Here is a 57,671-nt window from a genome sequence, read left to right as displayed (position 1 = left end):
AGTAAGCGAAAACAAGGACATCTAAAAAACCGCATGAAGGAAAAACCACATTACCTCATCATCGAACCCTATTACGGGGGCTCACACAAAGCCTTCATCACCGGCCTAACCAAGGCTGTAGAAGGAACTTTTACCAGCTTCACCCTGCCGCCCAGAAAGTGGAAGCTTCGAATGCAGCTCTCTGCCCCCCATATGGCTGAAAAAATAATAGCAGCCAGAAAAAAGGGGGAGCACTTCGATGCGATTCTCACCTCAACCTTTATTGATGTCGCCGTTCTGCGCTCGATGCTTACTCAGGAGGGAATCTCCATTGCCCTTGGCATCTACTTCCATGAGAACCAACTGGCCTACCCTATTCGCCCGGAAGACACCGATCGGTACCAATTCGCAGCCATCAACTGCACCTCCGCCCTCTGTGCCGATGCGGTGGCGTTTAATAGTAGGTACAACATGGAAAGTTGCCTGCAGGGGATAGAGCGATTCACCCAAAAGGCAGCGGACTTCCCCTTACCGAATCTTGTTGAGCAGATTCGCTCAAAATCATGTGTGCTCTATCCAGGGATGGATTTCTCCGGCATAGTCTCTGCTGAGAAAGCCAACCTGCGTACCCAAGAGAAACCGCCGGCGATTGTCTGGAATCATCGCTGGGAGCATGATAAAAATCCCGAGGAATTTTTTGCTGCCCTTTTCGAGTTGCAGGAAAGTGGGAGAGACTTTCAACTCATCATTGTGGGCGAGTCGTTTCGCAACCATCCCGCCATCTTTGATCGTGCCCAAAAAAAATTGGCTGGACGCATACTCCACTTTGGGTATTGCCCTCGCAAAGAGGAATATTTTTCTCTGCTGGCTCAGGGAACGATTATTGTCTCGACAGCCTTTCATGAATTTTTTGGCATGAGTGTTCTTGAAGGAGTTCGTGCAGGGTGCTGGCCGCTTGTCCCCGACCGTCTGTCTTACCGGGAACTTTTTCCCAAACAATATCGGTATGCAACCGGACAATTGAAAAAATCACTGGCAAAATTGTTGGATACGAAGGCACGAATGGCGGAGCAAGAGAGAAAACAGCTAACAGAGGCCTACTCGTGGACACAAATGCGGGACGCGTATGAAGACTGGCTCAATCAGCTCAGAACCAAAAGCTCTCCATAAAAAATTTCGTTCCACACTCTCACCTGAAAAAGCGGTGGAGATTGCAGGGGGCCCCTATGCCAGAGCGGATTGAAGTTGTAGAATGCAGTTGAAAAATTCTACACTCTCATCGGAGTTCCGAGTGCCCCTTGAACAGGCTTTTCTGAATTGTTATTGAAACATTGCAAGACCTGGAAATATTCACAGCAAGTAACGACTTGTAAATATTATTTATTTTCCAAATGACTTCATTGACAATCACGAAAACTAGATTCAACAGACACAGTTGAGACAACGCAAATAAAGCAGGCTTTGCATGATGAAACGAGAAAAAATAAAGATGCTGTCAGCGATTGTTTTTACGCTGTTGGCTATGGGCATCTTTTCTCTTTGGAGTTATTCTCGTGAAGAGGAACGTCTGATAGAACAGGTAGACAAAAGACTCTATTCGGCAGCAGTGGCAGTTCCTTTTGTATTGGACAATGATTTCCATGACCGTGCTGTAGATGCCCAAAGCATCACCACTGACGAAGATCAGCGCAACATTGAAAACCTTTCAAAGCTTAACAACCGTCTTGGCACTAAATTTCTTTACAGCGTCGTGCGTGGTCGCGACGGTACCTACCGTCTAAGTAGTTCAAGTGCTCTCAAGAAAGAGTTGAAAACAAAGAAAGAGGTTCGATATTTCAGTCCTTACCCTGATGTGAGCATCATGATGAAACAGAGTTTTGAAGCGTCCGCTACAAATTTCAGCCACCGTAACGATGTTTATCATGAGTTCTATGTGCCGATTTTCAGTGATCGCTGGGGTACTTATCGCTCAATTTTTATCCCCATGCGTTCTCCTTCCGGGAACGCTTATATGGTTGGCGCGGATATTGACATTTCGCACGTCAAAACACTGCTGCGAAAGAATATTCTGGACACCATACTGACTTTTCTTTTTTTCACTTTGGCCATTTTGCCCATTGTTTACGCCTACATCAGCATGCTCAGGCAGAAAAATCGAGAGTATCTACGGGTGCATCGCCTCTATCTCGACCAATCAAAGCGTTCCGTCACCGACCCGCTTACACAGATTTACAATCGCTCCAAGCTTGACGAAGAGCTTGAAGTCGCTCTTCATCTTTTTCATAAACACGGTCGCATTTTCTCCCTGCTGATGGCAGATCTCGACTATTTCAAAGCTGTCAATGACAGTTACGGGCACCAAGTGGGAGATAGCGTTTTGCAGGAAATCGCCAAGCTATTGACCCAATCGTCGCGTTCAGCGGATATTGTGGGGCGCTGGGGAGGTGAGGAATTCATGATAATCTGTCTGGATATCGATTTAAATGGCGCATACAGTCTTGCCGAAAAACTGCGTAAACTGATAGAAATTTATTCCCTCGCGCATCCTTATGGTATCAGTGCGAGCTTTGGCGTGGCAGAGCCGCGTTCCAACGAGGAGTTGCCCCAACTGTTGAAGCGGGTAGATGAAGCCCTGTATACAGCTAAACGTATGGGCCGCAACCGAACGGTAAAAGCGAACGGGCACACACTCGGGTGAGCATCAACTCCCCTCAATCCCTCTTCATGGGGGGATCTCATTTTCCTTACAAGTGGGACCACATCTTTAGCCAGGGCTGTTGAGTATCTGTTGAGGGCGTAGAGACCTGCATAGAGGCCAGCAACAAACACCTTTAGGGGATGATAATTTGGGACAGTTCACCCGAGGCGTGGCACACGCCTCACCACAAAGCCCCAGGCGGTAAACCGGTCCAAGATTTGACGATCCGCCGCATATCCTCCCGGTAGCCTTCATCCTCGAGAGACTCCACCATCTTCACCACCTCACGGTGCAGGCCGCGGCCAACGAGTAGTTCAATGGGGCCATGCCCATTACGGCAGGAAAGATTCCTTGAATCAGACCTTGGGGAGAAAATGACAAAGAACCTAAGACAAGCTCTCCATTATCCTTTGCATAAAAAAGAGGAGGCAACGAAATGTCACCTCCTCCAAAGAACAGCTAAAACAACTCACCCCCCTATCCATCAATGGGATAGATAATGGGTGTGAGGTTATTTAAGCGTTAACCATAACGCTGGTAGCCTTGATAACAACTTCAATATCCTTGCCTGCAGCCAGTCCCAGACGATCAACAGAGCTGGTTGTAATTGCGGAAACTACCTCTACCCCAGGTGCAACCTCAATGGCTACCTCAGCCATGACCTGGCCTTTTTTCACATCTTTGACTTTTCCCTTCAAAAGATTACGTGCACTAAGAGCCATTGTACTTCTCCTTAAAGCAATAATAAAAAAAAATTACGCCACTTTGTGGGTAGCGCTGTAATGCCATAACTATGCGGCTAATATTATAATTCGTCAAGAAAATACTGTTATTTTATGTCGTAATAACGGTTATTTAAGCGCACAAGGTGGTATCTTTATTCCGAAATAGAACAACCCAACTTCTGGATATTCCATTAACATTTGCACCTTGGTTACAAAAACAAAAAGAGAAAAAAATCCTTATTAGCCACGATGCAAAATGATCGGCAAATTCAATAAGTTATCCAGAATTAATTGATACAAGTAATGATAAACAGTTTATTCTCTCTTAGCTGCACAAAGCGAATAAATAGTTCCCATCATCTCCATTCATGAATGAGTAGTTTTCTTGATCGTGTTTTGACTCACCAGTGAGAAACAAAGCGCTCTGTGATGTCCCAAAAAGCGGATGAGGGAATGAGAAAAGCCCCTTCCGGTTATCCGATCAAGGCTTGAAGCAAACTGCGAGGAATAGACGGTGTTGACGTTGAGGAATAAAAAAAATCGTCTACGATGCGTCTACGAAAACCAAAAAGGGGTTAACCCAAAATGAGTTAACCCCTTTATATAGTTGGTGGAGCTAAGCGGGATCGAACCGCTGACCTCTTGAATGCCATTCAAGCGCTCTCCCAGCTGAGCTATAGCCCCTTCGTTTTCGTGAAGAGGCATTTACCATGCTGACTGAGGGCTGTCAAGTTTTTCTCAAATTCTTTTTCAAGAAGGCACCATTGAGATTGCCAAGGGTGGGTTTGGTTGGTAATGTACCTCTTTTATTTTAGCCCTGAATCCGTGGCGATGGGACGTTTTTGTGGAATTTTTCGCTGAATCTGTAGCTACTTGGCGACAGACATGCCTTCCACCGACGCCCTACGCAGCACTCCCCTGTTGGCTCCTTGGATTCAGATCTGGTACATAGTTTTTCAACTCCTTTCGCCCAACATTTTTCAGCGCACACCATCCGCTGATACCTCTACTTATATAAGGTGATTTCGGAATGTTTTCTCCGTTTAATTTTTTATTTGGCTGGATGTCAAATGATCTGGCCATCGATCTCGGCACCGCCAACACAGTCCTCTACGTGAAAGGCAAAGGCATTGTTCTCCGTGAACCCTCAGTAGTTGCAGTACGCAAGGATTCCCGTGGCAGCCGGGTCCTCGCTGTTGGCCGTGAGGCCAAAGAGATGCTCGGCCGTACTCCGGGAAACATTGATGCCATTCGGCCGATGAAGGACGGTGTTATTGCCGATTTTGAAGTCACCGAAGCTATGCTGCGTTACTTTATTAATAAGGTGCACAACCGGCGTACCCTGGTGCATCCTCGTATTATCATCTCCGTCCCCTCCGGCATCACCCAGGTAGAAAAACGAGCGGTGCGCGACACGGCCGAATCTGCCGGTGCCCGAGAGGTTTACCTGATCGAAGAACCCATGGCCGCAGCCATCGGCGCCAACCTGCCCATTACCGAGCCAACGGCCAACATGATTGTTGATATTGGTGGCGGAACCACTGAGGTTGCGGTGATCTCCCTGGCAGGTATTGTGTATGCCAAATCCGTTCGCGTAGCGGGCGACAAGATGGATGATGCCATTTTGCAGCACATCAAACGGAAGCATAACCTGGCCATTGGCGAACGGACTGCAGAGCAGATTAAGACCACTATCGGCAATGTTATGCCGGAAGAGCCTTATGAAACCATGGAGATCAAGGGCCGTGACCTGGTCTCTGGGATTCCCAAAACCATCAGCATCACCTCCCACGAAATCCAGGCGGCCATCTCCGAACAGGTGGATGTTATAGTTGACGCAGTCCGCGTAGCCCTGGAGCAGACCCCCCCAGAGTTATCTGCCGATATTGTCGACTCGGGCATTGTGCTCACCGGCGGCGGTGCACTTTTGAAAAACCTGGATACCCGGCTTAAAACGGAGACCGGGATGCCGATCATCGTTGCCGAAGATCCACTGTCATCTGTGGTACTCGGATCCGGTCAGGCACTCGACAACATTGATATCTTACGTGAAATCGCCATCGACTAATCGTCAACAACTAAAGAAGCGATTTCACTTTCTATTCTTTTTTGTGAACTGTACCCGTAGGCTGCGCACCTTCTTCCCATGAAAAAAAAGAGCTCCAGAAAACGTCCCAGCCGTTTCAGGCTTTTCCGTGTCATCGTCCTGGCCGGAGTTCTCCTGACCCTGGCCCTGATTTTCCTCGTCTCCACCCTGGGAAGCCAGCAATTCGGTTCACTGCACAAACTGATCCTTGAGGCTGTTGGTCCACTGCAAAAAACGGTTTCCATCGGGAGCAGTACGGTGAATCGGTTCAAATCAGAATACGTGGATATTCTGCAGGACAGTCTTCGCCTGCGGGAAAAAAACAAACAGCTGGTCAAGCAACTCCAAGAAAACGAAATCAAACTCAACAGAAGCCGGGAGGCCATGGCCACCAATGCCAGCCTGCGAAAACTTCTGGAATTTAAAAACTCACTGGGTCAGCAATCAAAGCTTGCCGCCTCCATTATCGGCAAAGACCCCTCGACCATGTTTCGCTCGGTCATCATTGATCAGGGCTCCAATGCCGGGATCACCAAAGGCGACCCGGTGGTCAATGACGAGGGCGTCGTCGGTCAGGTGTTTGCTATCTCTCCCAACTATGCAAAAGTCCTGCTGGCCATTGCTCCCTCAAGCGCTATTGACGTACTCCTGCAGAAATCGCGCGTACGAGGCATCCTCAAGGGCGATGGAACCCTTACCTATCGGCTTGAGTATATTCTTAAAACAGCCGAAGTTCAGGAGGGCGAATATGTGGTCACTGCCGGTTATGGGGGCATCTTTCCCACCGGATTGCGTGTTGGTGTGGTCTCTGAAATAATCAGAAAACCTCGCGGCATGTTTCATGAGATCAAAGTGACCCCTTCCGTTGATTACCAAAAGCTCGAGCATCTGCTGATTCTTCACCAACCGAACCTGGCCGAAATAAAGCAGCTTGAGCAGCCCTAAACCTGGCACGCCAGTTTTTGTCTTCCATTGACACAACCCTTAGCCCTCTACCAGAAGGGGATACCTTGAGGCATGATTGTCATTAATTTTATTGTAGTCGGCCTACTGTTGGTCATCGCGCAGACAACGGTTTTCATGCCCCAGGTAGACTGGCTCCCCGCCCCTGATTTCTATTTTGTTCTTGTGGCCTTTCTTGCCTACCGCCTTGAGTTGATTCACTGCTTGCTCATTCTTTTTCCCTTGGCCTGTTTCCTTGATGTACTCTGTGGAACAGTCCTTGGCAGTTACGCATTGATCTGCTTCAGCGGCTTTTTCTTATTAAAAACCGCCAATGAAAAACTACCGATCAGAGAGCCCTTATATCAAATTCCGCTCATCGGACTGGTTTACCTGGCTGTGCATTATTTGGTGTATCAATTGTTGAATTTCTTACAGCCCGACCATCTCGTCCCCTGGTCTTGGTCGCCGATGTGCATCCGTACCCTTTTGGTTATGCTGCTCGCCTATCCGTTTTTCTTCTTTTTTGAAAAGGTGCGCACATTTTCAGTAAGCAATCTTCTCCCCTGGAACCGCATACGCCTGCGCACAGATAACAGGCGAAGACGGCGCACCTGATTTCCTTTTTATGATGTGTTCACGAGGCATAGACTGTGGCAAATCTCTACGGAGCCGATAAAAGCCCTATTAGAAAACAAAACCGTCGTCGGACGGAATCACTGCTCGACACGGAGAAGCGACGAGAGGTACGAAGCGCCCGACTCGCCCCGCGCGATGAAAATGATCTTAGCGGTTACAAGAAAAAGGCATTGTATAGCTGCATCATCGTCATTTTCTTTTTCTCCGTTATCATTACTCGGCTCTGGTTCCTACAGATACAACAAGGCGAGGCTTTCTCGACCTTGGCGGACAATAACCGGGTCCGTTCAATTGAAATCGCTGCCCCCCGTGGCAATATCTATGATCGCAAAGGTAGAGAGCTGGTCACCAATCGCCCCTCGTTTAATGTGGTCTGGATGCGTGAGGATAATAAAATCAATGATGAGTGGTTAAAAAACCTCACGCAGATACTTGATGAAGACCCGTCTGTCCTCTTAGAAAAAATACGAAAAATGGCCAACACTCCAGGCCATCTACCGGTTCGCCTTGCCGAAGACATTGATTGGGAAACCGTTGCTCGTATTGAAAACAACCGGATGCACCTGCCTGAGATCAAGATTGAGGTCGTCCCGTTGCGTATTTACCACTACGGCAACATGGCCTCCCACCTGATTGGCTACATGGGCCAAGTGAACAAGGCAGAGCTGGACAAGGCAGAAGACGACCCTTTGAGCAAAGGGCATTACAAGGGAGGCGACCTTATTGGCAAGATGGGTCTGGAGCGATTACGCGAAATTGACCTGCGTGGCGAAAAGGGGCATCACAACCTGGAGGTCAATGCCCTGGGCTTTGAACAGGAAAACCTTAAGGGCGACGAGCCCCTTCCAGGCAACGACATAAAGCTGACTCTGGATGTTGAGTTGCAAAAAATTGCCGAAGAGGAGATGGCACTCAACCACTATGCCGGTGCAGTAGTCGCCATGGAAGCCAACACAGGGCGGGTTCTGGTCGCGGTCAGTTCACCAGAGCTGAATCTGGAAGAATTCGTTGGGGGTATCTCCCATAAGGCCTGGAATGCGATGCTCAATAACCCGCAGCATCCCCTGGTCAACAAGTTGGTCCAGGGCCAGTATCCACCCGGATCAACCTTTAAGCCGATCACCGCCTTTGCCGGTTTGGCCGAAGGAGTGATCACGCCGGAGACGAGTATTTACTGTCCAGGCTTTTATCGTTTTGGCAATCGTATTTATCGTTGCTGGAGACGGGTTGGCCACGGTGACGTCACCCTGAAACGCGCCTTGGCCGAATCCTGCGATGTTTACTTCTACCAGACAGGGCAAAGGCTTGGCGTCGACAGACTGGCCCGCTATGCCAAAATGTTTGGCCTGGGCTCTCGTACCGGCATTGAGATGGAACACGAGAAGGCAGGCCTCGTCCCCTCGACCCAATGGAAGAAAAAACGCTACGGCAAGAAATGGCACGAGGGGGAAACCCTGTCGGTGGCCATTGGCCAGGGCTATGACCTCACTACCCCCTTGCAGATTGCCCAGATGACGTCGGTCGTCGCCAATGGCGGCACCCTCTATAAACCTAGCCTGGTAGAGGAGATCATCGACCCAGACGGCGAGACAGTCAGCCAGTTTACGCCGGAAATCATCTCCCGCATCACTGGGCAGGGCCAGAACCTCAGACTCATCCGTGAAGGGATGGTGGAGGCGGTCAACGCCAAACGAGGCACCGGACGCGAGGCGCGACTTGGCGTGTCTGGCCTTCTGGTCGCGGGAAAAACCGGTACAGCCCAGGTGGTGCGTCTGGCGCAATACCGACACCTCAAAGAGGAAGATATTCCCTATGAGTACCGGGACCACGCCTGGTTTACCTGTTTTGCCCCGGCGATTAACCCTGAAATAGTGGTCACAGTCCTGGTTGAACACGGACTCCATGGTGGCTCGACATCAGCCCCCATTGCTGCAAAAATATTAAAGAAATACTTTGAAGACCGGATAAAAGTTTTAAAAATTGCCGAGCAACAGGCGACCTCAGATCTCAGTCACTAACCCCTCCTCCCATGCATAACAAGAGAGATGATCATGCTCCAATTTGACCGAAGACTTCTCCAACATTTTGACTGGGTCATGCTGCTTATGCTGCTGCTGGTGGGCTCCATGGCTTTGACTAACCTGTACAGCTCCACCTTTATAACGGATACCGGGCCTTCCTCGACTTTTTACAAACAGGGATTTTTTTATGCGGTGGGGTTGGCACTGCTTTTTATTTTGCTGGTGATTGATTACCACCGTATCGCCAAGCTGGGTTATGCCTTTTACGGGATCATACTTATCCTGCTCACCTATACCCTTTTTTTTGTGAAGGCCATTGCCGGATCGCAGCGATGGATTGACCTGGGTTTTTTCAACCTGCAGCCCTCGGAGCCCGCTAAACTTATCCTCATTTTGGTACTGGCCTCCTGCTATGCCACCATGAATGTCCCCGGAGGCTACAGGCTGCGGGACTTACTTAAACCGATTTTGTTAACCGCCCTGCCCTTTGTCTTGATCCTGAAGCAACCGGATCTGGGCACCGCATTGATCTGTGCGATTATCTTTGTCTCCATGACACTGTATGTCCGGCTTCGCTGGTCTACCCTGGCGCTGCTCAGTGGTGCAGGATTGAGTTGCGCATTTATCGGCTGGAAATTTTTGCTCAAGGATTATCAACGCAAGAGAATCGAGACCTTTCTCAACCCGGAAGCCGACCCCATGAACCATGGGTACCAGATCATGCAATCAAAGATCGCGGTGGGCAGTGGCAAAGTCTTTGGCAAGGGGTTCATGGAAGGAACCCAAGGGCATCTTCATTTTTTACCGGAACGACATACGGACTTCGCCTTTTCCGTATGGGGGGAGGAATGGGGATTTGCTGGATCGCTCTTTTTTCTCAGCTGTTATTTTTTTATGCTGGTCTGGGGGCTGAATGTGGCCATGTCAGCCAAAGACAAGTTCGGTTCTATCCTTGCCTTTGGCTGTACGATGCTCATTTTTTGGCAAGCGGTGATCAATTTGTTTATGATCATGGGGTTTCTGCCCGTGGTTGGCGTGCCCCTGCCCCTGTTCAGTTACGGCGGTTCCTCACTGCTCACCAACCTGCTTGCTATCGGCATTATTATGAATGTGCGTATGCGGAGCTTTACCCCGGATACGTCCAGCAATGTTTAATGCTCTCCCCTCGGTCTATGCACACTTTTCTCTAACCAGTGCGGCCAAAGAGGCAATAAATTGAGGATCCGCATTCAGAGCCCTCGTCAAACGAAAGCCCATCCCCAGATTCTCGGCCAATTGTCGATACTCAATATCGATTTCGTACAAGGTCTCCACATGATCAGAGACAAAGGAAATGGGGACGACCAGGATGTTCTTCCCTCCCTGCGTTGCAATAGCCTCAATAACCTCAGGCAGGGCTGGACCAAGCCATTGAACGGGGCCACTGCGGCTCTGGTAGCATAACCTTCCCTGCACCTTGGTTTGTGCCTCAAGAGCTGCGATAGTCTGCTTTAGATGTTCCACATAAGGATCCCCCTCTTCAATAAACTGAACAGGCAGACTGTGGGCCGAATACACGAGTTCGACTTCTGCACCGGCAAAGGATGCAATCCCCTCTGTAATGCGGGTGGCCAGGGCAGCAATAAACTCCGTTTGCTCCGGCCAGGCCTCAATCACCTCAAGTGGAAGCTGCAGCTGCATTCGGTTCATCTGCGCCTTGAGATCCGTCACAGATGAACCGGTGGTAGCGATGGAATAATGGGGATACAGGGGAAGCGCTATCAACCGGTCGACACCAGCCTCACGCATTTGTGCAAGTGCCTCGCCTGCAAAGGGGTGCCAATAGCGCATACAGGATCGGACAATAAACGATCCAGCTGGGGTAAGCGCATCCTCAAGAGCACGTGCCTGCTCTTCTGTTTTGGCCCGAATCGGCGATCCCCCACCTATTTTTGCATAGTTGGCCCTGCTTTTTGGAGCCCGGCGGGTGGCAATGATACGGGCAATGATTTTTTGCATGAAGGGGGGACCGAGCCGAATAATGTCACGATCAGAAAACAAATTCAGCAAAAAAGGACGCACATCCTCTGGCCGCTCCGGACCACCAAGATTCAACAGTAAAACACCTATTTTCTCTTGCGTATTCATACCATTACCTTACTCTCTCCTTAAATTTTACAGGAAGAAATACCCTGCCCCCCTTGATTTCCCATTCGGGCAATGCCTATAATTAAGTCATGTCCAAGCGGTTTCCTTTCCCCAACAGTATCTCAGTGAGCCCCCTGCTCACGTTTTCCCCAACCCAACGCTATCGGATTGCGCAGGCAGAGCATTAATCCGAAAAACCTCCCAGGAAATCGCTGCCTGTTTCACTAGGGAGCGGCATAGGGTCGCTGCCGCCGTTCACATCGGAGGATGTATATGGAATTGAAAATCGAGGCCAAAAATCTTGACATACGAAAGAGCTGGCAGGAAAAGATTGAGGAAGAGCGAAATCGGCTCATCCGCCATTATGCGAATTTCGTCCTCCATTTACGCGTTACTATTGAAGCAACACCGGGGTATAAAGAAGGGGGTCATGAGATCCGTCTGGTTGCTTCAGTGCCCAACGATACGGTCGCAGTCAAGCGCTGGGGTGAAAATGTCCGCAGCCTGCTGACCGAATCTTTTGACGTTTTAAATAAACAACTCAAAGAAATAGTCAAAAAGAAACAAAAACATAAATCAGATAAAATTGCATCAGCGATCGTTAACGGGCAGAGTTCGGGAACTGTTCGCAAAATTGTCCCGGCTGAATCCTATGGTTTTATCGTTACCCATGATCAGCTTGATGTTTTTTTCCATGCGAACTCACTCAAAGACGTTGCTCTGGATGATCTCACCGAAGGGGATAACGTACTTTTTTCCATGGAAGAGGGGGATAAAGGACTCCAGGCGACCTGGGTGCGGCTTGGAGCCGCCTGATCCCAGGCGAATTCCCTGAGAGCTGAGCCACAGCGCTTACCTCCCCCACGACCCTGCCTGCGGGCAGGGTTTTTTTTATGCTTTTTGCTCCCTTTCTTTCTCTCCTGTAGGCTTACGATCCTTTCTTATGAAAATTCTCCTTGGTCTGGCCTTCAGCAGTGTGTACAAAGACAGGGAGATTCTTGCGGCAATCCGTGGCAGTCGCCACTGGTGCCTCCCCTTACCCATCCAGACCCATTAGCCCATCACGCCCATGACCCAGCCAGAACTTTACCTGATCGACGGAAGCGCCTATATTTACCGAGCCTACCATGCCATTAAGCCTCTTTCTAACTCACAGGGCTTACCCACGCATGCGGTCTTTGGCTTCATCTCTATCCTGCGGCGGCTGATCAATGAGCGTAATCCCAAGTACCTGGCCATTGCCTTTGACACCAGAGGCCCTGTTTTTCGTCACCGCCTCTACGAGCAGTACAAAGCCAACCGCCCCCCCATGCCCGAGGATCTGGCTGCACAGATTCCTTATATTCGTAAACTTGTGGAAGCCTACCGCATTGCCAACCTGGAGGATGATGACCAGGAAGCCGATGACATGATTGCCTCTGCCACCAAAAAGATGGTTGATCAGGGGTACAAGGTGGTCATTGTCTCAGGCGACAAAGATCTTCTTCAGCTGGTGGCTCCCAATGTCAGCCTTTGGGACCCGATGAACAACCGATTGATGGATGAGGCCGCTGTGCAGGAGAAATATGGTCTCCCACCATCCGAGCTGCTGGATTATTTTGCCCTTACGGGAGACAGTGCAGATAATATTCCCGGCGTTCCGGGGGTTGGTCCCAAGACCGCTCAAAAATTTATCAGCGAGTATACAAATCTGGAAGGATTGTATGCGGTGGCCGATCAACTCAAAAAAACCAAGACCAACCAACGTGTTCTCGACAATAAAGAGCAGGCCTTCCTCTCCCGCGACCTGGTTCGACTCAACGAATCCGTCGCCGTCCCGGAGGATATCCATCACTACCTTTATCAGGAACCAGATGGGGTCCGTTTACGCGAGCTGCTCACCGAGCTTGAATTCCATTCACTGTTGCAGGAGGAAAACACCGCCAGCAAGGTGGACACTTCCGATTTTCAACTGGTCCAAGACAAAGATAGCCTGGCAACGCTTGCAGAACGGCTTGCGGACGTTGCTCTGTTTGCCCTGGACACGGAAACCGACTCACTCGACACCCTGTGTGCCAACCTGGTGGGTATATCGATTGCAACCGATGACGGTGCGGCCTGGTACATTCCCTGCGGCCACCGTACAGAAGCAGGGGAACGTGTTGCTGCTCAGCTGAGCAGGGAAGAGATCGTCGCTACGCTTGGTCCCGTTTTGAGCACCTCTTCGGCGCTTAAAATCGGCCACAACCTTAAATTTGACCTGGCAGTCCTTGCCGCCCCCCACAATGGCGGAATCCAGCTTTCCAGCCCCTTGTACGACACCATGATAGGAGCCTGGCTGCTTGAACCCGATCGGCGCTCTTACAAGTTAGATGACCTCTGCCTGGAAATTGGCCTGCAGATGACCTCCTTTGCCGAGGTAACGGAGAAAGACAAAAAGCCCGACGCTTTCTGCAGGGTGGCGCTCGATGCGGCGGCTGACTATAGCTGTGAGGACGTGTTTGCCGCGATCCAACTCTATAAACACCAGCAGCCACAGCTTGATGCCGCCAGCCTTGAGGGACTCATGGAAGAGGTGGAGGGCCCTCTGATCCCCGTACTGCACGTCATGGAGAGGACCGGTATCCTGGTGGATGGCGAACAACTGCAGCGACTTTCCCAGGAATTCGGCCAGCGACTCGAAGCCTTTGAAGCATCCATCTATGCAAGCGCCGGCACGGAATTCAACATCAACTCTCCCAAACAGCTGGGCGAGATTCTCTTTGAGCGGTTGCAGTTGCCCAAAGGACGCAAAACCAAAACCGGCTGGTCAACCGATGTCAAGGTACTTGAACGCCTCAGCAAAGACCACGAGTTGCCAGCGCTCATTCTTCAGTACCGCAACCTGGCAAAGCTTAAATCCACCTATATCGATAAACTGTCGAGCCTGCAAAACCCACTGACCGGTCGCGTTCACACCTCTTTTAATCAATGCGGCACTGCAACCGGACGCCTGAGTTCCAGCAATCCCAACCTGCAAAATATCCCCATTCGCACGGAAGAGGGGCGCCGTATCCGCTCGGCCTTTGTTGCAGCTCCTGGCTGTTCACTGCTGGCTGCGGATTACTCGCAAATCGATCTTCGAGTCATGGCCCATTACAGCCAAGACACGGCACTGACGGCTGCGTTCCAAAATGGGCAGGATATTCATCGGCGCACAGCGGCGGAAATTTTTTTCGTGGCCCCAGAACTGGTCACTGCTGAGATGCGCCGGGTTGCCAAAACCATCAATTTCGGCATTGTCTACGGCATGTCAGCCTTTGGCCTCTCCACTCAACTCGAGATCAGTCGCAAAGAGGCACAGACCTTTATCGATCGTTACTTCGCTCATTTTTCCGGAATTAAGGAGTTTATGAAATCAGCTGTCGCCCAAGCCAAACAGGATGGGTATGTCACCACACTATTGGGGCGACGACGCCCCCTACCTGATATCAACAGCAGCAACCGCATGCAGCGAGAGTTTGCCGAACGCACCGCAATCAATACCCCAATCCAGGGAACTGCCTCGGATATCATCAAACTTGCTATGTTACGCATTCATCGAGAACTCCAGCACCTTGAATTACAATCACGTATGCTCCTGCAGATACATGATGAGCTTGTGCTCGAAGTTCCGCACGATGAAATTGAACAGGTAACACACCTGCTCAAAGAACATATGGAGTCTGCCCTGAGTTTACGGGTTCCCCTTAAGGTCCATCTCAGTTGCAGTCAGAGCCTGGAAAAAGAAGATTGACTTTCCAGGGCCCGATTGCTCTGCGCATCAGCTCCCCCGGTGAAAAAACAAAAGGGGCAACACCATAACGATTTGAAAATACTCAATAAAAATAAAAAAAGCATCGACGATCAAGCTGCAAAGGCAGAATCGTCTTTTTTGTCGGCAAAAAAACGGAAATCGACAGAACATTCTCCGAAAAAACGGAAATCGACAAGACGAAATCGTACTTCCACCTCAATTCGTGAACATTCATCGGGCCTCAGCTTCCATGTTTGTGACATACCGATTAAAGTCAACTTTATCGACCTGTTACGAACAATGAAGCTGGTCTGCGCTGGAACATCTCAGCGACGACGGGTGAAGTTGAACAACAGATGAATTTGTTTAAAAATCTTTGTCTCATCAATAGGGTACGTTATTCAGTGCCCCCCGCCGTCACCGATTCAGATCCCAACTAAACAAGGTTACCTTTTCGCTTTAAAAACGCCCCTCCCCCCCAAACAAAACGGCATACTATTTGCTTTGATAAAAGTAACTGTTTGAGTCGTGGAGGGAACGTTATGAGTACGAGAGAAGCCATCCGAATCCTGATGTTAAGCCCGATCTATTTTCGTTTACGCCCCATGCAACGCTGGCAGCTTGTCCAAGAATACTGCAGGCAATTTGCAGCCTGTAAACGATAAGATAGAACGCGATTGATGCATCAAAATGGTCGATACCAATACCAAACAGCTGCCTAACGGTAGAGAGCGGAGACAACATACGCGGCACCCGGCCCACCCGGATGTGCTGGCGTTTGTCGGTACAGAGCCAGGCGGGCTCATAGACATAAGCGAGGGTGGCCTTGCAGTGCGCTTTGTCTCCATGCAGACAAAACATTCTTTTCCTCTGGAGCTGGATCTCTTTTACCCGGAGACCAACCTCTATCTGCAGAACCTACCAGTGGCCGTGGTCAATGAAATCACCTCCACACCGCATTCTATGTTCAGCACGCTCACCTCTAGGCGGTACTGCCTCCAATTCGGGCCGCTCTCCAACCAACAGCAGGCCCTTGTCCGCCATTTTATCGAAAATTGCCGTTTAGAGAATTAGTGAGCAAATTCGCGTCAATAAAAAAGGCCGCACCAAAATGGTGCGGCCTTTTTTATTGAGAGTAACCGAGTTAATTACAATCGTTCACAGAGGGGGACAAATTTACGGGCAGGCGCGCCAACATAGATCTGACGCGGGCGACAAATTTTCGTATCTTGATCTTCACGCATTTCCCGCCATTGGGCAATCCAGCCGGGAAGACGGCCCAGGGCAAACATGACTGTAAACATATTGGTGGGGATGCCAAGCGCCCTGTAAATGATGCCGGAGTAAAAATCGATATTCGGATAGAGATGACGACTGACAAAATAATCGTCCGTCAAGACAATGTCTTCAAGATTACGAGCAATTTCCAGCAACGGATCCTTCACGTTTAGGACATCCAGGATACCATCGCAGGCCGCCTTGATAATCTCCCCGCGAGGATCATAGGTTTTATAGACCCGATGACCAAAACCGGAAAGCCTAAACGGATCATTTTTATCCTTGGCTTTGGCGATGTACTTCTTATAATCGTTGTTATCCGCGTGGATCGCCTCCAACATTTCAATAACCGCCTCGTTGGCGCCTCCGTGCAACGGTCCCCAAAGGGCGTTGATTCCTGCAGAAATAGAAGCATAGAGATTGCCGCCGGCACTGCCCACCAGACGTACCGCCGAGGTCGAGCAGTTTTGCTCATGATCGGCATGCAGGATAAGCAGTTTGTTCAAAGCAGCAACCACCTCAGGCAGAACTATATACGGACGCACCGGTGTATCGAACATCATGTTGAGGAAGTTACCGCAGTAGGACAAATCATTACGCGGGTACACCAGCGGCTGGCCAATTGATTTTTTAAACGAGAAGGCAGCAATGGTTCGGATTTTTGAGATCAGGCGCGTCGCTGTCAGATCGATATTTTCCAGGGGATCTCCACTCATCTCCGGATAAAAGTTATGAAGACTGGTCACCATGGAAGACAGAATTGACATCGGTGAGGCATTGGGCGGGAAGTTGTCAAAAAAATGAATCATGTCTTCATGAATCAACGCCTGCTGCTCCAGCATAACCCGAAACGCCTCGAGTTCCTCACGATTTGGCAACTTATTATGAAGCAGCAGGTACGCAACTTCAATAAAAAGACATTTTTCCGCAAGATCTTCAATGGCATAACCACGGTAGCGTAGGATACCCTGCCCGCCATCGAGATAGGTGATCGTTGAGCTACAGGAGGCTGAATTTTTATAGCCGGTATCAAATACAGTATACCCGGTATCACGCAATAAATTACGGATGTCGATTGATTTATCCCCTTCTGTGCCCTCTAAAAGAGATAATTCATACGTTTTACCGTCAATTTTTAGGCTGGCCGTATTATTTTGATCGGTTTCAGACATTCAATAAATCCTCCTACAGAACTATGTCGAACTCCGGTGGGTAGTGGCAAACAGAAACAGATTGTTTCCTAAAAGTACCCTAAAGAGATGGAAAAACGATGCGTGGACCGGAATGGCCCATTAGAGTGTCGGTACAACAACCGCTCGTGCCACAGGGCAAATGAAAAGACGCCAACAGAGGTGCCTGGAGTCCGTACAGATTAACCAACAGTTCTTTTTACCGCATTTACTTTCAAAATTCAAGCAACCCACTTTTTTATCCGAACAGTCTATACACTGTACTCATTTTTTCTATACCACAGACAATTTCCCCCGCTTTTCCGATCGAGAGACAACGTATGCACAATGATTTAGAAAGACAGCGAAAAAACATCACCACAGCCATGGACTATGCCGTGCCGGAGGAATCGCGCGCCGAAGCAGAAGACCTCCTGGATATTTACCGTGATGATAGTATTGGCCTGACTCTACTCCTCGAGTTTTACAGCTACCTGCCTGAGGCCCGAGAAGACTGGATCCGCGAAATCCGTTTAGTCAAACGGCACCAAGGTATCTTTCTGCTGGCGGCACACACCCAGCACAACCACTATCTTTACCTGGTGTCCAGCGAGGGGATTGAGTTCCAGGGCAATTTAAAAGATGGTTTTCTTGTTCAAGAACTCATTGATTTCTTTGAATACGAAAGCGTCAAAGCCTTTATGGAAGCGTGCACGCCCTTTGAGAATTTGGCCATCTATGAGCCGCTACAAAACGACGCGGAAATCTGCCCGGCCTGTCATGCCGAAAACGGCGAAAACCATGAACTGGGTTGTCCGGTGGAGATCTGTCCCTGGTGTGGCGGACAACTGGTGCACTGTGATTGTCGTTTTGAAAAACTAGGACTGGATGCGCTCACCACAGAGGCGGAACTCACCCAGTTTGAAGTACTTTTAGAAGAGCGGGGGCGAATCCCCTACTCACCGGAACAGCGCCCGGCCTTTGCCGATGAAGGACCGGGCGTGTTCCTTGATTAAAAAAACGTAAATCTAGCAGCACGAACTACTTCGTGCTGCTTATGGGGTCCGTCGACTGCTTGAGATAACGCAACAGGTCCGCATCGGTGTTGAGTACCATGGAGGTGTTCCCCGCCAGTATCTTCTTATAACTCTCCAGGCTCTTGAGGAAGGCATAAAATTCGGGGTGAAGCGAGTAGCTCCCCGCATAGACCCTGGCCGCCTCAGCATCGGCTTTACCACGAATCTCGGTTGCCTCTCGATCGGCCTTCGACGTAATCTCCTGCAACTCACGATCAACACGCCCTAAGATCTCGGCTTTACGCCCCTCGCCGGTGGAACGTTTCTCCGCAGCGATTCTTTTTCGCTCGGATATCATTCGGTCATACACTTTCAACCGTACCGACTCGATGTAGTTGACCCGCTTAAACATGACATCCAAGAGTTCAATGCCGTACTGGGGAGTGATCTTGGAGGCCGCCTGCAGAACCAGCTCACTGATCTGATCACGGCCAACCTTGGGGGGCCCGAGGTTATCCCGCGATTGCATCTCAGCCACCATATAATCCGGCGACCAATCCGAGCTGCGAATAATCTCAATCAGGTTGTTTTTATTCACCAAGTCACGCACTGAACCGGCAATAATGTCGTTGAGCAGGGAGGCTGCCCGGCTTTCAGTCCCCACTGCCTGCAGGAATCGCAGCGGATTGGATATCCGCCAGCGGGCTGTATTATCCATATAGATAAAGGTTTTATCATTGGTGGGGATCTGATTCGGATCGCCGTCCCAGATCAATACGCGTTTATCAAAAAGCTGCACCACCTGAATAAAGGGGGTTTTGAATTTAAGCCCCGCCTCGCGCACGGGCTCCCCCACAGGCGCACCAAACTGGGTGATGACCGCCTGTTTCCCTTCGGGTACGATAAAAAAACCATCCCATACGGTCACACCAACCGCAATGAGAAGTATTGCTGCAAAAATCTGTAAAATCTTTGTCATAGCTCTTAGTCTCTTAGAGAAAACGGATGTTTGCTGTATCTACTCGCCTCATTATTTCGCGGTACCAGTCGAAGAAAACGGAGGCCTCTTGGTCAGATCAAAAAGCGGCAAAAGATTCTGCTGACTTTGATCAAGAATATACAGATGCTCTACCTGAGGGAGAATATCTTCCATGGTCTCCAGATACATACGTTGGCGCGTCACCTCTTTGGCCAAAAGATATTCTTTGACAATGGAGTTAAACCGATTGGTCTCACCATTGGCCCGATTGATCCGTTCAGCGGCATAGCCTTTCGCAGCTTCAACAATTTGTTTTGCCTTACCTCGGGCCTTGGGGATGACCTTGTTATAGGTTTCCTCGGCCTCGTTCACCAGACGTTTCATATCCTGATCGGCAACATTAACCTCATTAAAAGCTGGCTTCACCGGTTCCGGCGGGTTGATATCAAGCAGCTGCAAGGTCACGATAACGATGCCACAGTTGAGTCGGTCCATCTGATCCTGCAACTCACGTTTGGCATTGGCAGCCAGAATCTCACGATTACTGAGCACGTAGTCAAAATCCATATTCCCGACGATGCGGCGCGTGACGGTCTCGGAGGCATCACGAACAGCCTGGGCGACATCCCGTACTTCAAAAAGGAATTTCACAGGATCATTGACCTTGTACTGGACAATCCAGGCGACCTCAATAACGTCCTTGTCGCCGGTCAGCATCAGGGATTCCATGTCATAGCCCTTGCGGTCAAAGGAGGCACGAAACCCTGGGGAACGAGTACGAAAGCCAAACTCCTCCTTGCGTACGTTCTCCACATCCACCTTGGTCAACTCTTCCAGGTATGGAATCTTGAAATGCAGTCCGGGCTGGGTGGTTCGCACGTATTGACCAAACCGCAGAACAATACCGACTTCACCGGGCTTAATGGTGAAAAAGCTTGAAAAGGCACCCTGAAGAAGGATAACGGCCAGAGCTACGGCCAAAAGCTTACTGAATCCGGCAAAAAAACTGCTCGGCTGCCCTGGTGGTTGCGTGCCTCCTCCCTGGCCTTCCTCATCCTCTTTTCCAGCAAAGGAGTCTCGAATTTTTTGCAAAAGGGCGGCTAGAATATCCTCCGGTCCAGAGGGTTTCTTCTTCTGGCCCCAGGGGGGTTGTTCATTCATTGGCATGAAAACAGCTCCAGTTAGGGTATGTTTTTATGGGAAGGAAAGAAACAGGAAGACCATACGGATCAGAGCATCTTCCCCTTATACAGTGGTGACTACCTTATGCATTTCCCGGATAATCGTCAAACAAGATCGGAAAATGATTCCGTTTTTTAAGCAGATCAACGAGAATTGCCTCTTTTCTTGCCCTACTTAGCCCAGCAATCAAGACAAGACGTTCAGGAAAAATTCGGGCGGATAAAATGCGCACCACCAGGCTAGGACAACCAGAGACAGGGATGTTACCAAAAAAAACCGCTGCCGAGATTTAGGCCGGCACCAGCGGACAAGTGGGGTTCCACCGGAAATAATCCCAGCGACAACACCGACCAAAAAACCAAAAAAATGAGCACCAAGGTCGGTTCGCTCGCCCTCTGTTCCCAGCAGGGCAAGCAGAGACAGCCCTGCCCCAAACGGCAGGAGGACATCACGCCACAACGATTTCTTTTTTTGAAACATCCGCAGGCCAGAGAGCAGGCCAACCACGGCAAAAACCGCTGTAGAAAAGCCCACGGACAGGTGTGCAGACTGACGCAATATCACGTTGCACCAATTGCCGGCCACGCCGCAGGCAATCAACAACATCCAGGCCAGACCATAGCCAATGACACGGCTTAACAGGTGCACCAGCACCCCACCTAAAAGACAATTCCCCAGCAGGTGCCTTGCATCGGCATGCAGGGTGAGTCCGGTGACCAGGCGCCACCACTCCCCCTGGCGGACGGCCGTTGCATCCACCGCCCCATGCACAAACCAGGGAGACTGGTTTTTCCACTCCCCGGTGAATACATAAAAAATCGCCAGCCCTCCCATGAGCAAAACAGTGGGTGGCATCAGGGGATGCTGCTCAACTTTTTTTGGGGCAGGAGGCCAATTTTGGTTTTCATCCTGGTACAGCCTGATTTGCTTCTCAGCCTCTGCAGCCTGCAACCTGTCAACCCAGAGGAGTTGTTGCTCGGAATCCAGTATATAGGCTATAGAGCGCGCCTCCAAAACAAGGATCAACGCTTCCAAGTCACCTCTTTCTCCCTGAGCAAGGAGATGTAATTGTTCCGGACTTTGCTGCGTAGGAAAAATCATGAACAATCAAACACCAGAGACTGGTTGAAGAACGGATTTGCTTGACAACGAGGGGAAAATTCTTACCCTAGACAAAATTGTCGTTTTTATAGCCCATTGCAAAAAGGCTTGAGACTTCCCTGCCAACAATCAACAATCGTGACAATGCAGTGCCGTGCTGGAATGCCGGAGCTGTTTAACCAACAATGTAGCTATGGATACCTAAAAATGCTTGCATTACTCAAACGTAGTCTCCCCTTTATGGCCATCTTTATGGCCCTGACCCTGGTAGGCGCAGCTGTGGTGCCGGACCATGCGGATGCGCGATCCCGGTCCGGAGGACGCTCGTTCAGCAAACCCACGTATCGCTCAACCCCAAAATCTACCCCCAGCCAAAACTACAATCAACGCACCAACCGATCCGGCAGTTTCGGCCGCGGTCTCATGGGCGGACTGCTCGGAGGTGCCTTGGGCGGACTGCTCTTTGGCAGTATGTTTGGAGCTGGCGGCAGCGGTATGGGCATTCTCCCGCTTATCATTTTAGGCGTGATCGGCTATTTCCTCTACAAACGCTTTGTCAACAGGCCAACGTCCTCAAGCTCCTCGGGCTACCAGCCTCCACCCAACTCCATGTTTCAGGGCGGAGGCAACTCTATGGGCGGCAGCTCTGTCCCGCCGGTTCCCCCCGTCCCCCCGGCACCAGGGCCCATGACTGCCGAAGAAGGGATGGCTGAAATCCGCCAGACTGATCCCGGATTTGATGAAAACCATTTTCTCGAGGTGGCCTCAGATGTCTTCTTCAAAATTCAGGCGGGATGGATGCGTCGGGAAATCGACACGTTCCGTCATTTACTTGGCAGCCAGTTGGCCTCGGAGTATGAGGGCCATTTTGCCGAGATGAAAGCCAAGGGCCAGATTAACAAACTCGAATCCATTGCCATTCGTCGCGTTGAAATTGTCGAGGCGGGCAGCCAGAACGGAGAGGACTTTGTCACCGTGCTCTTTACAGCCAACCTGCTCGACTACACGGTCGATGATAAGAGTGGTAACCTGATTGAAGGCAATATGACCGAACCAGTCAAGTTTGCCGAGAAATGGACCTGGGCCCGCCCGGTCCGCACCGAAAGCTGGAAACTCGAAGGCATTGAGGTGGTAGAGGGCTAAATCCCTCCCCCTTCAGCGCAAGAACCGCCTTCCACACTCTGGAAGGCGGTTTTTTTGTAGACTGGCTGTAACTGCTTACGATTTAAGCTCAAAAACCGCCTCTATCTCAAGGGCTGCCCCTAGAGGCAAGGCGGCAACACCGATAGCACTGCGAGCCGGATAGGGCTCTTCAAAATATGTTGAGTAGACTGCATTGACCTCTTGAAAACTGGTCATATCCGTCAAAAACACTGTGACCTTTACCGCATGTGAGAGAGCCGTTCCTCCTGCCTGGGCAACAGCGGACAGGTTTTTTAACACCTGATGGGTATGGGTCGCGATATCCGCCTGCGGAATAGTCCCAGTCTGAGGATCAATTGGTATAACCCCAGAGGTAAAAAGCAAGCCGTCAATAGCTACAGCCTGCGAATAGGGGCCAACTGCTGCGGGGGCTTTATCAGTTTGCACGGGAGTCTTAGCCATGGGGTGCTCCTATAAATAATAATTTCATCTTTGCTCTATCCTCTTTTGAGACTAGCAAATGATCAAGGAAATTCTTCACAAGCCTGATTTTCCTTGCCCTTCTTATGATGAACATTACATACTCCTAGTATGATATTTTATTTATGTGATTGCTCCTTTGCTTTAGGGGGCTGATCCTTTTCGCCTTGTATTCGTGCGCATTTCTTTCTTAATCCTTCATTTCAAGCTCCGTTATTTTATTTTCTATCAAGCTTCCCCTCTTTTAAAGGAGTAAGGCATGAAAAAAATTCACTATACAGAACTCGGACTGGTAAACACCAAAGCCATGTTCCTCCAGGCCATGGACGAGCAGTTTGCCGTACCTGCCTATAACTTCAACAATATGGAACAGCTCCAAGCCATTGTTACAGGTTGTGCAAAATCTGCATCACCGGTTATTCTCCAGGTCTCAGGCAGTGCTCGCAAATACATTGGCACCGCTTTTCTCCCTCACATGGCCGCAGCGGCTGTGGACCTTGCTCAGGAAGAGGGACTTGCAGTCCCCATCGCCCTCCACTTGGACCACGGTAGCAGCTTTGAGCTGGCCAAGGAATGCATTGACTCGGGCTTTTCCTCGGTGATGATTGATGCTTCACATCACTCGTTTGAAGAAAATGCAGCCATGACCCGGCAGGTAGTGGAATACGCCCATGACCACGAGGTCACAGTGGAGGCCGAGTTGGGGGTCCTAGCCGGGATTGAGGATGAAGTGAGCGCCGAGCACTCTTCGTACACCCGCCCGGAAGAAGTAGAGCGATTCCTGGAACAAACCGGTGTCGATTCGCTCGCCATCTCCATAGGTACCTCTCATGGTGCCTACAAGTTTAAGCTTAAACCGGGTGAAGAACCACCTCCCCTCCGTTTTGACATTCTCGAGGAAATTGAAAAACGGGTACCTGGTTTTCCCATCGTTCTCCATGGAGCCTCTTCGGTGACCCAGTCGCATGTGGCGCTGATTAATCAGTTTGGTGGTCAGATGGACAACACCGCCGGTATTCCCGAAGAGCAACTGCGAAAAGCGGCAGCCTCTGCTGTCTGCAAGGTCAATATTGATAGCGACGGCCGTCTGGCTATGACTGCGATCATTCGCCAGGTCTTTGCTGAAAAACCAGCAGAATTTGACCCCAGAAAATACCTCGGCCCTGCACGAGATGAGTTAATCACCATGGTGATGCATAAAAATAGGGCCGTCCTTGGCAGCGCTGGCCGCATTCAGTCCTGAACCGGGATTTCCGGGCCTATGGTGCATCCCCTTTCCCCTGTTTGGCATCACTGGCAGGGCGGACATATCTCGAACTCGAAACGAAATCAGGCAAAAAACGTTGAACTGGGCCACAAGCTGTGGTCCAGTATAGGAAGAAGCGATGCAAGATGACGGCTAACCCGAATTTCAACACAATGTTCATGAAAAATCTGGGCTAACCAAGGGAGCCGACGTTGGAAAACAGTAACCTTATCTGGATTGACCTGGAAATGACCGGGCTCAATCCCCTCTCCGACAGAATTCTTGAAGTGGCGACGGTAGTTACCGATTCGCAGCTGGAGATCCTTGCCGAAGGCCCGGTGATTGCCATTCATCAGCCAGAGGAGGTGCTGGGGGCCATGGATATGTGGAACAAAAAACAGCACCGGGAATCTGGGCTCATTGAACGGGTGCGGCAAAGTACGTACGACTGCCGCCGAGCTGAAAAGGAATCCCTGGCCTTTATCCAGGCATGGGTAGACCACCGTGTTTCTCCCATGTGCGGCAACTCTGTCTGGCATGATCGCCGATTTCTGGTTCGTTATATGCCAGAACTTGAGGCTTATTTTCATTACCGCAACATCGATGTTTCCACGCTGAAAGAGCTCGCTGTACGCTGGGCTCCTGACCTTCCTCAATTCACCAAAGCATGCCGCCACCTGGCGCAGGAAGATATACGGGAATCCATTGCCGAGCTTAAACACTACGGTCAATGGTTCATAAAAAAATAACCTGAGGGTGTCTTGAATAATTAGATTTTTCAATCAAGGCCAGGTAAGCGTAGACTCCGAGGATTGCGCAAAATTTTACCGCAGGCATATACATGATATCGGAGTCTTCGCTTACCTCCGAGGATAAAATTTTAAGCATGACGAGGTAAGCGCCAGACTCCGCGGGATTGGCAGAAAAAGCAATTATTCAAGATTCCCCTGAACCTGCCACGCACAGGTTCAGGTGAGCATCAAACCTTGTTCAGGTTTATTTTTCAGGGCCTACGTGTACGCCCCAGATCTCCTCAGCATACTCTTTGATCGTTCGATCGCTGGAAAACTTGCCCATGCGAGCCACATTTAAAATGGAACGTTTCACCCAGGTCTTCTCATCGGCATAAACCTGGCCCACCGTTTTCTGGCACTGGAGATAGGCCTCCAGGTCAAGAAGCAGCAGGTAGGGGTCGTTCTCACTCATAAGATCCTCAACAAGCGGCTGAAACAGCTCACTGTTGCCGTGGCTAAAGGCGCCATTTCGGATGGTATCAATAATTGCACGCACCTCTTCATTTTGTTCATAGATCTGCCAGGGCTTGCGAGATTTGCATTTTTTCTCGTACTCAGCCTCCTCGGCGGTCATCCCAAAAATAAAAATATTCTCCTCGCCCACTTCTTCACGAATTTCAATATTGGCCCCATCAAGGGTGCCGATAGTGAGCGCCCCGTTCAGGGCAAACTTCATATTGCCCGTCCCGGAAGCTTCAGTTCCAGCGGTGGAGATCTGCTCCGAAAGATCGGCAGCTGGCATGATGCGTTCCGCCAGGGATACACAGTAATTGGGAATAAAGGCGACCTTGAGTTTATCCCCTACCCGTGGGTCGTGATTGATCACCGAGGCGACCGAGGTAATCAGCTTAATGATTAACTTGGCCTTGTGATACGAGGGCGCTGCCTTTCCGGCAAAGATAACCGTCCGAGGTATAACCGTTTCCTCGGGTTGGGTAATGATGCGTTGATAAAGATGAATCACATGAAGCACGTTGAGCAGCTGCCGTTTGTACTCATGAATCCGTTTCACCTGAATGTCAAACATGGTGTCGGGATTCACCGTTACCTTGCAGTTGTTCCTGATGATCTTGGCCAGCCACTGTTTATTGACCAGCTTCACCTCCTGCCAGCGACGTCTGAAATCGGCATCATCCACCCATTTTTCCAGCTCGCGCAACCGGTCCAAGTCCACCACCCAGTCATGACCGATCTTATCGCTAATCAGTTCGGCAAGACCGGGGTTACTTTTTAGCAACCAACGCCTTGGGGTGATGCCATTGGTTTTTGAATTAATCCGCTGGGGATACATCTCGTGGAAGTTGCGAAAGAGATTATTTTTCAAGAGTTCGGTATGCAGCGCAGCCACACCGTTCACCGAATGACTGCCCACAATCGCTAGATTGGCCATGCGGACCCGGCGAATCGGCCCTTCGGCGATCAGTGACATTTCCTCAATTTTTCGGGCATTTCCTGGATAGGCCCTGGCCACCTCTTCCAAGAAACGGCGATTAATCTCAAAAATTATCTCCAAATGGCGTGGCAGAACATGGCCCAGCATATCAACCGGCCAGGTCTCCAGAGCCTCGGGCATGAGGGTATGGTTGGTGTAAGCAAAGGTGCGAACGCAGATATCCCAGGCCTGCTCCCAGCCCAAGCCTTCGTAATCCATCAACACCCGCATCAACTCAGGGATGGCAATGGCCGGGTGGGTATCATTGAGCTGGACGGCAACCTGATTGGGAAAATCGTGAAAGGTTTCGTTTTCTTTCCGATAACGGCGCAGGATATCCTGAAAGGTGGCGGCAACGAAAAAGTACTGCTGTTTCAGGCGTAACTCCTGGCCTTCACTGATATCATCACTGGGATACAGCACTTTGGAGATGGTTTCCGACTTGACCTTCCCCTCAACGGCGTTGATGTAATCCCCTACGTTGAAAAAACGCAGGTCCAGCTCGCGTGAGGCCTTGGCCCGCCAGAGGCGCATATTGATTACATGGTCGTTGCCAAAACCCGGCACGAGCATATCACAGGCCATGGCCATGACGATCTCTGTGTCGACCCAGCGGGCACGGTAACGGCCATGCTCATCGGTGGTGGAGGTGACATGCCCATAAAACTTCACCGGATACATAAAGCTGGTTCGCTCATACATCCAGGGGGAGCCCAGGCGCAGCCAGGAGTCGGGTGTCTCTACCTGATAGCCATCAACTATCTTTTGATGAAACAATCCAAAATCATAGCGGATACCATATCCATAGGCGGGTATCTTCATGGTGGCGATGGAATCCATGAAACAGGAGGCCAACCGTCCCAGACCACCGTTGCCTAGGGCTGCATCCTCCTCACAGTCCCGCAGGGTTTCCAGGTCATAGCCAAGTTGTTCCAAGGCCTGGGTAACCTCATCCATGAGCCCCATGTTGATAATGGCGTTGCCGAGCGAGCGGCCCACCAGAAACTCAAGCGAGAGGTAATAGACCCGCTTCATCTTCTCGGCATAGAAGGTCTTTTGGGTCTTGATCCATTTTTCCATGAGTACGTCGCGCAGCGCATAGGAAAGTGCGCGGTAGACATCAGGGTTCCCCGCCCGTTCCGGATCGCGGCCCTGAAAACTCATCAGGTGATGCTGGATACATTTTTTAAACTCTTCCACCCCTGTACCCTGAAAGATGGATGAGTAGGCGTGATTGTCGATCGAGGCTTCTGTTTGTCTATTCATACAACCTCCTGTGGACGACGATTCGAGCGAAATGAAATCAGATATATTCTATCGCAATTGACGAAGACAGCAAATGACTATTGGTAGGGAAAAACAGAGATATTCCAAACACCACCGTAAGCACGGAAGAGAAATGATGCCAGCACTCCAGTGCGAGATTGTGTGACCACAATGCCCTCCTCCCCCGCCGAGGCCCAGGCCAGAAACAAACAGGGAAAAGGCCGCTGCCCCAATTTCAGGGTAAAAAAAAAGCCCCGGTCGGAATTACCGGCCTGAGCCCTAAAAATGATCTTTTCCCCTCTTTACAAGTCCGATTGTTCGGGAAGAAGTGGTTGGCCTTTTGTTCCCACCCGGTCTTCGGCTATCTTTATAAACTGCTCGCGCAACAGATCCTGAAGGTCCACCGAACTCTCTTCAATCTCGCCTTCATTGCCTTTCAAAATGGCACGAAAAAACCGGTCACAAACCGCCCGCTCCTCACGGCTCCAGAGGCTGGTGAACCCCGCCTTACCACTGCCTGAATCCAGCATCATTTGACTTGTCTGCCCATAATCGCGACGGCCATGTGCCCAGTTGATCACATGGGAGTAAAACAGCAGACCACGATCGAGAAGAATGTAAAGCAGCTGTATATTATTGACTGGCCCCACCTGGAGGAGTTCTCCGCCCATCTTCACCCCGAGCACGCGGGACCCCGCCAGTAGATCTTTGCCTTTCAGGGCCGTTGCCCCGGCCCCGATCAGACCACCAATAGCGGAAAAAATCCCAAAGGAGATACCAACGGTGGCCGCATCAATCCCCACTCCCAAGGCAGCCCCACCAAGGGCTCCGGCAAGGATCACCTGCCGGTCGGTGAGCCCGAGAAACTTCCAAGTGCGATCACTGAAAAGGTCCGCCTCAAGAATCGACTGCGGCGGCAGTTTCAGGTTAAAGATATTGTGTTTGAACAACCCGCGCATATCCTGCTGGGCCTCTCGCTCCCGCTGGCTGACATACGCGGTATAATCGCTGTGCAACTCCCTGCGCTTATGCTCTTCATCTTCAGGTTTACAGGAGACAGCGCGGCGGTAACTGAGAATATCCTGCAGACAATCCGTGAGGATGGCTGCGGTCCGCTGACTCCGGATCTCCCAGTCTTCCTGAAAGGCTTCCACAACCTGGCGCAGGACAGGTTCCAATTCCTGATCAATGGATTTCAGGCTCTCGAGCAATTCAATTCTTTGCCGGTAATTGGCTCGGCATGAATTAAACACACGAACAGCATTAAAGTGTTTACGAAACTCACTTTGCCATTTCGCCAGATACTCCGAATCGTCTTCTTTGGAGTTGATCACGGCCATACGAGGGGCACCACTCAGGCGCAGTATCTCCATCTCCGCCCGATCAACCTTACGCAGGGGACGCGAACCATCCACCACAAAAATGACACCGGCTCCATCGATCAGAGGACGAAAGAGTTCACAGTCGTCGTGAAAATCCGGGTCATCCTCGTGTGCCTCTATAAAGGCGCTGAGCATTGCCTCCTCCGGCCCCTCATATTCCTGAAACCAGGCCAGAGCCTGACGGGGATTTTGGAATCCGGGAGTATCGGTGAAGCGGATAATTTCACGGCCATCAATACGTACCGGAAAAGACTGGCAGACGACTGTTTCACCGGGGATGGCGCTCACGCGAACGGAATCATCCTCCGCCAGGGTGGAAAGAACCGAGGATTTCCCCTCGTTAGGATGACCGATAATGGCAAATTCAACGGTGGTCGATTTCATGGCAGTATCAGAGGTTGCACAGCAAGATTCCCATCTCCCAAGGCCTGCATTTTCATCTGCCAGATACCAAGCTGGTTGGCATCCACAGAGGTGAGCATGGTCTGCGAGGCGGGTTTACCGATAAGGAGAATGGTGATGGGGAATTCGCGGCCCAGGAGCAGACGCAGTCCGCGAATACAATTTTCTGTTTCCTTCAATGGGGGCTGCCAGGCTTCAAAAAGAACAAAAAGTTCATCAAACCTGGCTGGATCAAGGTTCAGCGAGGCCACAGGCTCGGTCTCGTCATAGCCCTGCAGGCGCATCTTCAAATGCGGCTGTATCTGTGCAAGCTGCAGACGCAGTTCTTCCAGAGGACACTCCTCGTAGAGCTCATCGGGAATTATAACAACCCCCTGCTCCTGCATGCCCGAGTCTTGAGTCAAAACACCCTCTGCAAACGAAGATTCCAGAGGTTTCTCCAGCACCGTATCTTCGTCTTCCTGTTGAGGCGCTTGAGACGAGGAGATTTCACTATCGGCTGGGTCTGGCTGCACCGAGATTGTTTCCGGGGTGAAACGTTTTTTCTGCGAAGCGGGCTTTGGGGGCTGCACACCGCCTGTGTCTACACGGGGTGCTGTCATGCGCCGCAAAAGGGGGCGAAAGTTGAGCGAAGAAAAATTAAGCCCTTCCAGGGCCTGGCGTTGTCGTACCGAACCGATGAGCAGCAGCAGAAAACGGGGTAGCAAACCATACAGGGCAACACTGCAACAAAGAAAAGGCCACCAGGCAACCAAATTCGCAGAAGACAACTGACTGATGCCCTCTTTGAGAATCATCTGACTGCCCTGAATTTCTGCCAGACTGGGAACGGCCTGGGGGAGATACCAGGACCAGGGCAGCGCGATCCAGTGGACCACCTTAGCGACCAACTCCGGCGAGAGCTGAAGACTTGACTGCCAGGCAAAGGCCATGTCTGAGAAGATCACCTTGGACAGTGTTGCACCCAACACGCCCAGATTAAAGCCAATGCCTCCCAGTTGCACCAGGATAAAAGCCGGCCAGACAAGCAGTACCCCCAGTTCACGTCGCTGCCCTATCCCACCGATCAGGGCGGCAAGATCAAGGCGCTGCTTTCCAGACAGACGTCTGTGGACTCGACGTCGTGTTCGCTCCATAAAACGAACCATGGCACGTCCCAGGAGCATGTACAAGCTTGTTGCCTCCAGAGGCAGACGACGCACAAAACGGTAAAGCAACAAACAGGCCTGCACCAGCACCATAACCAACTGTGCAACCACGAACAGACCAAAGTACAGCGACACATTCAGCGGCGTGGTACCGGAATAGAGCAACAGGGATCCGGCGGCACCGGCCCCCATGAGAAGACCGATCACAACTACCAATGTTCGGGCCAGGATCGAGAGTTCCTGCCAGAGACTACCTGGCAAAGGCTCCCCCTCACCGCCTTTTTTTCGACGAAACTGCAGGCGGCGAATGGCAAGCCAACGACGTACCAGCACCTGGGGCGAAATTTCCTCGTGCTTCCGGAGCTGTGGCTGGATTTTCGTCAGATAGATAACCCGATCACGTTTGGCAAGGGCAGCCTCCCCTTCCTTTGTCTGCACCTCCTCGTCAAGTCGACAAAAAAAGTGCAAGTCGATCAGATCAGCAATATTCCAGAGACGACTCACAGGATAAACTCCAGTTGGTAGCGAGCCATAAGGGCCAACGAAAAAAAATTGTGTGAGGGAACCATCGTATCGTATAGAAAGAGGTTGTCGTCTCCTCTGCTTTCTTGAGGGAGCGACGTTGTGGGTCAGTTACACTTCAGAGGTTGGCTTCTCGGGGCAGCCGTAAAAACTTTTCATCACTAGCAAAAATTTTAAAACAGGACAAGGTAAAGCAGTAAGATGGCCCCTCTCCCGCCAAGCACACTTTTTCGTCATGGCCTGGCAGCCGCCTGGCCAATCTGCCTGGGATATTTCCCCATCGGCCTAGCCCTTGGTGTACTTGCACAGCAGACGGGGCTTCCCTGGTGGGCCATGGCCATGATGTCCATTCTTGTGTTTGCCGGCTCTGCGCAGTTTATCTGCGTGGCCATGCTGGCAAGCGGTGCTTCTTTTCCAGCCATTGTCTTCACCACTCTCATGGTCAACCTGCGCCACGCCCTTATGGGATCAGCTTTGGCTGTTCATCTGCAGGGGGTTGATCGCCGTTTTCTCGTTCTCTTTGCCTACGGCATCACCGATGAGAGCTTTGCCCTGAACATGGCCCGGTTCAGCAAGGGGGGATGGAGTCGCTGGTCTGCGCTCACCGCCAACCAACTGCCAAATCTGACCTGGATTGGGGCCACCACTGCAGGCGTTCTTGTCGGCCAGTTCACCCCCCAGGGCGCCTTTGGCATCGACTATGCTTTAAACGCCATGTTTCTCTGCCTGCTTGTTTACCAGCTCAAAAACTGGCTCTCTGTGATCACCGCTCTCATCGCCGCCCTGGTTGCCACCCTCTGGTATCTTTATATTCCAGGTGACTCCTACATTGTTGCCGCCGCAGTAATTGCCGCGACCTGCGGTTATCTGCTGAAACGTCGCCAGGAGGGCCACCAATGAGCTGGCAGGAGTATTGCCTGCTTTTTGCGGCCATGGGACTGGTGACCTATCTTCCCCGTTGCCTGCCGCTTATCTACCTGGCACACCGCCGACTGCCAAAGCCCCTGGTAGACTGGCTGAGCCTGATTCCTGCGGCAATCCTCAGTGCCCTCATCGCCCCGAGCCTGTTCACCAACAGCTCCACGCGCAGTCTTGAACTGGGAAAGCCTGAATTATGGGTGGCCATTCCCACCCTCTACTTTGCCTGGAAAACAAAAAACCTGGCTGGCACCGTGGTCCTGGGCATGGCTTTGTACTGGCTGGCAGGTTTCGTGTAATCCAAGCTCACGCCACCCCACCAAGAGTGGCAAAGAACACGTTCTCCGCCGCAAGGACAGCGCATCCTCTCTGTAGGTTCTCCGCTGTCAGGGATTCTGAACCCCTTCAAGAAAACAGATGGCTTGTGTCCCCTTTCCTTTCATCTCTACGGAGAGTGGACAGGAAAACCGAAATTCATCCTCCAGCCCCTTGCAAAAGGCCTGGGAGACATTAATCCGCATGGGCAGGGAGAGCGATTCGAGGCGGGCTGCGATATTGACAGTATCCCCGAAGATATCATAGATGTACTTTTTGGTACCGACTATTCCGCCTACCACGGGCCCTGCGTGGAGACCAATACGGATTTCCCAGGTTTGGGCACAATTCTGATTGCGCTCTTTAAGATAGCCAATCATATCAATGGCTACCAGTGCGGCTGCCCGAGAATGGTCCTTGCGTGGTTCGGGAATACCCGAGGCAAAGAGGTAGGCGTCACCAATGGTTTTCATCCGCTCGCATTGATACTTTTCCACAATGCGATCAAAGGCGGTAAAGAGTTCGTTCAGTTCACTAATGACAAAGGAAGAGTCCAGACTTGCGGCGGTCGCTGTAAACTGAACGATATCAACAAACCCCACCGTAACCTCAGAAAAGTACTGGGGGGTACAACTCCCCCGCTCCATCAACTCCTGGGCCACACGGGCTGGTAAAACATTGAGCAAGAGCGATTCGGACTTCTGTTTTTCAAGGACCAGTTGACGGTTATTCTCTGCGAGTTGCTTTTGCAGCTGCCTGATTTTAAGGTGGGTTGCAATCCGTGCCAGCACCTCTGATGGGTGAAAGGGTTTGGTGATATAATCCACCCCGCCAGCGCTGAAGCCACTGAGCTTATCGGCGGTGTTGTCCAGTGAAGAAATAAAAATAACCGGAATTTCGCAGTGCACCGGATCCTTTTTGAGGATTCGACACAGTGCCAGCCCATCAAGCTCCGGCATGACCACGTCAAGCAACAGAAGATCCGGCCGCTCATGGGCAAGCAGATCCAGCGCCTCCTTGCCATGATTGGCCACCAAGACCCGATAGCCCTGTTTGCTCAATAGCGCCTGCAACTGCCGTTGATTGATCGGTGAATCCTCAACAACAAGAATGGAGGCGCCTTGCTCGGTCACAATATTCCTTCCGGTTAGCGGCAAAGAGGCTGCCGTGCACGCTGCTGCAGGGCCATATCAATCAACACCAGGGATGCCATGGCCTCGACAATGGGCACCGCCCGAGGCACCACGCAGGGATCGTGCCGCCCCTTGGCGGCAAGCGTGACATGCTCACCATCAAAGTTTACGGTTTCCTGCTCCTGGCCGATGGTGGCCACCGGCTTAAAGCCGATACGAAAGACAATGGGTTCCCCATTGCTGATTCCCCCCTGAATGCCTCCGCTGTTGTTGGTGCGTGTGCCCAGCCGACCATCTTTCTGGACAAAGGGGTCATTGTGCTGGCTACCGCGCATGCGGGTACCGGCAAAACCTGAACCGATATCAAAGCCCTTGGTGGCAGGCAGGGACAACATGGCCTGGGCCAGACGGGCTTCAAGTTTGTCAAAGACCGGCTCACCCAAGCCAATAGGGACATTGCGGCAGACACAGGTCAAAATACCACCGATGGAATCCTTGGCTTCCAGTACCTCTTTGACCCGCTCCTCCATTTTGACAGCTGTTGGAGCGTCTGGGCAACGAATAATCTGGGCATCCACCTGTTCACGGCTGATGGTGGTCAGATCCATATCCGGGGCCTCGATATCCCCCACCGCACTGACCCAGGCAACGATCTCTGTCCCATAGGTTTCATGGAGCCACTTCTCGGCGATGGCACCGGCGGCAACACGGCCAATGGTCTCACGAGCACTGGAACGCCCGCCCCCACTTGAGGCCCGGGTTCCATATTTCATCTGATAGGTGAAGTCGGCGTGTGAAGGGCGCGGAATCTTGCTCATCTCCCCATAGTCCTGAGGCCGTTGATCCTTGTTGTTGACCAGCAGCATGATTGGGGTCCCCAGGGTCTTGCCAAACTCGGTCCCGGAGTAGATGGTCACCTGGTCGGCTTCCTGGCGGGGGGTGGAAAGATCACTCTGACCCGGACGGCGGCGTGAAAGCTGCTTTTGTATATCCGCCTCAACCAGCTCCATACCGGGGGGGCAGCCATCGACAATGGCGCCAACGCCCTTGCAGTGGGATTCGCCGAAGGTGCTGACTTTATAGAGGGTACCAAGGGTGCTGGACATCGAATGCTCCTTATCTTGTTCAGGGCGAGCCCTGTAAATAGACGATTAAATGGTGACGTTGAATGGGGGCGTAACCGCTCCGTGGACAGCGCTACTTAGTGTCTGTCCAGAAAGGAGGATTTTTGTTCAAGTTCAAGGCCTGCGCAAAATTTTTCCGCAGGCATATGAGTAATATTCCGAGGATAAAAATTTAAGCATAACGCAGAAATTGGGCAAAAAGACCGTTCCTGGATGGGCACTACTTGATATTGTCGATATACCAACGGGCAGCCTTGTCAAGCCCATCACGAACGGAAAAAGACGGTTGATAACCGATGAGCTCGCCAGCTTTGCCGATATTGGCCAGAGAATGACGCACATCGCCAGCACGAAAATCACGGTACACCGGCTTGGCCTTGGCCGCCTGCGGGCACTGCACTGCTACCCGTTCTTGAATCAGCTCGTAGAGGGTATTGAGTGTGGTGCGTTCCCCAAAAGCCACATTGTAGACATTGTTGGCCGCTTCGTCACCGGCTGTGGCCGCCATAATATTTGCCTGGACACAGTTTTCTATAAAACAGAAATCGCGGCTGGTCTCTCCGTCTCCATTTATATAGACGGGCTCATCTTTCAGGAGACTGGCAAACCATTTTGGGATAACCGCAGCATAGGCCCCATCGGGATCCTGTCGCTGACCAAAAATATTGAAATAGCGCAGACCGATGGTCTTAAAGTCATAGGTGCGGGCAAAAACGCTGGCGTAAAGTTCATTGACCAGCTTGGTCACCGCGTAGGGCGAGAGCGGATTACCGATCTTCTCCTCGACCTTGGGCAAATCTGGGTGATCACCATAGGTTGAACTTGAGGCTGCATAGACCATACGCCGCACACCGGCATCCCGGGCAGCGACCAGCATATTGAGAAACCCGTCTATATTATTTGCGTTGGTGGTCTGTGGATCCTCTATGGAGCGGGGGACAGAGCCGAGTGCTGCCTGATGGAGCACATAATCCACCCCTGTGCAGGCCTTATGGCAGTCGGCAGGCTCACGAATATCCCCCCGAATGAAGCAAAAACGCGCCCAAGCCTCCTGGTCGACACGGCTTTCAACCTCATCCAGATTATGCTGATAGCCGGTCGAGAAGTTATCCAGGCCCACCACATTCTGACCAAGAGAGAGTAAATTTTCCAGTAAATTCGAGCCGATAAAGCCGGCGACACCGGTTATCAGCCAGGTGGCAGGCTGCTGGGCGAGCTGCTGCCGCCGCTCAGTATAGAGATGCATTGTCTGTTTTCCTTGATAAGGATCTGGTGTACTGTGGTGGAATCAATCGGATTTGAGTCGGATAATAGCCTTGCAAGCCTTTAGCGTCAATGGCGATAAATGCCCAGGTCTTTCCTTGTACGATCATGCCACCTCTTCGTAAAATCATTCATATCGACATGGATGCATTTTTTGCTTCGGTCGAACAACTCGACACCCCAGTGCTGCGTGGTCGTCCGGTTATTGTCGGGGGCAAACCACAGAGCCGTGGCGTGGTGGCGGCCTGCTCCTATGAGGCCAGGGCCTTTGGCATTCATTCCGCCATGCCCTGCGTGCGCGCCTACCAGCTCTGTCCCCAGGCGGTCTTTATCCGCCCGCGTATGGATCGCTACAGGGAAATTTCCAGAAAGATCATGGCCCTTTTCCATCGCTACACCGAACTTGTGGAACAACTTTCTGTGGATGAGGCTTTCTTGGATGTCACGGAAAATTCTCTTGGCCAGCCATCGGCTACCCGCATCGCCCAGATGATCCGTGCCGATATCAAGGCCACCTTGCACCTGACAGCGTCAGCTGGCGTCTCCTACAACAAATTCCTCGCTAAAATCGCCTCTGGCCATAATAAACCCGACGGAATGACCGTCATTCCTCCGGAGCGTGCTCGGGATTTCATCGCAGCCCTGCCCATTGGCAAATTTTACGGGGTGGGGAAGGTCACAGAGAAAAAAATGCAGGCCCAGGGGGTTCGTACCGGGGAGGATTTACTCCGCTTCTCCCAAAACCAGTTGCAGCATCTCTTTGGCAAATCTGGACTTTTTTTCTATGACATTGTTCGAGGCATCGATCTGCGCCCGGTCGAACCTGTACGTGAGCGTAAATCCATCGGCACGGAAACGACCCTGGCTGAAGACATTGACAATAATGCTGAAATCACAGATCTCCTCTTTGGGCTGATAACCAAGGTGGCTCAGATCCTGGCGGACAAAGAAACCGGTGGCCGTACCCTGACCTTAAAAGTGCGTTACTCCGATTTCACCACGATCACGCGTTCGGCCACTACTCCTCAGGGATTTTTTAGCGCAAGCGATATGCTCACCCAACTTCCCCGACTCCTGGCTGCCACCGAGGCGGGACAACGTAAAATCCGCCTTCTGGGGATCACTGTTTCCAACCTCTGCAGAGAAAATGAAACCTCTCGTTTGCGTATGCATCAACTCCCCTTGCCTTTTCCCCGGCCGACATCACCAGAATAACTTCCACATATTCAGCTTCCGAGGCCATGGCATTTTCGAAAATGGAAAGAGGCTTGCTCTTGCGGCTACTTTTTTGTAATCATTTTCCTGCGGTTCACATGGTTTATTGACTCTGGAAAAATTAGACACCTCCCTCGGTGCGACAGCCGCCTTCTGTCCCCGCCACCTCTACCCAGGAAAGGATATGTCTTGTTCAAGCACTGTACGTTGCCGTCAACGATGGACTCTGGGAAGCCTGATACTGGTTGTCGTCTTTGTCCTGCAGGCTCTTCAGCCAATTAACATGGCCGCCGCCTCCGAAATACGTGTTGGCATCCGCGATATCAAGCCCTTTATCTTTCTGGAGCCCAACCAAGAGCCAACGGGGTTTGCCATTGACCTGTGGAAAACCATTGCTATGGATCTAGAACTTCCCTATCGCTTTGTCGTCAGCGATGGCATTGCCAACACCCTTGAAGATATGCGCAAGCGCACCATTGATGTGGCCATTGGCGCTATCACTATTACCGAAAAGCGGGAGAGCCAGTTTGATTTTAGCCTCTCGCACTATCATACCGGTCTGGGGATCATGACTCCGGCAGAACCCAGCTATTCATTCACCGCCTTCTGGTCCTCTTTTTTTACTCGGGACCGGCTCATCAAGATCGGATCATTTTTAGGTTTTCTTCTCCTTACCGGCCATGTGATCTGGCTGGCCGAACGCCGCCACCAGCAATCTTTTAACCAGCGCTATCTCCCCGGAGTACTGGAGGGGGTGTACTGGTCCATGGTGACGGCCAGTACCGTTGGTTACGGGGACTACATTCCCAAAAGCAGAATCGGCAAACTGCTGGCCGTGATTATTATAGCCGTTTCCCTGCCCGTGTTTGCCGTTTTTGTTGCCAATATCTCCTCAGACATCACCATGCACGAGCTGCGTAGCTACATTGAAGGCCCTCAAGACCTGGAGGGGAAAAAAGTAGGTGTGGTGAGAGGCAGCACCAGTGAACAGTACATGGAGCGTGTACACCTTGGGAAATTGGTTCCCACCGCCAATGCGACAACCCTGTACCAACTTCTGGAAGAGGGCAAGCTTGCTGCAGTCGTGCATGACCTGCCCACCTTGCAATACCATGCGGCCACAGCGGGCAAGGGAAAGGTTAAACTCGTTGGCCAAATGTTTAACAAGCAGGACTATGCCTACCTCTTGCCGGAAAACAGTCGACTCAAAGAACACATTGACCGGACCCTGCTCAAAATCATAGAAGACGGAACCATGGACGCGTTGGTCAATAAATGGTTTGGCAGCGGTCAAAAGCAGTGAAAGCCCTGTTTCCAACGCGATCCCACCTGGAGAGTGCAATATGCACCACGAGAACCTCTTTTACATTATCGCCGGCCTCTTAACGGCAAGCACCCTCTGTCAGTGGTGTGCCTGGCGTGTACGTCTTCCGGCTATCATTTTTCTCCTGCTGACCGGCATCCTGGTCGGCCCGGTGCTGGGGGTGCTGAACCCAGAGCAACTTCTGGGTGAATTCCTCTTTCCCTTTATCTCGATCTCCGTTGCTGTCATTCTCTTTGAAGGCAGCCTGACCCTGCGCTTTAAGGATATCCTAGGTTTTGAGGCGGTGATCCGCAACATGGTCTCCTTTGGCATGCTGGTCACCTGGCTGATCACCTCCATCACCGCCCATTATGTGGTGGGACTGGGCTGGCAGATCTCCTTTCTCTTTGGCGCCATCACCGTGGTCACCGGTCCGACGGTTATCGCTCCCATCCTGCGGACGGTTCGTCCCTCGGCCAATGTGGCCAATATCCTGCAATGGGAGGGGATTGTGATTGACCCCATTGGGGCCGCGCTCTCTGTCTTGGTCTATGAATATATCATCAGTGCCTCAGCCGGTTCACCCTGGGGGCATACCCTGCTCTTCTTCCTGAAACTTCTCGTTGTGGGGACGGGTATTGGCATCGGGAGCGGCTACTTACTGGGACTCTCGTTGCGCGCCAACTGGATCCCCGATTTTTTACGCAATGTCGCTACCCTCTCGGTGGTCCTGGTCGCCTTTATTACTGCAAATGGCCTGCAACCAGAGGCGGGACTGGTGACGGTGACGGTGATGGGCATCTGGCTGGCCAACATGAAGGATGTGGATGTCAAAGGTATTATTGATTTTAAAGAATCCATCAGCCTGCTGCTTATCTCGCTGCTCTTTATTACCCTGGCAGCCCGGATTGACATCCAGGCACTTCTTGATCTGGGCTGGCGAGCCCTGGTGCTCTTTTTTGCCATTCAATTTCTTGCCCGACCGCTGAATATCCTTATCTCCGCCACTGGTTCCAAACTTTCCTGGCCCGAACGCCATTTTCTGGCCTGGATCGCCCCCAGGGGGATCATTGCGGCTGCGATCTCCGCCCTTTTCGCGGTCCAACTGGAAAAGGCCGGTTTCGCCGATGCCCATCTGCTGAGCCCACTGACCTTTTTTGTCATTATTGCCACTGTCCTTTTGCAGAGCACGACAGCGCGCATTCTGGCAACCTGGCTCAAGGTGGTGGAGCCCGAATCCAAAGGTTTTCTGATCGTAGGAGCCAACGATGTAGCCCGCGCTCTTGCCAAGGCGCTGACCCAAAATGGCGTCACCATCATGCTGGCGGATACGGTGCGCAGTAATGTAACCAAGGCAAAAATTGCTGGTTTAAAGTGTTATTTTGGCAATCCTTTTTCCGAACACGCTGGTCGTTATCTGCCGCTGACAGGTATCGGCCGAGTGCTTGCTCTCTCCTCCCATGAGACCATCAATATGGGGGCAGCCATGCATTATCGCAACGAACTCGGTGCAGAGCAGGTTTTTATCATTCAATCCAAATTACCCGAGCGGGTTTCCGACCGTGTTCGCCTGCCAATCCAGCGCCTCTCACGCACCCTCTTTGGCCGCAATATTACCTTTTCCTACTTAAGCTGGATCCTCTCCCACGGAGGCACGATCCACACCACCAGGCTCTCCAAACGCTTTAATTTTTATGATTTTCAAAAAAAACATACCGAGAGGGCCGTTCCACTTTTTGCCATTGATCCCAAGCAAGAAGCACATGTCTTCTGTGAAGAAGTAAGCATAGCGCCCCAAGAGGGGTGGACCATTATTTACCTCCGTCACGGAGATCGCCGCAGAAAACCACGCCCACGCAAACGTACGACCGTTCCTTTGGAACCCAGACGCGTCTGTACTCTGGAGAACCGGGTTGTGCCCTGCCCCCCCAACGAACTTTTTTAACCCGAATCTTTTCTGAACATTTTCCTGAATCCATGAGCATTCATCGATGTGTCAGCTTCGTTGTTTGTGACATACCGATTAAAGTACACTTTATCGGCGTGTTACAAACAATGAAGCGGGCGTACCGATGGATGCCCTAAGGGGCGGCGGGTAAAACTGAACAACAAATGAATTAGTTTATAAATATCCGTCTCATCAATAGGATACATTGTTCAATTACCACCCGCCGTCACGGATTCAGGATTTTGTCTCAATTAAAAAAAAGACGGGAAAGCAGGAAGCCGCAACGTCTGGATTGCTGAGGAATCCAAGCTAAAAAGGGTTGAAATACCCGAGGGCAAGGTGGTTGAATGGTTTCCGGTGCAGTTCGTTGGGCCTCTTTTCCAATGCGTAACAACCACGGACTGAACCAACTCTCTCTGCACATTTTTTTTACTCAGTTACTCCCAACCCAAGGGAGACAACTGGGAGGAGGTCAAATCATGGATATGAAAACCGTTCGTTCCCAGGCACGGGAACAGCTCAAAGGATATTGCCGGGTCTGCCCGGTTTGTGATGGCCGGGCCTGCGCAGGTGAGGTTCCGGGCATGGGCGGTGTGGGCACGGGCTCCGCCTTCAAGGCAAATATAGAAGCGCTGGCGGCAGTAAAGCTCAACATGCGCACGGTACATGGTGTTAAAGAGCCCAATATGCGCTGTACTCTCTGGGGCAAGACTTTGGAGATGCCAATTCTCGCCGCCCCTATCACCGGTTCCACGTATAACATGGGCGGCGAGATGAGCGAAGAAGACTTCATCACCGCCATGGTTGAGGGGGCATTAGAGGCTGGATCGCTCTCCATGACAGGTGACGGGGCTGATCCGACCATGTTTGACAGCGGCATCAAGGCAGGAGCTGCCAACAAAGGCTCCTCCATTGCCATTATCAAACCGCGGGAGCAGGAGGTGATTAAAAGCCATCTACAGACCGCCGAAGAAGCTGGCGTGCTGGCAGCTGGCATGGATATCGATGGAGCAGGTCTGGTCACCATGGCCATGAAAGGACAGCCAGTGGGCCCGAAAACCAAGGAAGAACTTGCCGAGGTGATCGCGGCCACCAAACTGCCTTTTATCCTCAAGGGAATCATGACCCCTGACGAGGCTGAAGCAGCAGTCGCGGCCGGAGCCGCTGCAATTGTCGTCTCCAACCACGGAGGCCGTGTGCTTGATTGCACCCCGGGTGCGGCCATCGTGCTGCCTGAAATCGCCAAACGAGTAAAAGGCAAGGCGATCATCTTTATCGATGGCGGCGTACGCAGTGGTGCCGATGTGCTCAAATTGCTGGCCCTTGGAGCGGATGCAGTCCTGGTTGGACGCCCCTTAATCATCGCCGCCTTTGGCGGTGGCCGCGACGGCGTTGCCATGTACCTTAAGCAGATGCAGAACGAACTGCTCCAGGCCATGCTACTCACAGGCTGTGCGGACGTAAGAAATGTCTCCTCGGAGATTGTTTATACAGACTAATTGATTGGACCTGATGCCTGAATCCGTGACGGCGTGTGTTCGCTAAACAGTATATCAACTCGAATAAACAAGGATTCAGGGCTAATCATACAGGGTGATTACTGAAATCTGAGAGGATAACCGGTTGTTTCGCTTACGGTGCGGGGCAGCCGGTTTTTTTCTTTTTGCAGGCAGATTGCGGTGCGCTTAATCCGTACTTAGTGTAGAAGGCCTGTCATGAAAAAAATGCACGCCCACACGAAACAACCCGCCGTCGTTCCGGGACCTCGCCCTCGCATTCTCGTTATAGGCGGGGGAGCAGCCGGGCTCATGGCTGCCGGTCAAGCCGCACTGAGCGGCGCCAAGGTTCTGGTGCTTGAAAAAATGCGTCTGCCTGGCCGCAAGATCTGTATCACGGGCAAGGGGCGTTGTAACCTGACCAATGTGGCCCCACTCCCGGAATTTCTCGGTCATTTTGGCCCCACCGGCTCTTTTCTCCGCCAGATTTTTCACCAATTTTTCACCCCCGAACTCTTGTTCTTTTTTAACGAGCTTGGCCTGCCGACGGTGACCGAACGAGGGGGCCGTGTTTTCCCCAAATCGGGTAAAGCACCTGAGGTGCTGGCCGTGTTTCAGCAGTGGCTCAAAGGCCTGAATGTTGAGATTCGGACAGATACACAGGTGGATGCGCTCGCGCTTCACGACCAGAGCATCAGCGGAGTCATCGTCGGCAAAACAATGATTCCGGCTGATCGTGTCATCCTTGCCACTGGCGGAGCATCCTATCCCCTCACCGGCTCAACCGGTGATGGCTACAAGCTGGCCCAGCAGACAGGGCATACACTGGTGCCTACCCGCCCGGCTCTGGTGCCGATTGTAACAGCAGGCAGTGTGGCCAGTGAGCTGGATGGCTTGCAGCTGCGCAACATTCTGGTGCGCCTGTTTATTGCCGGCAAAAAAAAGGCAGAGGCCTTTGGCGAGTTGACCTTCACCGACTTCGGCCTGAGCGGCCCGGTCATTCTCACGTTAAGCGGCACTGTTGTTGATGCTCTGCGCAATAAAGACGAGGTCTACCTGCTTTTAGATCTCAAACCCGCACTGAATGAGAAAAAGCTTGATGCCCGGCTTCTGCGGGATCTGCAAAACCGACAGGCGGAAACCATGCAGTCCGTCCTGCGGGGGCTCATGCCCCAAAAGATGGTCTCCGTTGCCCTGCAGGCTGTCCAGATTGATCCACAGCAACAGGCCGGTACCCTGCGCAGTCAATCACGTAAAAAGCTGCGCCACTGGTTGAAAAACTTCAGACTTGAGGTAACAGCCCACCGCCCCCTCAAGGAGGCCATTGTCACCGCCGGGGGCGTTGATACCCGTGAGGTTGATCCGCGGACCATGGAATCTCGTCGTACCCCAGGTCTCTATTTTGCCGGTGAGGTGCTCGATATTCAGGCCGATACGGGAGGCTATAACCTCCAGGCCGCTTTTTCCACAGGCTGGCTCGCCGGTCGCGCGGCAGCAGCAGCGGCAGGAGAGGAACGCTGAGATGTTTCTCCCCTCAACTCGAAAGGAGATGGCTGTACTTGGCTGGGAGCAACTGGATGTAATTCTGGTTTCCGGGGATGCCTATATCGACTCCTCCTTTATCGGCGTGGCGGTCATTGGTAAGCTCTTAGTGCGTGAGGGGTTCCGTGTGGGCATCATAGCCCAGCCCGATCCTGCAAGTGAGGACATTAAACGCCTGGGAGAGCCCTTGCTCTTCTGGGGCATCAGCGGTGGCTCGGTGGATTCCATGGTGGCCAACCGCACGGCTTCGAACAAACGACGCAAATCGGATGACTACACCCCGGGAGGGCAAAACACACGGCGTCCGGATAGGGCGGTACTGGCCTATGCCAACCTGATCCGCCGTCACTTCAAACAAACGGTGCCGCTGGTTCTTGGTGGAATCGAAGCCAGCCTCAGGCGCATTGCCCATTATGATTACTGGGACAACCGGGTTCGTCGCTCCATCCTCTTTGATGCCAAGGCCGACTTTCTCCTCTACGGAATGGCTGAAAAAGCAGTGGTCGAACTTGCCACGGCTCTACGGGATACGAAGGATCCCCGGAAAATTCGCGGCCTCTGCTATGCCGCCCAAGAGCCAACAGCCGATGCCCTTGTCCTGCCTGACCACCAGAAGGTCAGCGGGGACACCAAAGCCTTTAGTGAAATGTTTGCCAGCTTTTATGCAAACAATGATCCCCTCACCGCCAGCCCTCTGGCCCAAAAGCAGGACAGCCGTTTTCTCATCCACAACCCGCCCCAGCTGCCCCTGACCAGTCAGGAGCTTGATCAGATTCATGCCCTTGAGTTTGAGCGGGCTCTGCATCCCTTTGACGCCCAAAGAGGACAGGTGAAGGCGCTGCAGACCATTCGTTTTGCCCTCACCACCCACCGTGGCTGTTACGGCGAGTGTAACTTCTGTGCTATCGCCGTCCACCAGGGACGAACCATTCAGGAGCGAAGCCAGGCATCAATCCTTGCAGAAGCACGTGCCATTGCCGCCCACCCCGATTTCAAGGGAATGGTGCATGATGTCGGAGGCCCCACGGCCAATATGTTTGGCTTTGAATGCCGCAAAAAACTGACCAAGGGCGCCTGCCGCGACAAACGTTGCCTCTTCCCCAATATCTGCCCAAGCTTGAGGGTTGACCATGGCCCGCTTATTGAGCTTTTGCAGCAACTACGAAAAATAAGGGGCATCAAAAAAATTGCTATTGCCTCGGGCATCCGCTACGACCTGATTCTGGCTGATAGCAAGAATGGGCAGACCTACCTGAAAGAGCTGGTGCGCCACCATGTTTCCGGTCAGCTCAAAATTGCTCCGGAGCATACAGATCCTGACGTCCTTACGGCTATGGGCAAGCCAACCTCGGAGGGGTTGCTCAAATTTCGAGATCTCTTCATGCGCCTGACCCGCGATGAGGGGCTCAAGCAATTTCTCACCTACTATCTTATAGCTGCGCATCCGGGCTGCACCCAAAACCACATGGAAAAGCTGCGGCAATTTTGTCAAAAAAAGCTGCATATTCTCCCCCGGCAAGTGCAGCTCTTCACTCCCACGCCCTGCACCTGGTCCACCCTGATGTATTGGACCAAGACCAATCCCTGGACTGGCCGCCCCCTATTTGTTGAACACAATCATCCTGCCAGAGAGCGGCAAAAAGCCGCTCTGACCGGTTCCTCAGAGCGCAATCCCTCCCCCAAAAAAGGGCTACCACATCGTTCTCCCAAAAAACGACGTCGCTGATCCACGCTCTAGCCGTCCCCCTCCCCTTCATTAAGATTCGCATAAAAACCATCCTTACTTCTTTATATACTTACCTTTTTTCACCCTTCACTGAATCTGCCATTTTCAATCAAAAATATTGATATACAAAAATATTGATTGACCTGCGCAGAATTGGCAAGTAATTAAGCTGATCAAAATCCTGAGTGAGTGCTCAGTCAAAAACTACCTCACGGGTGGTTTTTGACTGATTACTCACTCAAGTTCGTCATTTCAGGGAGGCTCCCTTTAAAGGACTACCCGTTATGGTTTTGCGATCTTCGTCCCCTTTTGTGTCGGCTCCGAGGCATAAATTTTTCGATGCTGACACAAGGTCTCAAGATTGACACAGGATATCGCCATGCCCTCAACCAGAGCACAGACGAAAAAAGAGGCCATCCTTCAATCGGCCTCCAAATTTTTCTCCGAAAGGGGATACTGGGATACCTCTGTCAACGATATCTCCAAAGCCACAGGTGTGGCCGAAGGGACCATCTTTTATCACTTCCAAAGCAAGGAAGATCTATTCCTCGCCGTTCTTCAGAAATTCAAAGAAGATTTTGTCGGGAAGTTCAAACAGCATCTCAAAGAACAGAAATTCGCCTCGGGCATGGACATGCTGGAAGGAGCCATCTCCTTCTATCTTTATCAATCCAGTGTCATGGAAGAGCGTTTTCTCCTGCTCCACCGCCACCACTACTACCAAATAGCTCCAGAAAACCCCAAGTGCTGGCAATATCTTGAAGAGATCTACAGCGGGCTGATCAGTATTTTCGAACAGGCAATCACAAGAGGCATGGAAGATGGGTCGATCCGTCAGGTTTCACCCAACAAAAAGGCCCTGCTGGTTTTTACCCTGATCGATGGATTGGTCCGGCTGGATACCTACAATCTGTATCAGGCGACCTCACTCTACGATGAAGTCATCGAGTCGTGTCGCTGTTGGCTGAAACCCTGATGATCACCATTTGACTTCAACAAACTCGAGCGGACGGACATGTTACTCACAAAAATTTTTCCCTTCATTGACTGGATCAAAGGTTACAACCTGAAGAGTTTCCAGGCCGATGCACTTGCCGGTCTGACCGTAGCCCTGGTCCTTATTCCCCAATCCATGGCCTATGCCCAGCTGGCAGGGTTACCGGCCTACTTCGGCCTGTATGCGGCCTTCCTGCCGCCGATGGTTGCCGCCCTTTTTGGCTCCAGCCGTCAGCTGGCCACCGGCCCGGTTGCGGTTGTCTCGCTCATGTCGGCCGCCTCGCTGCAACCTCTGGCAACTGCAGGTAGTACGGATTTCATCGCCTACTCCATTATTCTGGCGCTGATTGTCGGTATCTTCCAGTTCTCTTTGGGTGTGCTTCGCCTCGGCCTGGTGGTAAACTTTCTTTCCCATCCGGTCGTCAACGGCTTTACCAATGCCGCTGCCATCATCATCGCCTCCTCTCAGTTTTCCAAATTTTTTGGAGTCTACGTAGATAAAGCCGCACACCACTACGAGACCATGATTCGGGTGGCCCAAGCCGCCTTTGATTATACCCACTGGCCGACTCTGCTCTACGGTGTGGGTGCTGTTGCAATCATGGTTTTTCTCAAGCGAGTGAACCCAAAAATTCCGGCGGTTCTCTGCGCGGTTGTCGTTACCACGCTGCTCTCCTATTTTACGGGATTTAACAACGACATGCGGGTGGATATTGCCACCATTCAGGAGCAAAACCTGCCGACACTTGTAGAAGAGTTCAACCACGAAATTGCAGCTATTGCGCAATTTGGTTCAAAACGTGCTGAGGTCGGTAAAAAGTTGGAGGAGATGCTCAAAAGCAGTGATGACGGCCATGGTCACGGTCCCTCTCTGGAAGCGATCAACCTCAGCAGTCAGGTTGAAATTCTCACCGCAAAAATGAAGCAGGCTCAGGCCCACAGTGGTGAAATTCGCCACACTCTGCGGCTTATGAAGTTTGAAAAGGGGATGGATGGTGAAACTGCCGTCTTCTTTCCCAAGGATGCGGTCCCTGAGGGAATGGAGACCGACGGTGGCACCTGGCGCATTAAGGTCGGCAACTCTGTACTGAAAACCGACAACCTCCTGCTCATGGGTGGCGGTGCCATTGTCGGTAAAATTCCGGAAGGTCTGCCCACCATCAGCATGCCGCAGATTAACGGCAGCATCGCCCTGAAACTCTTCCCTACGGCTATCATCATCAGCTTGCTCGGTTTCATGGAAGCCATTGCCATTGCCAAAGCCATGGCCGCTAAAACCGGTCAGAAACTCGACCCTAACCAAGAACTCATCGGTCAGGGGTTGGCGAACATTCTCGGATCCTTTGGTTCCAGTTACGCAGTTTCCGGCTCTTTCTCTCGTTCCGCAGTGAACCTCCAGGCAGGTGCAATGACGGGTATCTCTAGTGTTATCACCTCAATTGTGGTTGTCATTACCCTGCTCTTTTTGACCCCGCTCCTCTACCACCTGCCCCAGGCTGTTCTGGCGGCGGTTATCATGATGGCGGTTATCGGCCTGGTGAACACCAAAGGTTTTGTCCATGCCTGGAAGGCGCAGAGGCATGACGGCATCATCTCGGTGATCAGCTTTCTCGTAACTCTGGCCTACGCGCCTCATCTGGATAAGGGCATTATGGTGGGTGTGGCCCTGTCCATGGGTGTTTTTCTCTATAAATCCATGCGCCCGGTTGTGGCCAAACTCTCCATGTATAAAGATGGTTCACTGCAAAGTGCAGAGCATCACCGTCTGCGCGGTTGTCGCCATATCGCGGTTGTTCGTTTTGACGGTGCTCTCTTCTTTGCCAACGCTAGCTACTTGGATGAGCAGATCATCAAGTTCCGCAATGATATGCCGGATCTGCGCTACGTACTCCTAGATGCCTCGGGTATTAATGACATCGATGCCTCAGGTGAGGAAGAGCTGGCCCTGCTGGTTGACCGGTTGCATGCGGCCAACTACGGATTTGGTGTTTGCAACGCCAAAGGCCCGATCCTGGATGTACTTGATAGAACCCATCTCTTTGACAAGATTGGCCGGGATAATTTTTACGCCGACACCAAATCTGCGGTGGCTGATATCGTCAGTAAAATCCATGAACAACCGGACCTGCCCACCGAAGGCTGTAAAAGCTGCCCGCTGACTAAATATATCCCTGTGGAAAGCTAAAAAGGACCTGTCCGATCCTATAAAAGCCCTGCCCTTTCATCACGAGATGGGGCGGGGCTTTTTTATGGAATGAGCACAAAAAATCAGCGCCTGTAAATCAAACTGCACATTATGAAAAGAGCAGCACACGAGCGTTTTTTCGTGGTGACAGGAAAAATTCTTTTCCCTTCTCTGTAAAATCCCGCTACCTTTATTCGACTATTTAGGTTAGATCGTACGTAACTCTATCTGGTCCTGATCTGCACACAGCTCAGCACCAGCCCCATGACTTCCCCCAATCACCACGAGATGACATCCTCAGGCACAACGACCCAAACCGCAGACACACCGCCACAGAAGAGCAACTGGCTCCCTGAAAACCTGGCAACAATCACTCAAACCCTCAGACAACTTTCTGAAGATTCGTCGCTGGCAAGACCTGTCGCCATTTTCGATTTTGATAATACCTGCATCTTTCGCGATATCGGGCAGGCTCTGTTTCGCTATCAGATAGAGCACCTGCGCTACCGAATCACACCCGATGAGTTAGCGGCAATCCTGCCGCCGGAAGAGGGCACACTGGCCGGGCGGCCCATGGCCGCCGTGCGCGCAACACTCCTTGCCGCTTACGCCAGGCTTTACCCCTTGATTCAGGCAGGGGAGATCGAGAGGGCCCTGCAAGGGAGTGACTATCCCCTCTTCTCTACCCTGCTGCTCTGGAGTACGGCACAGGCCCGTAAGGCAGAACATTTAGGCCCTCGCTTCGTGCTCCCCTTTATGGCAAAGATGCTTGCCGGCTTTACCAGCCAGGAAGTCCGACAACTTGCAGTGGACGTGGTTGACCAGGCGGAGCTGGAGCCACTGAGCCAAGTCACCCTGGAGGTCAAAGCTCCCGACCCGATTGGCACCATAAGCGCCAGTTATCCCCTTGGCCTTCATGCTTACCCGGAAATCCAGACGCTCATGGCGCAACTGAAGGCCCTGAACATTGAACGCTATGTCATCTCTGCCAGTACGGAGTGGCTGGTGGAAGGAGCCGCTCCCCGTCTTGGCTTTCCCGTGGATCGCGACCATATCTATGGCATTCGAGTTCTGCGGGATTCTCAAGATAGATTGAGTATTGACTCCTATCCCGATTACCCGGTGACCTTTCGCGAAGGGAAGGCGGAGATCATCAGGACCCGTATCGATGGCACGCCGGTACTGGTCGCCGGGGACGCGGATACAGACTATGAAATGCTGACCCTGCCCCAGGTGCCGCTACGCATCCTCATCAATCGCTGCCAGAGTGGACTCATCGGCAGCCTCTACCAGGAAAAGGGAGTGCTTCTTCAAGGGATCGATCTGGCCGAGGGGTGTTTTTTACCCTCGCGTGAATCCGTCTGCAGTTAGCCCGTATCCGTCCAGAAATGAGGATTTTTGTTCACGTTCAGGTAAGCCCAGACTCCGAAAAGACCGTTTCAGGATGGGCACTAGCACTAGCCCGGATTTCTTATACAAGTTCGTGCTCTCTCCACAGCATAAACAAAAACAGCGGAAATCCACAGTGTGGATTTCCGCTGTTTTTGCTTTGATCGCAGGAAAAAAACGCTTACTTTTTCAAGGTCTCAGCAAAGGCGAGCATCCGCTCAATGGGAATCTTTGCCTGCGCAGCCAACCCAGGAGCGACCTGAATCTCCCCTTCACCGGTTTCCAGGACATGGGCGAGCTTTTCCAGTGAGTTCATCTCCATCCAGGGACAACGTGCACAACTCTCACAGGTGGCACCATCTCCACCGGTGGGAGCGCTAAGCAGGACCTTATCCGGAGAGAGCTGCCGCATTTTATTGAAAATTCCAGCATCCGTGGCCACGATAAATTCTTTGTTGGCCATGTTCTGTACAGCCTGAATCAGAGCGGTGGTCGAACCGACAACATCGGCCTGATCCACCACCTCCTGCGGGGATTCGGGATGGACCAGAACCGCCGCCTTGGGATGAAGCGAGCGCATTGTTCGCAGAGCATCGGCTTTAAACTCTTCATGGACCACACAGGATCCCGGCCAAAGGATCATTTCAATCCCGGTCTGCTGCTGGACGTAGCGCCCCAGGTGTCGGTCCGGCCCCCAGAGAATTTTCTCCCCCTTGTCGGCCAGGTGTTTGATCACAGGCAGAGCGATACCGGAGGTAACCACCCAGTGCGAACGAGCTTTCACCTCGGCGCTGGTGTTGGCATAGACAACCACGGTGTGATCGGGATGCTGATCACAAAAATCACTGAAAAGATCAATGGGACAGTTTTCATCCAGGGAACAGGTTGCTGCCAGATCGGGCATCAACACCCGTTTTTCGATATTGAGAATTTTTGAGGTCTCGCCCATGAAGCGCACACCAGCCACCACCAGGGTCTCAGCCGGATGCTGGGTTCCGAACCGAGCCATCTCCAGAGAATCGGCAACGCAGCCACCGGTCTCCTCTGCCAGGTCCTGAAGGACGCCCTCGGTATAGTAATGGGCAACCAGCGCTGCATTCTTTTCCTGCAGCATGGTCTTGATGCGCTCTTTCAATGCTTCTGTTTCTGCAGCCGGTAAGACGCGTTTGACCGGATGCGCGGGAATCTTCACCTGGGGAATGGTGACCTCTGCCAGTACCTCTCGTACTCCGTTTTTCATGGCCTACTCTGCTTTCTAATCTCAAACCTGAATCCGTAGCTGTGGGGAGAGTGCTCTTTGCAGATACACGGACTCTCAGAGCAGTTCGGCACTCCTTTTTGTTTTACCAGCCCCATGCCTGCACAAATCCAGATCAAACTATCCCAGTGTCTTGCTCTGCACACCGGGTACTCCAACCGCAAGGATCCGTACTACTGCAAAAGGCCCGCCAGCACAACCCTTTTCCCTGTTTATCCCCGTACATTGCCCAGTCATGGTGGCTGATCGGGAAAATAAATTTACAAACCTCCTCCGTCATGGTTTTATCTCTATAGTAGATACACTCTCCTCTCTCTTGGCTCTCTTCAGTGGAATAACACATGCACGTTTACCCATCAGAACTTGTTGAACTCATTACAAAGCGATGGAATGCTGCGTCTACTGATCAGTCGGAGGGGCCTGAACAACAGGCGAGTACCCTGCCAGATAACCCCGCCCTCGAACAGTTGATCTCCACCTGTTACCAGGTGAGCATGATGCGTGAGGAAGACCGGCCGGTCACCCTGCGGCTGATCGTTGCCGATCCCGAGCTGTTCCCCCCGGATCAGGGGCCGCCCAAGGGGTTTCTTCGCGTGCTCTTTTCCTCTACCCGCTCCTTCAATGAATATGAGCTGCGCCGCCTGTCGCCAGCCGTTGATTTTGAGCGATCCCTGATCGGGGTTATCCCTCATCCGGAAAAAGGGTTTCGTATCTGGGGCATGCTCAACTCAGGTATTCGCTGGCTCCAAGAGGAACGTGGGGGCAATAAAAAAACCAACCAACTGCCCGATACCTTTGTTGTCCATGTGACGGGGCCGGGCATGCTCACCATCTGCCGCGGGCTGAAAATTATCGCCACGCTCAACAGTGGGCGCCTGCTGGATTCTGCAGCCAATGCCTTTCAGTCCAAATGGATGCAAAAGCTCTTTGCTGAAGAACGGGAGAACCTCTTGCGCATGCACGAAGAGTTTCGCTCCAGCGTCCTCTATCCGGTGGCACGCATTCAAGACGAGTTTATTGACAGCCTGCAGTTTCAGCTCCTCAAACGCATCATCAGCGTCACCCGCATGTCCCTGCACGGTGGGACTTTTCTCATTTTCCCCGGCCCAGATCTTCCCGATCTCTCCGGTGAAAATGAACCGATTCAGATCAAATATCGGTTTCACCATGACGAGGCCATCAAGCGGCAGCAAAACCTGATGATCCGCACCATCCGCCTGGCAACCACAGCACTTGGCGATATCAACGAGCCCGACAAAATTATCACCTGGAAAGACTACGTTGAACTCCGTCACGAATCAGCCGTCTATGATCTTGAAGAAGCACTCTATGAGCAGGCCCAGTTTGTGGCCAGCCTGGCCTCGGTGGACGGCGCCGTGGTCACCACAGGTCAGGGAGCGATCGGCTTTGGTGGCATGATTGTAGGCTCACTTGATAAACTCACCGAAGTCGCCATTGCCCACGATGTTGAAGGGACCATGGTCTCGCTGGCCAAAATTGAAGGCTATGGCTCCCGCCACCGCTCCGTCTACCATCTCTGTAATGCTCTCCACCAGGTCATGGCCTTTGTCGTTTCCCAGGATGGAAATGTCCAGCTTGCCAAATGGCGTAACGGCATTGTCACCTGCTGGGACTTGACCAGCCAGATGTTCATGGACGATAATTAACCCTCCTTCCAGACACCAGTTTCCTCACCGCCAAGTCCGTTTACACTGGTAAAATAACCCCCAGCACCTTGGAGAGCTCATCAGCCTTGTACGGTTTGGCCAGCACTCCTTTGAATCCATAGGTTGCAAAATCGGCCATAATGGGATCATGCGAGTAACCGCTGGACACGATCAAAGTCGCACTCGGATCTTGTGCAAGAATCTGGCGAGCAGCCTCTTTACCACCAAGCCCCCCGGGTACGGTCAGGTCCATAATGACAGCGTCAAATCGCTGGCCAGCGTCCTGAGCCCTTCTATAAAGCTCAACGGCCTCCTGCCCATCGCTACAGGATTGGACCTCATAACCTAGGTAATCCAGCATGGCTGCGGCAATATCACGGATAGCGGGCTCATCATCCATTACCAAAATCCGGGAGCAAACAACTTCTGTACGCTGCTCAGAGAGAGGTTTTTTTGTTTTCTCAAGAAACGGCTTTTTTCTGGTTGCCGGTACGAGAAGAGTAAAGGTGGTGCCTTTTCCCAGGGTGGAATCAACAGAGATAGTCCCTCCATGCCGCGTTATTATAGAGTAGGCCGATGCCAGCCCCAATCCACTCCCCTCTGCCTTGGTTGTGAAGTAGGGATCAAAGACGCGTTCCATGGTTTCAGGGGACATGCCCGGACCGTTGTCCTCCAAACAAATCCGCACATACTCTCCCGGCTCCAGTGCGGAGAGCGTCTGTTCGCTGATGCGGTAATTTTCTGCACGCACCTTTAATGTGCCCCCCTCGCCCATTGCCTGCACCCCATTGATAATGATGTTATTCAGTACCTGGGAGAACTGACCACTATCTGCTTCAACAAACCAGACCCCTTCGGGAGGAATATCGACCTCGCCTTGTACCTGAGAGCCCCGCAGCATCAGGGTCATGGACTCATTGATTATATCTGGTAAGCACACTACTTTTTTCACCGGCTCTCCGCCACGGGCAAAGGTCAGGAGTTGCCTGGTTACTTCTGCTGCTCGTCCGGCTGCATCTTCAGCGGCCTTCAGTGGTGCAAAGGCCGGATGTCCCTGTTCAAGCAGAATCTGGGCATAGGAAAGATTCCCCATTATTCCGGTGAGGATATTATTAAAATCATGGGCCAACCCTCCGGCCAGAAGACCGATGGACTCTAATTTCTGGATTTTTATCAGTTCGTTATTGAGCAACTCCCGTTCGGTGATATCGGTGAAGATGACCACAATACGCTCGCCTATCAGCTGGGTATTGGCAATGGCCTGACGAACCTCGCCATTTTTACAGGTCACCCGAACCTCATAAGGCCTGATACCGCCTCCCTGCTCACGGCCACGCTGTATCTCCTCATCCCACTTTGCAAGCAATGTTTGACGGTATTCAGCGTCTGGATAGGCGAGGAGAAACCACTGCTCATCGGTGGGGATTTCATCAAGCGTATAACCATATCGCTTACTGAAATTGATGTTGATATACTCGATGGTGGTGCCATCGGTTACAGACACGCCTACCGGCATGGCATCAAGAATATCCCGTAACTCCTGTGAACTTTTCGCCAGACTTTCCGATGTTTTTTTGTAGGTGGCAATCTCCCGTTGCATTAAAAAATAAATAAGCACCGAGGTGCTGCCGACAAAAAACCAACCTTTCAAGGTCTGAACCAGAGAGAGCTGCTGGGTATCTTTGAAAAAAAGAGCAACCAGATGATCGGACCCTCCAATCCAGAGCACCGAGACAGCTAAATAAATAGCGGCAATTTTAAGAGACGCTGAGCCCAACCGGGGCCATTTTATATATGCCATGACAAACCTTCATCATCCCCAAAAAAGGATTTTTTGCAGTTCAAGTGGATCGCCGATGAGTAAGCTTTGGCAAACGTAAGACATCCAAACGCAATCGCTGGCGCCGATCAAACATGCGGCGTTCAATTCCATACACTGCAATAATGCTTCCAAAACCGGTGGCGGCACAGAGGAGAAACATAATCATGATCTGATAATGCACCGCATCCATGGGGCTGGAGCCACCAAGGATCTGGCCGGTCATCATCCCCGGCAAGCTGACCAAACCGGCGGTTGACATGGAGTTGATAATGGGCATCATGCCAGCCCGGATGGCCTGACGTCGAATTTCACCAATGGCTTCGGTGGCGCTATGCCCAAGCAGTAATCGTTGCTCAATAACCCGTTGCTGCTGCCAGACTGTCTCGGTCATGCGGTCCATACTCAAGGCTACACCACTCATGGCGCTCCCCAGCATCATTCCGAGAAGAGGAATAGCATACTGGGGCGTGTACCAGGGTTGATGGTTGATTATCACTGTCAAGGCAAGCAGGGTCAAGGTAAAGGTAGAGAAGAACATGGCACCTGAGCCGATGAGCCAGCCCTGTATGCCTTTCAGAGGGCGATGCTGACGGGCCACCACCTCCCGCCCGGCCGTGGTCAGCATAACGAGAGAGATCAACACCATATAAACTATATGCACATTGCTGAAAAGCAGGCGGAGAATATGACCGATAAGTAATAGCTGGACAGTCGTCCGAATAGCGGCGATGGTCATATTCTTCGCAAGCCCGAGTTGCATGCGCCAGGAAAGTGCACCAAGAACAACGAGCAATGAGGCTGCCAACGAGAGGTCCAGCGGGGAAAGCGGCTTAACGCCCATTATCGTCCCCCTCTGGCACTAAAAGATGCCCGCCTTTTTCCATGCGCAAACGCCTGCGACTGACTCTGTTGAGCTGTTCCGAATCATGACTGATCCAGATAATGGGGGCCTGATTTTCGTCCCCATAAGCACATAACAACTCTTCGACCTTCTCAACCGCCCGTGGATCCAGGCTCGCTGTCGGCTCATCAAGGAGCAGACAGCTTGGCCTGTTCACCAGAAGACGCAAAATAGCCATGCGCTGCCGTTCTCCTGTGGAGAGTCGACTCACCTGCCAGTCTTGAACAGATGGCTCAAACCCAAGATCTGCGAGCATCTCGGGATCAAGAGTAGCAAAATCATGAAAATGATCACCGACAAGATCAAGCCACCAACCGCTTTCAGCCGGAAGCAGGCCTATCATCCTTCGCCATTGTGGGGCCGAAACGGTATCGGCATCGACTCCTCCTAAAACAAGGTGACCGGTACGTGGATCCAGATCAGCCACGGCCCTGAGCAGCCGACTCTTGCCAGCACCTGATGCACCTTCCAGCCCCATACATTCGCCTCCTTTCACCTGAAAGGAGTAAGGCCCTCGATCCTGAAAACAAAGCTCAGTTACTTCTAAATCTGGCATACAGACTCCTACGGACAGTCATAACGACCACAATGCTCTTTTCTCTGAAATAGCGTCATCTGAGAGGCTTGAATAATTGGATTGTTCAGTCATGGTTAAGGATTGCGCTCCATTGTACCGCAGGCGGGTACACGATATCGGAGTCAGCACGTACCTCCGAGGATACACTTTTAAGCATGACGAGAAAAGCGGCAGAATCTTGGGGATGACAGAAAAAGCAACGCTTCAAGATCCCTTCCTGCAAAACAAGGCCTACTCTCGTGATGAGGCAATACGGGGCAATTTCGGGAGGGCACCAGTGCAGAAAACTGGTGGTAAGTGGCCACTGCACAATACGGTATTCTAAAGGGAATCTTGAATAATTGCTTTTTCTGCCAATCTCTGCGTCATACTCAAAATTTTATCCTCGGAATATCAACTATATGCCTGCGGTAAAATTTTTCACAATCCTTGACCTTGATTGAAAAATCTAATTATTCAAGACACCCTAAAACAGAGAGTGCACAAACAGAGCAATTTGCGCAGCCCCGTTTTCGGGCTGTGATGTTGGTTTTTGCGGCTGATCAAATTGATCAAGCCCATTGAGCCAGACACCGCTCTCTAAAGCATGCTCTTTAATTTCCCACGATGTCAGATACCTGTCAAGAAAGGATTCCAGCACCAGTGATTCGCGAAAGCCGGGACGCTTGATGTAGCCATAGGCCGTCTGCCCCTGATACGCTTCAGCCACTGTGGAGTAGCCGCTCTTGCCCACGACCAGATCAGCGCTGGCAACCAGGTCGGGAAAGTAACAGGAGGTGTCCGGGGCAAGCAGACGCAAATTTTCCTGGATTTCCCCTTTGTTGCTCATTCCAGTCAACACAAAGACCGTGTCATCTCGATCCTTTAATGCATCCAGGTTCATCATATTCTTCAACTGCCCCTTGATACCTCCCATGGTGACCAGCACCAGGCGCTGATTCGGCCTGCACTGCATCTGCAGACGCACCTGCTCTGGGGTTCGGAGTTGACGGGCAACAGGCTCTACAACCAGGTCGCAGGATCCGGGATTGCAGATAGGCTTTGCCTGAATATGATAATCTGCCTGCAAAAAAAGCTCACCTATACTGTGACTCAACGGGGCAAGACCGGGCGTGGACTGCTCGAAGGGTGCATAGATCCAGTCCCAGGTAAAATTTTCCACCAAAATGGAGGGGATATCTGCTCGTTTTGCGGCAACAATCCCAAGCGGGGCTATATCAGAGAAAACCAGATGGCAGCCTGACAGCAGTACTGCAGCCTTGTCGATGTGTTGTTCCCGTAACGGATACAAACCACGTAACGCCTTGAGTGTGGCGGGCAGATCTTCACTCAGGGCGGAATGCTGGACCAGGCCGATATCGGTCTCCATGGCATGGACCACA

The 57,671-nt window shown here is 51.8% G+C and carries 45 protein-coding genes and 1 tRNA gene (1 of these 46 cut by a window edge); 27 read left to right on the top strand and 19 right to left on the bottom strand.

Features of this window, described 5'->3' with window-relative positions; translation table 11 throughout:
• Positions 1 to 33 precede the first annotated feature (33 nt).
• Both JWJ90_RS03550 and JWJ90_RS03545 read left to right on the top strand, forming a co-directional pair.
• Positions 34 to 1,149 (top strand): tRNA-queuosine alpha-mannosyltransferase domain-containing protein, encoded by a 1,116-nt coding sequence (locus JWJ90_RS03550; protein ID WP_205225817.1) that lies wholly within the window; start codon positions 34 to 36, stop codon positions 1,147 to 1,149.
• 295 nt (positions 1,150 to 1,444) lie between these two features.
• Entirely contained in the window at positions 1,445 to 2,677 is a 1,233-nt protein-coding gene (locus tag JWJ90_RS03545) for a GGDEF domain-containing protein (protein ID WP_205225816.1), read from the top strand.
• Between the two features lie 515 nt (positions 2,678 to 3,192).
• On the opposite strand, the gene JWJ90_RS03540 is transcribed toward JWJ90_RS03545, so the two are convergent.
• Positions 3,193 to 3,399 carry a TOBE domain-containing protein gene (locus JWJ90_RS03540; RefSeq protein ID WP_205225815.1) on the bottom strand — a complete coding sequence of 69 codons (207 nt, stop codon included), beginning with the start codon at positions 3,397 to 3,399 and terminating at the stop codon, positions 3,193 to 3,195.
• Positions 3,400 to 4,010: 611 nt separating this feature from the next.
• Positions 4,011 to 4,086, bottom strand: a tRNA-Ala gene (locus JWJ90_RS03535).
• 346 nt (positions 4,087 to 4,432) lie between these two features.
• Between JWJ90_RS03535 and JWJ90_RS03530 the strand changes: the two genes are divergently transcribed.
• From JWJ90_RS03530 to rodA, 5 genes are all read left to right on the top strand, one after another.
• Positions 4,433 to 5,470: a rod shape-determining protein gene (locus JWJ90_RS03530; protein ID WP_275889057.1), complete on the top strand. Its 1,038-nt coding sequence runs from the start codon at positions 4,433 to 4,435 to the stop codon at positions 5,468 to 5,470.
• A 78-nt stretch (positions 5,471 to 5,548) separates the two neighbouring features.
• On the top strand, positions 5,549 to 6,433 hold the full coding sequence (gene mreC, locus JWJ90_RS03525; protein ID WP_205225814.1) for a rod shape-determining protein MreC: 885 nt from the start codon (positions 5,549 to 5,551) through the stop codon (positions 6,431 to 6,433).
• Between the two features lie 72 nt (positions 6,434 to 6,505).
• Positions 6,506 to 7,048, top strand: coding sequence for a rod shape-determining protein MreD (locus tag JWJ90_RS03520; RefSeq protein ID WP_205225813.1), 543 nt, complete (start codon positions 6,506 to 6,508; stop codon positions 7,046 to 7,048).
• Between the two features lie 35 nt (positions 7,049 to 7,083).
• On the top strand, positions 7,084 to 9,087 hold the full coding sequence (gene mrdA / locus JWJ90_RS03515) for a penicillin-binding protein 2 (protein ID WP_205225812.1): 2,004 nt from the start codon (positions 7,084 to 7,086) through the stop codon (positions 9,085 to 9,087).
• Between the two features lie 33 nt (positions 9,088 to 9,120).
• Positions 9,121 to 10,245, top strand: coding sequence for a rod shape-determining protein RodA (rodA, locus tag JWJ90_RS03510; RefSeq protein ID WP_205225811.1), 1,125 nt, complete (start codon positions 9,121 to 9,123; stop codon positions 10,243 to 10,245).
• Between the two features lie 15 nt (positions 10,246 to 10,260).
• On the opposite strand, the gene hemH is transcribed toward rodA, so the two are convergent.
• Positions 10,261 to 11,217, bottom strand: coding sequence for a ferrochelatase (gene hemH / locus JWJ90_RS03505; protein ID WP_205225810.1), 957 nt, complete (start codon positions 11,215 to 11,217; stop codon positions 10,261 to 10,263).
• Between the two features lie 273 nt (positions 11,218 to 11,490).
• Between hemH and JWJ90_RS03500 the strand changes: the two genes are divergently transcribed.
• The 4 genes from JWJ90_RS03500 to JWJ90_RS03490 all read left to right on the top strand — a co-directional run bounded on the left by JWJ90_RS03500 (position 11,491) and on the right by JWJ90_RS03490 (position 16,045).
• Complete coding sequence (locus JWJ90_RS03500; protein WP_205225809.1) at positions 11,491 to 12,033, top strand: HPF/RaiA family ribosome-associated protein; 543 nt, start codon at positions 11,491 to 11,493, stop codon at positions 12,031 to 12,033.
• Between the two features lie 253 nt (positions 12,034 to 12,286).
• Positions 12,287 to 14,971 (top strand): DNA polymerase I, encoded by a 2,685-nt coding sequence (polA, locus tag JWJ90_RS03495; RefSeq protein ID WP_205225808.1) that lies wholly within the window; start codon positions 12,287 to 12,289, stop codon positions 14,969 to 14,971.
• A gap of 542 nt (positions 14,972 to 15,513) precedes the next feature.
• On the top strand, positions 15,514 to 15,636 hold the full coding sequence (locus JWJ90_RS23495) for a hypothetical protein (protein WP_275889056.1): 123 nt from the start codon (positions 15,514 to 15,516) through the stop codon (positions 15,634 to 15,636).
• A gap of 25 nt (positions 15,637 to 15,661) precedes the next feature.
• Positions 15,662 to 16,045 (top strand): PilZ domain-containing protein, encoded by a 384-nt coding sequence (locus tag JWJ90_RS03490; protein ID WP_205225807.1) that lies wholly within the window; start codon positions 15,662 to 15,664, stop codon positions 16,043 to 16,045.
• A gap of 74 nt (positions 16,046 to 16,119) precedes the next feature.
• Here JWJ90_RS03490 and JWJ90_RS03485 read toward each other — a convergent pair whose 3' ends face one another.
• Positions 16,120 to 17,421, bottom strand: a complete 1,302-nt coding sequence (locus tag JWJ90_RS03485; RefSeq protein ID WP_205225806.1) for a citrate synthase — start codon at positions 17,419 to 17,421, stop codon at positions 16,120 to 16,122.
• Positions 17,422 to 17,759: 338 nt separating this feature from the next.
• Here JWJ90_RS03485 and JWJ90_RS03480 point away from each other — a divergent pair, with 338 nt between their 5' ends.
• On the top strand, positions 17,760 to 18,434 hold the full coding sequence (locus JWJ90_RS03480; protein ID WP_205225805.1) for a hypothetical protein: 675 nt from the start codon (positions 17,760 to 17,762) through the stop codon (positions 18,432 to 18,434).
• A gap of 25 nt (positions 18,435 to 18,459) precedes the next feature.
• On the opposite strand, the gene hflC is transcribed toward JWJ90_RS03480, so the two are convergent.
• The 3 genes from hflC to JWJ90_RS03465 all read right to left on the bottom strand — a co-directional run bounded on the left by hflC (position 18,460) and on the right by JWJ90_RS03465 (position 21,696).
• Positions 18,460 to 19,413 (bottom strand): protease modulator HflC, encoded by a 954-nt coding sequence (hflC, locus tag JWJ90_RS03475; protein WP_205225804.1) that lies wholly within the window; start codon positions 19,411 to 19,413, stop codon positions 18,460 to 18,462.
• Between the two features lie 51 nt (positions 19,414 to 19,464).
• Positions 19,465 to 20,580 carry an FtsH protease activity modulator HflK gene (gene hflK, locus JWJ90_RS03470; protein WP_205225803.1) on the bottom strand — a complete coding sequence of 372 codons (1,116 nt, stop codon included), beginning with the start codon at positions 20,578 to 20,580 and terminating at the stop codon, positions 19,465 to 19,467.
• Positions 20,581 to 20,781: 201 nt separating this feature from the next.
• A complete protein-coding gene (locus JWJ90_RS03465; RefSeq protein WP_205225802.1) occupies positions 20,782 to 21,696 on the bottom strand; it encodes a rhomboid family intramembrane serine protease in 915 nt (304 codons plus the stop codon).
• 207 nt (positions 21,697 to 21,903) lie between these two features.
• Here JWJ90_RS03465 and JWJ90_RS03460 point away from each other — a divergent pair, with 207 nt between their 5' ends.
• Positions 21,904 to 22,839 (top strand): Tim44 domain-containing protein, encoded by a 936-nt coding sequence (locus JWJ90_RS03460; RefSeq protein ID WP_205225801.1) that lies wholly within the window; start codon positions 21,904 to 21,906, stop codon positions 22,837 to 22,839.
• A 75-nt stretch (positions 22,840 to 22,914) separates the two neighbouring features.
• On the opposite strand, the gene JWJ90_RS03455 is transcribed toward JWJ90_RS03460, so the two are convergent.
• Entirely contained in the window at positions 22,915 to 23,301 is a 387-nt protein-coding gene (locus JWJ90_RS03455; protein ID WP_205225800.1) for a RidA family protein, read from the bottom strand.
• 277 nt (positions 23,302 to 23,578) lie between these two features.
• On the opposite strand from JWJ90_RS03455, the gene JWJ90_RS03450 reads away from it, so the two are divergent.
• Both JWJ90_RS03450 and orn read left to right on the top strand, forming a co-directional pair.
• Positions 23,579 to 24,562, top strand: a complete 984-nt coding sequence (locus JWJ90_RS03450; protein ID WP_205225799.1) for a class II fructose-bisphosphate aldolase — start codon at positions 23,579 to 23,581, stop codon at positions 24,560 to 24,562.
• A gap of 215 nt (positions 24,563 to 24,777) precedes the next feature.
• Positions 24,778 to 25,314 carry an oligoribonuclease gene (gene orn, locus JWJ90_RS03445; RefSeq protein WP_205225798.1) on the top strand — a complete coding sequence of 179 codons (537 nt, stop codon included), beginning with the start codon at positions 24,778 to 24,780 and terminating at the stop codon, positions 25,312 to 25,314.
• A 247-nt stretch (positions 25,315 to 25,561) separates the two neighbouring features.
• Here orn and JWJ90_RS03440 read toward each other — a convergent pair whose 3' ends face one another.
• The 3 genes from JWJ90_RS03440 to JWJ90_RS03430 form a co-directional block, all read right to left on the bottom strand.
• Positions 25,562 to 28,057, bottom strand: a complete 2,496-nt coding sequence (locus JWJ90_RS03440; protein WP_205225797.1) for a glycogen/starch/alpha-glucan phosphorylase — start codon at positions 28,055 to 28,057, stop codon at positions 25,562 to 25,564.
• Between the two features lie 302 nt (positions 28,058 to 28,359).
• Positions 28,360 to 29,823, bottom strand: coding sequence for a GTPase/DUF3482 domain-containing protein (locus tag JWJ90_RS03435; RefSeq protein WP_205225796.1), 1,464 nt, complete (start codon positions 29,821 to 29,823; stop codon positions 28,360 to 28,362).
• Complete coding sequence (locus tag JWJ90_RS03430) at positions 29,820 to 31,493, bottom strand: DUF2868 domain-containing protein (RefSeq protein WP_205225795.1); 1,674 nt, start codon at positions 31,491 to 31,493, stop codon at positions 29,820 to 29,822. Before JWJ90_RS03430 ends, JWJ90_RS03435 begins: the two co-directional genes overlap by 4 nt.
• A 219-nt stretch (positions 31,494 to 31,712) precedes the next feature.
• Here JWJ90_RS03430 and JWJ90_RS03425 point away from each other — a divergent pair, with 219 nt between their 5' ends.
• Both JWJ90_RS03425 and JWJ90_RS03420 read left to right on the top strand, forming a co-directional pair.
• Entirely contained in the window at positions 31,713 to 32,411 is a 699-nt protein-coding gene (locus JWJ90_RS03425) for an AzlC family ABC transporter permease (protein WP_205225794.1), read from the top strand.
• Positions 32,408 to 32,728: an AzlD domain-containing protein gene (locus JWJ90_RS03420; RefSeq protein ID WP_205225793.1), complete on the top strand. Its 321-nt coding sequence runs from the start codon at positions 32,408 to 32,410 to the stop codon at positions 32,726 to 32,728. The genes JWJ90_RS03425 and JWJ90_RS03420 overlap by 4 nt, the downstream gene beginning before the upstream one ends.
• Before the next feature lie 87 nt (positions 32,729 to 32,815).
• Here JWJ90_RS03420 and JWJ90_RS03415 read toward each other — a convergent pair whose 3' ends face one another.
• The 3 genes from JWJ90_RS03415 to JWJ90_RS03405 all read right to left on the bottom strand — a co-directional run bounded on the left by JWJ90_RS03415 (position 32,816) and on the right by JWJ90_RS03405 (position 36,247).
• The gene (locus JWJ90_RS03415; RefSeq protein WP_205225792.1) at positions 32,816 to 33,877 is read right to left on the bottom strand and encodes an adenylate/guanylate cyclase domain-containing protein; all 1,062 of its coding nucleotides are present in this window, start codon (positions 33,875 to 33,877) and stop codon (positions 32,816 to 32,818) included.
• Between the two features lie 14 nt (positions 33,878 to 33,891).
• Positions 33,892 to 34,983, bottom strand: coding sequence for a chorismate synthase (aroC, locus tag JWJ90_RS03410; protein WP_205225791.1), 1,092 nt, complete (start codon positions 34,981 to 34,983; stop codon positions 33,892 to 33,894).
• A gap of 238 nt (positions 34,984 to 35,221) precedes the next feature.
• Positions 35,222 to 36,247: an NAD-dependent epimerase/dehydratase family protein gene (locus JWJ90_RS03405; RefSeq protein ID WP_205225790.1), complete on the bottom strand. Its 1,026-nt coding sequence runs from the start codon at positions 36,245 to 36,247 to the stop codon at positions 35,222 to 35,224.
• Between the two features lie 125 nt (positions 36,248 to 36,372).
• Between JWJ90_RS03405 and dinB the strand changes: the two genes are divergently transcribed.
• From dinB to JWJ90_RS03360, 9 genes are all read left to right on the top strand, one after another.
• Entirely contained in the window at positions 36,373 to 37,479 is a 1,107-nt protein-coding gene (gene dinB, locus JWJ90_RS03400; RefSeq protein ID WP_205225789.1) for a DNA polymerase IV, read from the top strand.
• 184 nt (positions 37,480 to 37,663) lie between these two features.
• Complete coding sequence (locus JWJ90_RS03395) at positions 37,664 to 38,782, top strand: transporter substrate-binding domain-containing protein (RefSeq protein ID WP_205225788.1); 1,119 nt, start codon at positions 37,664 to 37,666, stop codon at positions 38,780 to 38,782.
• Positions 38,783 to 38,822: 40 nt separating this feature from the next.
• A complete protein-coding gene (locus JWJ90_RS03390) occupies positions 38,823 to 40,727 on the top strand; it encodes a cation:proton antiporter (RefSeq protein WP_205225787.1) in 1,905 nt (634 codons plus the stop codon).
• A 482-nt stretch (positions 40,728 to 41,209) separates the two neighbouring features.
• Complete coding sequence (locus JWJ90_RS03385; RefSeq protein ID WP_205225786.1) at positions 41,210 to 42,229, top strand: alpha-hydroxy-acid oxidizing protein; 1,020 nt, start codon at positions 41,210 to 41,212, stop codon at positions 42,227 to 42,229.
• A gap of 216 nt (positions 42,230 to 42,445) precedes the next feature.
• A complete protein-coding gene (locus JWJ90_RS03380; protein ID WP_205225785.1) occupies positions 42,446 to 43,747 on the top strand; it encodes a BaiN/RdsA family NAD(P)/FAD-dependent oxidoreductase in 1,302 nt (433 codons plus the stop codon).
• 1 nt (position 43,748) lies between these two features.
• A complete protein-coding gene (locus tag JWJ90_RS03375) occupies positions 43,749 to 45,494 on the top strand; it encodes a YgiQ family radical SAM protein (RefSeq protein ID WP_205225784.1) in 1,746 nt (581 codons plus the stop codon).
• A 379-nt stretch (positions 45,495 to 45,873) separates the two neighbouring features.
• On the top strand, positions 45,874 to 46,470 hold the full coding sequence (locus JWJ90_RS03370; protein ID WP_205225783.1) for a TetR/AcrR family transcriptional regulator: 597 nt from the start codon (positions 45,874 to 45,876) through the stop codon (positions 46,468 to 46,470).
• Positions 46,471 to 46,509: 39 nt separating this feature from the next.
• Positions 46,510 to 48,675, top strand: coding sequence for a SulP family inorganic anion transporter (locus JWJ90_RS03365; RefSeq protein ID WP_205225782.1), 2,166 nt, complete (start codon positions 46,510 to 46,512; stop codon positions 48,673 to 48,675).
• A gap of 264 nt (positions 48,676 to 48,939) precedes the next feature.
• Positions 48,940 to 50,046, top strand: coding sequence for an HAD family hydrolase (locus JWJ90_RS03360; protein WP_205225781.1), 1,107 nt, complete (start codon positions 48,940 to 48,942; stop codon positions 50,044 to 50,046).
• 199 nt (positions 50,047 to 50,245) lie between these two features.
• Here JWJ90_RS03360 and nadA read toward each other — a convergent pair whose 3' ends face one another.
• Positions 50,246 to 51,304, bottom strand: coding sequence for a quinolinate synthase NadA (gene nadA, locus JWJ90_RS03355; protein ID WP_205225780.1), 1,059 nt, complete (start codon positions 51,302 to 51,304; stop codon positions 50,246 to 50,248).
• A gap of 359 nt (positions 51,305 to 51,663) precedes the next feature.
• Between nadA and JWJ90_RS03350 the strand changes: the two genes are divergently transcribed.
• On the top strand, positions 51,664 to 52,989 hold the full coding sequence (locus JWJ90_RS03350) for a putative sensor domain DACNV-containing protein (protein ID WP_205225779.1): 1,326 nt from the start codon (positions 51,664 to 51,666) through the stop codon (positions 52,987 to 52,989).
• A 40-nt stretch (positions 52,990 to 53,029) separates the two neighbouring features.
• Here the strand turns inward: JWJ90_RS03350 and JWJ90_RS03345 are convergent, their stop codons facing one another.
• From JWJ90_RS03345 to JWJ90_RS03330, 4 genes are all read right to left on the bottom strand, one after another.
• Positions 53,030 to 54,790: a hybrid sensor histidine kinase/response regulator gene (locus JWJ90_RS03345; RefSeq protein ID WP_205225778.1), complete on the bottom strand. Its 1,761-nt coding sequence runs from the start codon at positions 54,788 to 54,790 to the stop codon at positions 53,030 to 53,032.
• Between the two features lie 40 nt (positions 54,791 to 54,830).
• On the bottom strand, positions 54,831 to 55,652 hold the full coding sequence (locus JWJ90_RS03340) for an ABC transporter permease (RefSeq protein WP_205225777.1): 822 nt from the start codon (positions 55,650 to 55,652) through the stop codon (positions 54,831 to 54,833).
• The gene (locus JWJ90_RS03335) at positions 55,642 to 56,268 is read right to left on the bottom strand and encodes an ABC transporter ATP-binding protein (RefSeq protein WP_205225776.1); all 627 of its coding nucleotides are present in this window, start codon (positions 56,266 to 56,268) and stop codon (positions 55,642 to 55,644) included. The genes JWJ90_RS03340 and JWJ90_RS03335 overlap by 11 nt, the downstream gene beginning before the upstream one ends.
• Positions 56,269 to 56,755: 487 nt before the next feature.
• Positions 56,756 to 57,671 carry the 3' portion of a glycosyltransferase family protein gene (locus JWJ90_RS03330; RefSeq protein ID WP_205225775.1) on the bottom strand. The gene runs 161 nt beyond the window's last position, so only the last 916 of its 1,077 coding nucleotides appear in the window; the start codon falls outside the window, past its right edge; it ends in the stop codon at positions 56,756 to 56,758.

Source organism: Desulfobulbus rhabdoformis (assembly GCF_016919065.1).
GTDB classification, from domain to species: domain Bacteria; phylum Desulfobacterota; class Desulfobulbia; order Desulfobulbales; family Desulfobulbaceae; genus Desulfobulbus; species Desulfobulbus rhabdoformis.
Note: the sequence above shows the minus strand (reverse complement) of the source record. Positions and strands in the feature narration are given on the sequence as shown.

Bases quoted from the DNA above. Each gene is read 5' to 3' on its own strand.
- JWJ90_RS03550 (WP_205225817.1), top strand. From the start codon at position 34: ATGAAGGAAAAACCACATTACCTCATCATCGAACCCTATTACGGGGGC.
- JWJ90_RS03545 (WP_205225816.1), top strand. From the start codon at position 1,445: ATGATGAAACGAGAAAAAATAAAGATGCTGTCAGCGATTGTTTTTACG.
- JWJ90_RS03540 (WP_205225815.1), bottom strand. From the start codon at position 3,399: ATGGCTCTTAGTGCACGTAATCTTTTGAAGGGAAAAGTCAAAGATGTG.
- JWJ90_RS03530 (WP_275889057.1), top strand. From the start codon at position 4,433: ATGTTTTCTCCGTTTAATTTTTTATTTGGCTGGATGTCAAATGATCTG.
- mreC (WP_205225814.1), top strand. From the start codon at position 5,549: ATGAAAAAAAAGAGCTCCAGAAAACGTCCCAGCCGTTTCAGGCTTTTC.
- JWJ90_RS03520 (WP_205225813.1), top strand. From the start codon at position 6,506: ATGATTGTCATTAATTTTATTGTAGTCGGCCTACTGTTGGTCATCGCG.
- rodA (WP_205225811.1), top strand. From the start codon at position 9,121: ATGCTCCAATTTGACCGAAGACTTCTCCAACATTTTGACTGGGTCATG.
- hemH (WP_205225810.1), bottom strand. From the start codon at position 11,217: ATGAATACGCAAGAGAAAATAGGTGTTTTACTGTTGAATCTTGGTGGT.
- JWJ90_RS03500 (WP_205225809.1), top strand. From the start codon at position 11,491: ATGGAATTGAAAATCGAGGCCAAAAATCTTGACATACGAAAGAGCTGG.
- polA (WP_205225808.1), top strand. From the start codon at position 12,287: ATGACCCAGCCAGAACTTTACCTGATCGACGGAAGCGCCTATATTTAC.
- JWJ90_RS23495 (WP_275889056.1), top strand. From the start codon at position 15,514: ATGAGTACGAGAGAAGCCATCCGAATCCTGATGTTAAGCCCGATCTAT.
- JWJ90_RS03490 (WP_205225807.1), top strand. From the start codon at position 15,662: ATGGTCGATACCAATACCAAACAGCTGCCTAACGGTAGAGAGCGGAGA.
- JWJ90_RS03485 (WP_205225806.1), bottom strand. From the start codon at position 17,421: ATGTCTGAAACCGATCAAAATAATACGGCCAGCCTAAAAATTGACGGT.
- JWJ90_RS03480 (WP_205225805.1), top strand. From the start codon at position 17,760: ATGCACAATGATTTAGAAAGACAGCGAAAAAACATCACCACAGCCATG.
- hflC (WP_205225804.1), bottom strand. From the start codon at position 19,413: ATGACAAAGATTTTACAGATTTTTGCAGCAATACTTCTCATTGCGGTT.
- hflK (WP_205225803.1), bottom strand. From the start codon at position 20,580: ATGCCAATGAATGAACAACCCCCCTGGGGCCAGAAGAAGAAACCCTCT.
- JWJ90_RS03465 (WP_205225802.1), bottom strand. From the start codon at position 21,696: ATGATTTTTCCTACGCAGCAAAGTCCGGAACAATTACATCTCCTTGCT.
- JWJ90_RS03460 (WP_205225801.1), top strand. From the start codon at position 21,904: ATGCTTGCATTACTCAAACGTAGTCTCCCCTTTATGGCCATCTTTATG.
- JWJ90_RS03455 (WP_205225800.1), bottom strand. From the start codon at position 23,301: ATGGCTAAGACTCCCGTGCAAACTGATAAAGCCCCCGCAGCAGTTGGC.
- JWJ90_RS03450 (WP_205225799.1), top strand. From the start codon at position 23,579: ATGAAAAAAATTCACTATACAGAACTCGGACTGGTAAACACCAAAGCC.
- JWJ90_RS03440 (WP_205225797.1), bottom strand. From the start codon at position 28,057: ATGAATAGACAAACAGAAGCCTCGATCGACAATCACGCCTACTCATCC.
- JWJ90_RS03435 (WP_205225796.1), bottom strand. From the start codon at position 29,823: ATGAAATCGACCACCGTTGAATTTGCCATTATCGGTCATCCTAACGAG.
- JWJ90_RS03425 (WP_205225794.1), top strand. From the start codon at position 31,713: ATGGCCCCTCTCCCGCCAAGCACACTTTTTCGTCATGGCCTGGCAGCC.
- JWJ90_RS03420 (WP_205225793.1), top strand. From the start codon at position 32,408: ATGAGCTGGCAGGAGTATTGCCTGCTTTTTGCGGCCATGGGACTGGTG.
- aroC (WP_205225791.1), bottom strand. From the start codon at position 34,983: ATGTCCAGCACCCTTGGTACCCTCTATAAAGTCAGCACCTTCGGCGAA.
- JWJ90_RS03405 (WP_205225790.1), bottom strand. From the start codon at position 36,247: ATGCATCTCTATACTGAGCGGCGGCAGCAGCTCGCCCAGCAGCCTGCC.
- dinB (WP_205225789.1), top strand. From the start codon at position 36,373: ATGCCACCTCTTCGTAAAATCATTCATATCGACATGGATGCATTTTTT.
- JWJ90_RS03395 (WP_205225788.1), top strand. From the start codon at position 37,664: ATGTCTTGTTCAAGCACTGTACGTTGCCGTCAACGATGGACTCTGGGA.
- JWJ90_RS03390 (WP_205225787.1), top strand. From the start codon at position 38,823: ATGCACCACGAGAACCTCTTTTACATTATCGCCGGCCTCTTAACGGCA.
- JWJ90_RS03385 (WP_205225786.1), top strand. From the start codon at position 41,210: ATGGATATGAAAACCGTTCGTTCCCAGGCACGGGAACAGCTCAAAGGA.
- JWJ90_RS03380 (WP_205225785.1), top strand. From the start codon at position 42,446: ATGAAAAAAATGCACGCCCACACGAAACAACCCGCCGTCGTTCCGGGA.
- JWJ90_RS03375 (WP_205225784.1), top strand. From the start codon at position 43,749: ATGTTTCTCCCCTCAACTCGAAAGGAGATGGCTGTACTTGGCTGGGAG.
- JWJ90_RS03370 (WP_205225783.1), top strand. From the start codon at position 45,874: ATGCCCTCAACCAGAGCACAGACGAAAAAAGAGGCCATCCTTCAATCG.
- JWJ90_RS03365 (WP_205225782.1), top strand. From the start codon at position 46,510: ATGTTACTCACAAAAATTTTTCCCTTCATTGACTGGATCAAAGGTTAC.
- JWJ90_RS03360 (WP_205225781.1), top strand. From the start codon at position 48,940: ATGACTTCCCCCAATCACCACGAGATGACATCCTCAGGCACAACGACC.
- nadA (WP_205225780.1), bottom strand. From the start codon at position 51,304: ATGAAAAACGGAGTACGAGAGGTACTGGCAGAGGTCACCATTCCCCAG.
- JWJ90_RS03350 (WP_205225779.1), top strand. From the start codon at position 51,664: ATGCACGTTTACCCATCAGAACTTGTTGAACTCATTACAAAGCGATGG.
- JWJ90_RS03345 (WP_205225778.1), bottom strand. From the start codon at position 54,790: ATGGCATATATAAAATGGCCCCGGTTGGGCTCAGCGTCTCTTAAAATT.
- JWJ90_RS03340 (WP_205225777.1), bottom strand. From the start codon at position 55,652: ATGGGCGTTAAGCCGCTTTCCCCGCTGGACCTCTCGTTGGCAGCCTCA.
- JWJ90_RS03335 (WP_205225776.1), bottom strand. From the start codon at position 56,268: ATGCCAGATTTAGAAGTAACTGAGCTTTGTTTTCAGGATCGAGGGCCT.